Below are 54,201 nucleotides of genomic sequence, written 5' to 3'. Positions count from 1 at the left end.
GCATTGGCCGGCAACTGCAGCCGCTGAGCCTGACCACCGGCTACGGCGAGGTACTGGGCAACTGGTGCCTGACCAGCATCGAGGAAGACCAGAGCAGCCTGCTGGCGGGTGGCATCCCGCGCAAACAAGGATTCTCACTGGAGTTCACCCGCTATGGCGACGATTTGCAGAACGTCTGACGGCGACCTGCTCGACACCCTCTGCCACCACTATTACGGGCATCTGAACGGGAGCGTCGAGGCCGTGCTGGACGCCAACCAGGGCCTGGCCGACGAGCCGCAGCCTTTTCGTGCCGGGGTGGCAATCACGCTGCCCGCGCTGGCACCGGCGAGCCAGGCCCTGGTGCAACTGTGGGACTGAGCAGGCTGCCACTTCGCCCGAACCTGCGTTGAGCAGGGGCGGGCCTTTCCGGAGCATGAACCATGCAACCTGTGTTTCGTATCGTGGCCGATGGCAAGGACATCACCGCGCTGATCAACGACCGCCTGCTGTTGCTGCGCACCACCGACAAGCCGGGCATGGACTCGGACGAGTTCGAACTGCGCATCGACGACCGCGATGGTCAGGTGGCCCTGCCGGCACGCGGCGCAGCCATCGAAGTGCATCTGGGTTACGCCGGCCAGGTGTTGACGCGCTTGGGGCGCTACGCCGTGGATGAGGTGGAGCTGTCCGGGCCACCCGACAGCATCGTGATCCGTGGCAAGGCCAGCGACATGCGCGGTAGCGGCAAGACCGTGCGCAGCGGCAGTTGGGAAAACGTCACGCTGCAGCAGATCGTGCGTGACATTGCCGCGCGCAATGGCTGGCAACCGGTATGCCCGGTGACCGTGCAGGTCCCGCGCATTGACCAGTTCAACGAGTCGGACTTCAACTTCATCACACGCCTTGGGCGCCTGTTCGACTGCACCGCCAAGGTGGCCAACGGCAGTTTGCTGGTGATGCCGCGCCAGGCCGGCAAGAGCGCCAGCGGCAAGGCGCTGGGCAACGTTCGGATCAGTCGCAGCGACGTGCGCAGCTGGCAGTTTCGCATGAACGACAAGGGTACGCACAAGGCCGTGCAAACCCGGCACCTGGACAGCAGGACCGGGCGCCAGACGGTGGTCGACCTGAACAACGACGGCGCGCCGCAGGACCTGTCGGCGGTGCACACCGACCGTCATCTCTACCCCAACCGCAACGCCGCCGAGCAGGCCGCCAAGGCCCGCCTGGCTGCGCTCAACCGCAGCACCGCCAACCTGCGCCTGGAAATGCCGGGCCGTACCGACCTGTTCGTCGAGCGCACGCTCGATGCCCAGGGCTTCAAGCCTGGCCTGGATGGCGAGTACCTGATCGAGTCGATCGAGCAGGTGTTCAGCGCGTCGGGGTGGAGTACCACGGTCGAGTGCAATGGCGGCAAGCAAGGCAAGGCTACGGCCAAGGGAGGTCAGGGTAAATCCGGCCAGTCACCCGAGGTCGGGCCTGCCTGACTACTCAGGAGTCCCACATGAAACCCAGTGCCCTGGTTGACCAGTTGGCGCACTGCCCCAGCCTGGTCAACTCAGCTGTCGTCGGGCTCGACCTGGCGGCGATCAAGCAACTCACACCACAACCCCGGCCCACCACCTGCCTGTTGTTGACGGGCGACGACGCCGAGCGCAACGACCTTCAGAACGCCACACGGCAAAGCCTGCTGGATCGCTTCGAGGTGCTCCTGCTGCTCGATGCCGGCCCCGGCACCGCCCAGGCGCTGGAACAACTCGACGACCTGCGCGCCGAGCTCTGGCGTGCCCTGGTGGGCTGGAAACCTCAGCCTGCGCACGACCCGGTGGAGTACGCCGGCGGCGAACTGCTGCTGTGCGATGCCAGCCGGGTGCTTTACCGCTACCGCTTCATTGCGCCGTTCCAACTGGGCCGCAGCAGCGCGAGCCAGCCCGCCGAAACCTGGCATGAACGGCAACTCGACGGGTTGGCAACCTTGGAACGCGTTCGCCTCGATGTCGATGCCATCGACCCCGCCGATCCCAACCTGCGCCAGCCCGGCCCGGACGGGCGCATCGAAATGACCTTTATCGGAGAACTCAACCCATGACCCCTCGCATTACCGTGGTGCCGGCCGCAGGCCGCGCCGTACCCGACCCCGTGGCCGGCGACCTGCTGCCTGCGGCCGGCCGTGAAGTCAGCGACAGCGTCTGGTGGCGCCGCCGCCTGGCCGATGGCGACGTCACCCTCACAACCGCCAAGGCGGCAAAAACCCAAGGAGCGAGATAATGTCGGTAGGCTTCAGCACTATCCCCGCGGACATTCGTGTACCGCTGTTCTATGCCGAAATGGACAACTCGGCCGCCAATAGCGCGGCGTCCAACCTGCGCCGGCTGATCGTGGGCCAGGTCAACGACAACCTGCCTGGCGCCGAAACCGGCGCGCTGGTACTGGTGTCCAGCGTTGCGCTGGCCCGCCAGCTCGGCGGCCCGGGCTCGATGCTGGCAAGCATGTACGAGACGTGGCGCAAGGCCGACCCGCTCGGCGAGGTCTGGTGCCTGCCACTGCACCACGACCAGGGCACTGCAGCCAGGGCCGAGCTCCAGCTGGACGGCGGCGCCACCGAGAACGGTGCAATCAATCTGTATGTGGGCGGGGTACGCGTTCAGGCCACCGTCGCCGCCGGCACCACTGCCGTGCAGGCCGCCGCCGCGCTGGCGTTGAGCATCAATGCCAACGCCGACCTGCCAGTGACTGCCACGGCCGCCGAGGGCCTGTTGACCCTGACCTGCAAATGGTCCGGTGACAGCGGCAATGACCTCAAACTGCACCTCAACCGCCTGGGGCGCAGCCATGGCGAGCAGACCCCGGCAGGCCTGGGCGTGACCCTTGGCCCGATGCAGGGTGGTGTCGGTGTGCCGGACCAGGTCCAGGCACTGGCGGCACTGGGCGACGAGCCGTTCGAGTTCATCTGCATGCCATGGTCGGACAGCACCAGCCTGGATGCGTGGAAAACCGCCATGGACGACAGTGCCGGCCGCTGGTCCTGGTCCAAGCAACTGTACGGCCATGTCTACGGCGCCAAGCGCGGCACCGTCGGCACCCTGGTCGCCGCCGGACAGGCGCGCAACGACCAGCACATGACCTTGCAGGGCATCGAGCCGGGTGTACCGCAACCCGTGTGGGTACAGGCCGCGGCGTTGGCTGCACGCAGCGCCGCGTTCCTGTCCGCTGACGCCAGCCGGCCGACCCAGAGCGGCACCTTGCCCGGTGTGGAGCCGGCGGCCGCCAGCGAGCGTTTCACCTTGAGCGAGCGTCAGTCGCTGCTCAGCTACGGTATCGCCACCGCCTACTATGAGGGCGGTGCGGTACGTATCCAGCGCTCGATCACCACCTACCAGAAGAACGCCTTTGGCCAGCCCGACAATTCCTATCTGGACAGTGAAACCCTGCACCAGTCGGCGTTCATCATCCGCCGCCTGCAAGGGGTGATCACCAGCAAGTACGGGCGCCACAAGCTGGCCAGCGACGGCACCCGCTTCGGCGCCGGTCAGCCGATCGTGACCCCCGCCACCCTGCGTGGCGAGCTGATTGCGCAGTACGCCAAGCTGGAGCTCGAAGGCCATGTAGAGAACGCCGAGCTGTTCGCCCAGCACCTGGTGGTGGAGCGCGACGGCAACGACCCGAGCCGGGTCAACGTGCTGTTCCCGCCGGACTACATCAATGGCCTGCGGGTGTTCGCACTGCTCAACCAGTTCCGCCTGCAGTACGACGCGCTCGCCTGACGCGGCGCGGTGACTACCCTTGTTTCGGCCCGCCGCGTGCGGGCTTTTTCATTCTGGAGATACCCATGGCTCAAAAAATTGCAGGCACCTGCTACGTCAAGGTCGACGGCGCCCAACTGACCATCAGTGGCGGCTGCGAGGCGCCCCTGATGGAGGTGACACGCGAAACCGTGGTGCCTGGCTACTACAAGGAAACCGAGCTCAAGCCGTCGCTGAAGGTGACCGCGCTGTACACCCCGGATTTCCCTCTCAAACAGCTGGTCAACGGTACCGACATGACCGTCACCTGTGAGTTCAGCAACGGCAAGGTGTACGTGCTGGCCGGTGCCTATCTGGTAGGCGAACCGGCCGCCAAGGGCGATGACGCCACGCTGGCACTGGAATTCAACGGCATCAAGGGGAGCTGGCAATGAGCAAGGCAATCACCCTCAACGTGCCGGTCGAGGCGCACGGCGAAACCCTTTACGAACTCGATCTGCGTCGCCCGACGGTACAGGAAGTGCGCGCGATCAAGGCGTTGCCCTACCGCATCGACAAAAACGAGGAAGTCAGCCTGGACATGGACGTGGCCGCCAAGTACATCGCGGTGTGCGCGGGCGTGCCGCCGTCCACGGTCAACCAGCTGGATCTGTCGGACTTGAACACGGCGAGCTGGGTCGTCGCCGGTTTTTTCATGAGTGCGGCGTCGGCTCCGTCGCCGACCTGATCGCGGTTGCGCATGACCTGGCCTGGTTCTGGAAGGTAGACCCGCAACAGATGATGGCCAGGCCACTGGACGTGCTGCGCGAATCGCTGGAGCACGCGCAACGGATCAATGCGATACAGCAGGTGCAATGATGGCAGATCAATTACCGCTTAACCGGCTGGTGGTCGACGCCCGGCAACTGAGCGTGAACCTGATACAGGTACGCCAGGCTGCCCGCGAGGTCGTGGCACAGACACCCAAGGTCGAAGGTTTTCGCGCGGCGTTGCAAGGCAGCAAGCTGGCAGAGGTGGACCTTGGCACCTTGCTCAAGGGCGAAGGGCTGGCTGCGCCGTTTGTCAGCGGGGTCAAGGCGGCGCTGGCATTCGAGCAGTACGTGCACGACCTGGAGCTGGGGCCGGTGCAGGTTGACCCGCTCGAGAATACCGGGCTGGACCGCGAGTCGCTGGCGCGGCTGTTGCCGCAAGCCGGTGTGCTGCAGGCCAAAGAAAGTTTCGAGCAGCTCGAAGGCTCGATCAACGGTGTGGTGCTGGCATTCGGCGTGGCCTTGCTGCCGGTGGCCGTCGCCCTGGCGCAGGCGATCACGCCGCTGCTGCAGAACCTTGCGCAGTTGATTGTGATCAATCCCAACCTGGCCGAAGGGCTGGCCGCAGCAGCAGCGGCGTTCACGGTGTTCCGCGTGGCCGCCATGCTGGCGCTGAGCGCCACCGGCATCGGTTTGCTGGTGACGGCAGTGGCAATTGGCGTAGGCCTGATCGTCGCCTACTGGGAACCCCTTGGCGCGTTCTTCACCCAAGTGGCGGCGACCGTGGTCGGGGTCTGGAACGGCATGACTGAATGGTTCGTCGGTCTGTGGTCCGGGCTGACGGCAACGGCGCAGAGTATCTGGGAGGGCATCCAGGCAGTAGTTGCCTGGGACCCGCTGCCAGCACTGGTGATGGTGTGGGTGCGGCTTCCCTTCTGGATCGAGGGGCTGATCACCCGCACGGTGGACGTCGTGGCAACAGGTTGGGCGCGCATGCGCGAGTATTTCGGGTGGTCGCCATTGCCTTCGCTGGAGGAGGGCTGGGGCGCAGTGACCGAGTACCTGGGCGGCTGGGCTCAAGCAATCATGGCCAGGTTGGAGGGCGTGCGCGCGGCATTCAATGGCCTGTTCAATGGATCACCGCTGGAGGCACTGCAAGAGAAATGGGCCCCGGTCCAGGCCTGGATCAAGGACTGGGTCGACAAGATCTCTGCGCTGGTGGCACCTATTGCGCAACTGCTGGGTGCCAGCCTGGGGGCTGAGCTGCAGGAGGCGGGCAAGGCCATCAGCGACTGGTCTGCACCCCAGGCCAAGGCAACCGTGGTGCTCGCCGGGGCGCTCGCTTCGGGCACGCCGACAGAGGACACACCGCCCAGGGATCCCGCGCTGCAAGGTACTTCCATGCTGGCCAGCACGGCTGCAGCAAGCCCAGCGCCCAGCCTGGTCCAGCAAACCGCAGAAGCGCAGCGCATGGCCCTCGACGGCTCGTTGCTGGTGCGCTTCGACAACGCCCCGCCGGGTATCAGCGTGGTGAACACCCAGAGCAGCCAACCGGGTGTGAGCATCCGCGGCGATGTCGGTATGCGTTCACTTTCACAAGGAGCCCAACCATGAGCAACAGTTGGCGTCAGAGCCTGCTGCCCGCCACCTTCGCTGGCGTGCCGTTCTGGGTCGAGTCGGCCAAGGTACCGGTGGGTATCAAGGGCGTGCTGCATGAGTACCCACAGCGTGACCAAGCCTATTTCGAAAGCCTTGGGCACCAGGCCAGGACACATACCCTCACGGGTTTTGTGATCGGCCCCGATTGCTTCGAGCAGCGCGACCGCCTGCTGCAAGCCCTGGCCCTGGGCGCGGGAGAGCTGCTGCACCCCTGGCTGGGGCGCATGCAGGTCAAGGTCGGCGAGTGCGAGCTGAGCCAGGACCGCAAGGCCGGTGGGGTGGCCAGCTTCACGCTCAAGTTCCACCCTGATGCACCGCTGAAATTCCCGACGGTGCACGCCAATACCGGCCAGCAACTGGAGAAGGCTGCCGACTCGCTGCTGGACTCGGCCGTTGCGCGCTATCGCACGGTGATGGCGCAGGTGGACAAGGCACGCATCAACCTGCTCGGCCTGCGCAGCCGACTCTCGGGGGTGTACAACCTCATCAACCAGCAGTTCAAGCCGCTGCTGGCCGTGGTCGGCAATCTCAACGGGCTGGTGCAGTCGGTGGTGACTGCGCCGTTCGCCCTGGGCGGCCTGTTTTCCAGCTACTTTGCGCAGCTCAAGGAGGGGCTGAACGGGGCGGGAGCCTATCGCGGCGTGCTGGCCAGTGCCACGCAGCAGGCCGAGGGCGCTGCGCAACTCGACCGCCTGGTGCCTGCCAACGGCAAGGACACCAGCCGCGCCGCCCAGGCCAGTGCCGACCTGCTGCAGGATGCTCTGCTGGTGCAGGCGGCGTTGTTGATCGCGCGGATGCCGGTAGCCGATGCGGTACCGGTCCTGGGCGTTGTGCCCACGCTGGCCCAGCAGGTGGTGCAGCCGGTGCAGCGCCACGATGTGCCGGTAGTCGACGATGTGCTGGCCCTGCGCGATCAGCTCGAGGAGGTGATCTGGCAGGCTTCGCTCAAGGCGGATGCCGAGCACTATCAGGCGCTGAGCCTGCTGCGCCAGCAACTGCTGGCGCACCTGAATGCGGTGGCGGCATCGGGTGTGCGCATGCTCCGCCTGACCCCCGAGCAGACGTTGCCGGCCCTGGTGCTGGCCTATCGGCGCTTCGCCGATGCGACACGTGCCGGTGAGATCGTGCAGCGCAATCGCATTCTGCACCCCGGCTTCGTGCCACCGCTGCCACTGCAAGTGGCCCAGGAGTGAGCCATGACCCGTTCGCAGGATAGCGTCACGCTCACGGTGGGTACGCTGGATTACGGCGGCTGGAAGAGCATCGAGATCACTACGGGCTTCGAACAGCAGGCGCGCAGCTTCAGCCTCGGCATCACCTGGCAATGGCCGGGTCAGACCCATGATTTGCCAATACGTGCCGGTGATCGCTGTGAGGTGCGAATCGGTACCGACAAGGTGCTCACCGGCTGGGTTTCGTCCACGCCGATCAGCTATGACGGCAAGTCCACCCAACTGACGGTCAAGGGCGAGTCCTTGACGATCGATCTGGTGGAGTGTGCTGCCATCAACCAACCCGGGCAGTGGCGTCAGCAGAACCTGTTGCAGATTGCCCAGGCCCTGTCTGCACCCTATGGCGTGAAGGTGCGCAGCGAGCTGGGACAGCTCAAGCCCGTGGCGCAGCATTGCATTCAGCCGGGGGAGACGGTGTTCAAGTCCATCGACCGCCTGCTGGTGCTGTTGCTGGCGTACTCCACCGACGATGCCGAAGGCAACCTGGTGCTGAGCGCTCCGGGTAGCGGCGGTGAGGCGTGCGACGCGCTGGAGGTCGGTCGCAACGTGCTCTGGGCCAGTGCAGCGCTGGGCTACAACCAGCGCTACTCGGAGTACCGCGTCTGCGGCCAGCGCAAGGCCAGCGACGACGAACCCGCGAGCAAGGCCAGCCAGGTCGAGGCGCGGGTGCAGGACCCTCAGGTGCGCAAGCGCGTGCTGTGGATCAACGAGAGCCGTCAGCTCGACCAGGAAACCGCGCAGACCCGCGCCCTCTGGGAGCGCCGCAGCCGCGCCGCGCAAACCTGGGCGGTGACCTACAAGGTGCAGGGCTGGCGCCAGTCCAACGGTGCGTTGTGGCGACACAACACCCGGGTGTGGGTGCGCGACCCGGTGCTGGGCCTGGAGCGCCAGATGCTGATCGCCAAAGTCACCTACTCGCTCGGCCAACAGGGCACGGTCACCACGCTTGAGGTGGCGCCGGTGGCCAAGTTCGAACTCAACCCGACCGATCCGAAACGGCCTGAGAAAAAGGCCTGATCGGTCCCTTGTGCAAGGCCATTACCCATGAATCTACTCACGCGGATGCTGGCGCGCGGCACCCTGGTGCTCGCCAATTCGGCCGGCAAGCTGCAACGCCTGCAAATGCGCCTGACTGCAGGCGAAATCCAGGACGACATGGAACACTTCGAAGCCTACGGTTTCACCAGCCATCCGCTGCCCGGCGCCGAAGGCATCGCCGCGTTCATCGGCGGTGATCGCTCGCATGGCGTGCTGCTGGTGCTTGGCGACCGTCGCTACCGTCTGCAGGCGCTGGCCCCGGGCGAGGTAGCGCTGTACACCGACGAAGGCGACACGCTGCATTTCAAGCGCGGGCGCATTCTCGATATCGAAACCGGCACGCTCAACATTCGTGCCAGCACGGCGGTGAACATCGACACCCCGGTACTCACTCAGAGCGGGCGCATCGTGTCCGCAGGCGATCAGGTGGCAGCCGGCATCAGCCAGCTCGAACATGTGCATGGCGGCGTGCAAGCCGGCACTGGGCAAAGCGGGGTGGCGAGGTGATCAACCACGACGACCGTGATGCCGCACTGACCCGCGCGGTGATCATCAGCCTGTTCACCTGGCGCCGCGCGGCCAACGACGACCCACTGGACGACGAGCAACGCTATGGCTGGTGGGGCGACAGTTTTCCCGCCGCCGCCGATGACCGCATCGGTTCGCGGCTGTGGCTGCTGCAACGCGTGCGGCTCAACGAGCAGACCCGCCTGGACGCCGAGCATTACGCCCGCGAGGCGTTGCAGTGGCTGATCGAGGACGGTCACTGCAGTGCCGTCGAGGTGCTGGCTCAGCGCCGTACCGCCAACCGCCTGGACTTGCGCACGGCGTTGATTCTCAACGACGGCAAGCGCCTGGACATCAACCTGGAAGACAGCTGGCAGGTGATCTATGCCCTTTGAAACCCCCGCATTACCGGCGCTGGTCAGCCGCACCCAAAGCGACCTGGCCAGCGCGGCCTTGCGTCGCTCCGACGCCCAGGTGCTGGCGCGTGCCCTGAGTGGCGCGGCCTATGGCCTGTATGGCTACCTGGACTGGATCGCCGAGCAGATCCTGCCCGACAGCGCCGATGAACAGACCCTCGAGCGCATCGCTGCACTGCGCCTCAAGCAGCCACGCAAGGCGGCCCAGCGCGCGGTTGGCAGCGTGAGCTTCAGCGCCGCCGCCGGCGCGGTACTCGACGTCGATACCGTGCTGCAGAGCAACGATGGCCGCAGCTACCGGGTAACCCTGGGCGTGACCACCCGGGCCGGGCTCAACCAGGCCGACATCGAAGCCCTCGACCCGGGTGTACTGGGCAATGCCGAGGCCGGGCTGGTGCTGTTTTCGGTGCAGCCAGTCGAAGGCCTGCTGGGCACTTATCAGGTCACGGCTGCCGGGTTGCGTGGCGGGGTGGCGGCCGAGAGCCTGGAGTCGCTGCGCAGCCGCGTCATCCGCTCGTACCGCGTCATTCCCCACGGCGGTGCGGCGACCGACTACGAGACCTGGGCGCTGGAATGCCCCGGCATCACCCGCGCCTGGTGCCGACGCAATTACCTGGGCCCCGGCACGGTGGGGGTGTTCGTCATGCGTGACGACGACGCGCAGCCGTTGCCCGATGCCCGGCAACTGGCCGAGGTGCATGCCTACATCGAGCCGCTGCGGCCGGTGACTGCCGAGGTGCATGTGCTGGCCCCGGTACCGCTGCCGGTGACCTACCGCCTGCGCCTGACCCCCGACAGCAGTGCTGTGCGTGCGGCCGTCGAAGCCCAGTTGGCCGACCTGCACAACCGCGAGGCAGGGCTGGGGCAGGCCTTGCTGCTGACACATATCGGCGAGGCCATCAGCGGCGCTGCGGGTGAGACCGATCACCGCCTGAGCTGGCCGACCGATGACGTGGGGGCGGCGCCGAATCAGCTGTTGACCTATGGAGGTTGCCAATGGCTGAGCTGAGGACTGCAGCCGATTACCACCAGCAGTTGCGTGCGCTGTTGCCCAGTGGCCCGGCCTGGGACCCGGAGCGTGTGCCGGAACTTGAACAGGTGCTGGAGGGCGCTGCGCAGGAGCTGGCGCGCATCGATGGCCGGGCGGCGGACCTGCTGGGTGAGATGGACCCTTTGACGGTGAGTGAGCTGGTACCGGACTGGGAGCGGGTGATGCGCCTGCCCGACCCGTGCCTGGGCGTGCAACCGACATTCGCCGACCGTCGCCTGGCGGTGCGCCAGCGCCTGACCGCGATAGGCAGCCAGCAGATTGCCTGCTACCTGGAGCTGGCGCGCAGCCAGGGCTATGCCGAGCCCAGTGTCACCGAGCATCGCGCACCCCGTTTCGGCCGGGCGCGCTTTGGTGTCGATCATTTCGGCACCTGGCAGGCGCAGTTCATCTGGACCCTCAATACCGGTGGCCGCCAGCACCTGGGGCGGCGCTTTGGCGCAAGTTACTGGGGCGAGCGCTTTGGCGTGAACCCGGGCAACGCGCTGGAGTGCCTGATACACCGCAGTGCACCGGCACACACGCTGGTGCGGATCAATTACGACTAGAGGAATGAAATGTGGATTATCCGAAAAGTGTGCCCGCTATCGGGCTGGTGAATGGCAGGTTTGTGGATGAGAACCCGGCCACGGGGATGCCGGGGTCTTTGATTCCGGCGAGCTGGGGCAATGCGGTGACCGAGGAGGTGCTGGGGGTTATCAAGGCGGCGGGGTTGAAGCCGAGCGAGACTGACAATGCACAGTTGGCCAAGGCGTTCAAGGCAATGATTGCTGAGGCATCGGCGCTGCCCATTGGATCGATGATCGCCTTTACCAAGGGGACGGTGCCGCCTGGTTTTCTTGAACTGGACGGGAGCGTGCAGAGCAGTACTGCCTATCCGCAGCTTGCTGCGTATCTTGGCACGACCTTCAACGTTGGTTCGGAACCCAGCGGGTATTTCCGTTTGCCGGAAACCCGTGGGGAAGCCTTGCGTGGCTGGGACCATGGACGTGGTGTAGATGCTGGCCGTCAGTTGGGCAGCTTTCAGCAGGACGCGCTGCAGAATATTGTCGGGGCGCTCAATTCGCGAAAGGCTGCATCGGAATCTGTAGCGGGCACTATTTACAGCACATCGGGTGTCTTCGGTTTTGAAATGAGCAACGGTCCGACTGTGTATGGCACGGCGTCCAGCACGACCACCAGCCCGTCCGATACCGTTAAGTTTGATGCTTCCAAAGTCGTCCGCACCGCCACTGAAACGCGCATGCGCAACCTGGCGGTCATGTGGTGCATCAAGGCGTGGGACGCGCCGGTCAATCAGGGGAACATTGATGTGTCGGCGTTGTTGCCCTTGGCAGCACAAGCGACAGAGTCGAAGCTGGGAACCGCGAAGGTTGCCACCTTAGTGCAGGTGGAAGCTGGCGTTGCGGACAACGTAATAGTTACACCCAAAAAACTTCGCTTGGGCTTTTCCGCATTGTTTGCCGTTAATGGATACGTGGTACTTCCAAGTTGGTTGGGGGGCTTGATCATTCAGTGGGGCACCGCCACGCAGTCGGTAGGCAGCATCAATGTGACTTATCCAATACCGTTCCCGAAGTCTGTGTACGTGGTGTCTACCAACCCTGCCGACACAGAGGATAATTATGTTTTTTCTCAAGCAGTCAGTATTACCTCGTCAGGATTTAGAACAGCGGTTTATACCGGCCGGCAAGGCTCGGCACCGGTAGCCAACAACATAGCAGTGTCGCTGGGCTGGCTGGCGCTAGGACGATAGGAAGGACTATTCGATGACAGTGAAGTACGCGGTTTTTGGTGAGGATGGTGTCTTGAAGTCAAGACTCGTCAAAGGGATTCATGAGATTCCGGAAGCAGCCATGGAAGTGAGTGAATCTCTATGGCTGAGGATGACTCAGGAAACGGATGGCGTATGGCGGCTGCTGGCGGACGGCACAGTGGAAAAAACACCGCTACCTCCTGTAGCAACGGAGGTTGTGATCGAGGCCGAACGTGCATGGCGCGATGGCCAGATGCACCTGACACAGTGGCTGGTTGATCGCCATCGAGATGAGCAGGAGTCAACTGCCATGACACTTACACCCTCTGAGTTCGCTGAGTTGCAGGCGTTCAGGCAAGCCTTGCGCAGTTGGCCGCAAATGCCCGGGTTCCCGCATGCCCAAACACGGCCTGCTCCGCCGCCCTGGTTGTTCCAACAGGTTGAATGAAGCCCCGCTGGTCGGGGCTTTTTCTTGTCTTCAATCTAGCTGTTCAGGTGTGATGACCAATGTCACTTACAGAGCAACAACTGCTGCAGATTCTTCCTCATGCCGGCCCCCGAGCCGGCGTTTTTGTACCTGCCCTCAACACCGCCATGCCCCGGTGGGAAATCGACAACCCCCGGCGCATTGCCGCCTTTCTCGCCCAGGTTGGCCACGAGTCCGGCCAACTGCGCTATGTGAAGGAGCTAGGCAGCGATCGCTACCTCTCGCGTTACGACACCGGCAGCCTGGCGCTGCGCCTGGGCAACACGCCGGAGGCCGATGGCGACGGGCAACTCTACTGCGGCCGTGGCCTGATCCAGGTCACCGGGCGCAACAACTACCGGGCCTGCAGCCGCGCGCTGTTCGGTGACGAGCGCCTGCTGGAGCTGCCGCAACTGCTCGAACAGCCACGCTGGGCGGCCGAATCAGCAGCCTGGTTCTGGCACTCGCGAGGGCTCAACGCGCTCGCCGATCGCGGTGAGTTCAACCGCATCACGCGGCATATCAACGGTGGCCTCAACGGCCTGGAGGACCGCCTGCAACTCTGGGCCCGGGCCCGCGAGGTGCTCTGTTGAGCCGCCTGCAGGCCACGCTGTTGCTGACGGTGCTGGTGCTGGCCTGCGCGCTGACCTGGCAGGTCCAGGGCTGGCGCCTGGGCCGTCAGCTGGCGCAGCAGCAACAGGCCTTTGCGCTCGAACGCCAGCAGCTTGCCGAAAGTACCGCCGCCGAGCTGCAGGGCGAACGCCAGCAGCGCCGCGTGCTGGAGCGCGAGCTGGACCTCAACGATCATACTCACTATCAGGAGCTTCTCGATGTCCAACAGGCTCAGGCACGCTTGCGCGATCGGCTGGCTACTGCTGATCTGCGGTTGTCGGTCCTCATCGACCGTGGCGCCACTCCCGATCTGCCTGCCACCCCCGGCACCGGCAGCCTGGATCATGGCCCCGCACGCGCCGGACTTGACCCGGCGCATGCTCGGCGAATTATCGCCATCACCGACGCCGGCGACGCCGGACTGATCGCCCTGCGCGCCTGCCAGGGCTATGTACGTTCACTCACACCTTGAGTGTTCAGCCGCGCCGGCAGATGGTGTAGGGTAGGCGCCAGACTTTCAAGGAGCCTGCCATGGACCCGATCACCGCACTTTCTGCCCGGCTGGGGGAACACCTGCGCCGTTTCAATGCCCATGTGACCACCGCCGAGTCCTGCACCGGTGGCGGCATCGCCGAGGCCATTACGCGCATCCCCGGCAGTTCGGCATGGTTCGAAGCCGGTTTCGTGACGTATTCCAACGCGCAGAAAACCCGCCAGCTGGCAGTGCCCGACGGCCTGTTCGCACAGGTGGGTGCGGTCAGCCAGGAGGTGGTCGAGGCCATGGTGCGCGGCGCCCAGGCGGCCAGCGGCGCACGCTTTGCGGTGGCGGTCAGCGGGGTGGCCGGGCCCGATGGCGGCTCGCCGGCCAAACCGGTGGGCACCGTGTGGCTGGCGTGGGGCGATGGCAAGCATGTCGCAAGCGAGCGTCGGCACTTCGACGGCGACCGCGACGCAGTGCGCCGACAAACGGTAATCGCCGCCCTAGAGGGCTTGTTACAGCTTGGCGCAGAGTAAATCGCAACTCGGGGGTAGGCGGGAACAAAACCCTGTGGAATAATACTGGCTACTTATACAGGTGTTGTGGCCGTACGGCCCTATCGATGATTACGTGAGGACTTCAATGGACGACAACAAGAAGCGTGCCTTGGCTGCGGCCCTGGGTCAGATCGAACGTCAATTCGGTAAAGGCGCGGTCATGCGCATGGGCGATCACGATCGCCAGGCGATCCCGGCCATCTCCACCGGCTCGCTGGGCCTGGACATTGCCCTGGGCATTGGCGGCCTGCCAAAAGGCCGTATCGTCGAAATCTACGGCCCTGAGTCGTCGGGTAAAACCACGCTGACCCTGTCGGTGATCGCCCAGGCACAAAAAGCCGGCGCCACCTGTGCGTTCGTCGATGCCGAGCACGCCCTCGATCCAGAGTACGCCGGCAAGCTGGGCGTCAACGTCGACGACCTGCTGGTCTCGCAGCCGGACACCGGCGAGCAGGCCCTGGAAATCACCGACATGCTGGTGCGCTCCAACGCGGTTGACGTGATCATCGTCGACTCCGTGGCGGCCCTGGTACCCAAGGCCGAGATCGAAGGCGAGATGGGCGACATGCACGTGGGCCTGCAAGCCCGCCTGATGTCCCAGGCGCTGCGTAAAATCACCGGCAACATCAAGAACGCCAACTGCCTGGTGATCTTCATCAACCAGATCCGCATGAAGATCGGCGTGATGTTCGGCAGCCCCGAAACCACCACCGGTGGTAACGCGCTGAAGTTCTACGCTTCGGTGCGCCTGGACATCCGCCGTACCGGCGCGGTGAAGGAAGGCGACGAAGTGGTCGGCAGCGAAACCCGCGTCAAGATCGTCAAGAACAAGGTGGCACCACCGTTCCGTCAGGCCGAGTTCCAGATCCTGTACGGCAAGGGTATCTACCGCAACGGCGAGATCATCGACCTGGGTGTGCTGCACGGTTTCCTCGAAAAAGCCGGCGCCTGGTACAGCTACCAGGGCAGCAAGATCGGCCAGGGTAAAGCCAACTCCGCCAAGTTCCTGGCAGAGAACCCGGAAATCGGCGCTACCCTCGAGAAGCAGATTCGCGACAAGCTGCTGACCGGTGGTGTCGAAGCGGCTGCGGCTGCTGCGGCAGCAGGCAAGACGGCTGCTGCAGCTGCAGAGCCTGAAGATGACCTGGTCGACGCCGACGCCAACGTCTGATTTGCAGATAGACCATGTCCGTCGTACTCGATACTCCCGTCGCCGTCAGGCGGACAGCCATGGACCTGCTCGCGCGACGCGAGCATGGTCGTGTCGAGCTGACGCGCAAGTTGCGTCAGCGCGGCGCAGAACCTGAGCTGATCGATCAGGAACTCGACCGTTTGACGGAGGAGGGTCTGCTCAGCGAAGCCCGCTACCTGGAAAGCTTCATCAGCTATCGCTCGCGCTCCGGCTACGGCCCGGCGCGCATCCGCGAAGAGTTGAGCCAGCGCGGCCTGCAGCGCAGCGATATCGAAGGTGCCTTGCGTGAATGCGGCATCGACTGGCAACACCTGCTGGTTGACGTGTGGCAGCGCAAGTTCGCCGGTCAACTCCCCAGCGATCCCCGCAGCCGTGCACAGCAAACCCGCTTTCTGGTCTACCGTGGTTTTTTCCATGGAGAGTGTCGGTCGCTTGTTGAGCGGTCGTAGCCTGGACGATTGAGCAATGCTCGGCCCCGAGGGGCCAAGCCAGTGTTCCAGGTGAAGGTATCAGGTCACTTTAAGCGGCTCACGCGCCCGTTGCGACGTTTGATTATGCTGGGGCTTGGCCCAGTTTTCCGACAGGTTGATGAAGTCTACCAGCTCACGCAGGCGGCCTTGGTCACGGCCGTTGAAGGCAAAGGCCAGGCGTGACAGGTGGCTGAATTGCGCTTCGTCGTGCTCCTCGCCGGCGTAGGCGTGCTGATGGAAGGTGCCACTGAGGCGCAAGTCCGCGAACCCCTCCTGAATATCCTGCAATGCTGCTTCGCTGAGCGGGTGATGGGTGCGGATCACGAACTGGTTCTTCAGCCAGCGGCTGGAGTGGTAGTTGCTGTAGAACTGGTTGATCTCGGCGACCGCGTCATCGGCGTTGTGCACCAGGCGCAGCAGCTTCAGGTCGTTTGGCAGGATGTAGCGGTTACCCTCCAACTGGCGAGTGATGAAGTTCAGCGCTTCCTGCCAGAACGTACCACCTGGCGAGTCGAGCAGTACAACCGGCACCAATGGGCTCTTGCCCGTCTGGATCAGGGTCAGCACTTCCAGTGCTTCGTCCAGGGTGCCAAAACCGCCTGGGCACAACACCAGCGCATCGGCTTCCTTGACGAAGAACAGCTTGCGAATGAAAAAGAAGTGGAACGGCAACAGCTTGTCGGTCCCGTCGACGGTCGCGTTGGCGTGCTGCTCGAAGGGCAGGGTGATGTTGAAACCCAGGCAGTGATCCACCCCGGCACCTTCATGGGCCGCTGCCATGATGCCGCCGCCGGCGCCGGTGATGACCATCAGGTCGGAGCGTGCCAGGGTGGCGCCCAGCTCGCGGGCGAGGGCATACATGGGGTGTTCGACCGGGGTGCGGGCAGAGCCGAACACGGTGACCTTGCGTCGGCCCTTGTACTGGTGCAGGGCGCGGAAGGCGTTGTCCAGCTCGCGCAGGGCCTGCAGGGTGATCTTGGCGCTCCAGCGGTCGCGGTCGTCGTGCGCCATGCGCAGCACGGTCAGCATCATGTCCCGGTACAGCGGCAGGTTGGGGCTGTCTGGGGCCACCAGGTTCAACTGTTGCTCGATGTGGCTCAGGTCGATCGCATTGTTGTTGAAATGGTTGGCAAGCAATTCGCTCGGTTGGTACGGCATTCAACTTCTCCTTTTGCAGCAAAACCTGCGGCGTGACCGCACATCGGCCAGGCCCCTTTGCCTGTGCGCAAAGTGAATGGTCTTGGCTATCAATCTAGACCCTGTCACACGGTTATGCCGTCGACATGATGTGCCCATGATGTGATGACAGGCAATGGGTTATACGCGGCTTGGCGCGGCGAAAATGCCACTCGTCTGCCCGTACTCGGTCGCGCTGCCAGTCTGATTAACTGATGAGCAAGGGTAACGGTTCTGGGGGCAAGGAGGCTGGATCATGCAGCGGGTGAGTTTGGAGCTTGATACGCAGTTGTACCGGCTGCTGCAACGCGCAGCCCAGGCCAACAACCTGACCCTGGAGCAGGAGTGCCTGCAGCGTCTGGCAGGCGGGGCACTGGGGTCGCGCTACATTCAGGCGCTGGTGGCTGAACTGCGCGCCGATGATGAACAGCGGCGCGCCAACAGCGCGTAGGCCCGTGGCCTGGGTTACTTCTTCTGGCCCGAAAGGCAGCTGGCCTTGTTGAACGCCTGGTCGATCACCGGGCGGTTGGTCTTGTATTCGGTAAAGCGGTACGTCAACACGGCGCCGCGGTCCATCAACTGACGGAAACTGGTGTTCCTGCACACGCTGGCACCCAGTTGGTCGCGCACGATTTCCGGGTTGGCCTGCATCTTTTGCGCATGGCTGGCGCGCACGCTGAGGTGGTTGATCAGTTGCTTGCCTTCGACGGTGTAGCCCTGGTCGAGAATGTCCTCGTTGATGGCACGAGGGGTACCCACGCTGCTTTCCTTGGCGACTTTTTCAAGCATCCGGGTCAGTTCGTACTCTTGCTTGGATGCGGCATGCGCGCCCAGCGGCAGGGCAAGCAGCAGGCTCAAGGATGGGGCGATGAAACGCAGCATGAATCTCTCCTGGTTCGGTAACTGGCGGTTGGACCGGCGATGGCGCGCAGTGTTCCGTCACAGGCGCAATAGCGGTGCCAGCGGGTTTCTGTAACCCGCCGATTATAAGGGGCAGCGCACCGCGCTGCACGGCAAATACCGCCGGGCGCGACGGGCTCTGATAAACTGCCGGGGTTTTCCGTCCTGCCGAGTTCGCGTCGTGCCCTGCCTCTATTGCCAATGTTGTGCCCTGTCATGAGCCATGCCGTAGCACGCCTGCGCGCCGAACGCCTGGCCCGCAGTGTCAAACCCTTCGTTGCGCGCGGCTCGCGTGCGCCACGCTGCCCTCGATGCCGGGTAATCCCTGATTACTGCCTGTGCGCGTGGCGGCCGCAGGTGCAGGCGCATTCGGCCATGTGCCTGTTGATGCACGATACCGAACCGATGAAACCGACCAACACCGGCTGGCTGATTGCCGACGTGATCGGTGACACCACGGCATTTGCCTGGGAGCGCAAGACGGTCGATGTGCAGTTGCAGGCGTTGCTCGACGACCCGCAGTGGCAGCCATACATCGTGTTCCCTGGCGAGTTCGTCGCGCCCGAGCGGGTGGTCAGCGACGTGGCCCCGGCGCCGGGCAAGCGGCCGCTGTTCATCCTGCTTGACGCCACCTGGCCAGAAGCCCGCAAGATGTTTCGCAAAAGCCCGTATCTGGAGCGGTTCCCGGTGCTGAACCTGCAGCCCGAGCAGATTTCGCGCTACAAACTGCGTCGCTCCAAGCGTGACGATCACTTCTGCACCGCCGAAGTGGCGGCCATGTGCCTGGAACTGGCCGCCGACCAGCAGGCCGCCCAGGCGCTGGATGCGTACCTGGACGTGTTCAGTTGCCATTACCTGAGTGCCAAGCACAAACTGGCGCTGGACGAGCAGGACGCCGTGCATCAAAGGCTGCAGACCTTCCTATAGTACAAGGGGCAAGTGCCAGGCTTTGCTTCATAATGGCCAGCACTGGCGCCACCGGCATGGGCCCGAGCCGGGGTTGGAACTTGACCACCCGGTCCGGGCTCGGCATCCTTGGCGCCGATTCGGGCACGACGACGGCTTGAATGCTGTATTCCTGGCCCCGACGTGCCTTTTTGGCCTCCGGCACTGCTGCCCGATGCCTTGAGTTGCCCGCCAGGCGCCCCACGCTAGCCGCGCCTGCACAGAACAGGATCATTAGATCGATGGCTACATACGAAATCCTGATTGCCGATGACCACCCGTTGTTTCGCAGCGCGTTGCGCCAGGCTGTTACCCTGGGCCTGGGCCCGGACGTGCGCCTGGTTGAAGTGGCGAGCATCGCCGAACTGGAAATCCGCCTGGCCGAGAAAAGCGACTGGGACCTGGTGCTGCTCGACCTGAACATGCCGGGCGCCTATGGCTTCTCGGGGTTGGTGCTGCTGCGCGGCCAGTATCCGCAGATCCCGGTGGTGATGGTCTCGGCGCAGGAGGAGGCGGCGGTGGTGGTGAAGTCGCGCGAGTTTGGCGCCAGCGGCTTCATTCCCAAGTCCAGCCCGCTGGAGCAGATTCAGGATGCCGTCAACAAGGTGCTCGACGGCGAGGTCTGGTGGCCACCGCAGGCGTTCGAGAAAATCGATGTGTCCGCTGAAGCCAAGGCTGCCAGCGAAGGCTTGGCCAGCCTGACGCCGCAGCAGTTCCGGGTCTTGACCATGGTCTGCGAAGGCTTGTTGAACAAGCAGATTGCTTACGAGTTGAGTGTGTCGGAAGCCACCATCAAGGCCCACGTCACCGCGATTTTCCGCAAGCTGGGTGTGCGTACACGGACCCAGGCAGCGTTGCTGCTGCAACAATTGGAATCGGTTTCCAGCAGCTAAGGCCAATGGCCTTCACGCATTTTTGACTCGGCGTGCACTAGTCTGCACGGCTCTTATCTTTTGGTTGAAGTCACTCTCTATGTCGCCTTTCAAGGGCCAGACCGGCCTTAAACGAGTATTCAACGCTGCCGGCTATTCGTTTGACGGGCTGCGCGCGGCCTTTACCGGCGAGGCGGCATTCCGGCAACTGGTGCTGCTCAATGTGGTGCTGATCCCGATCGCCTTCTGGCTGGACGTCAGCCGCGCCGAGCGCGCCATCCTGATTGCCGTGTGCCTGCTTGGCCTGATCGTCGAGTTGCTCAACTCGGCAGTCGAGGCCGCCATCGACCGTATTTCCCTGGACCGCCACCCGTTGTCCAAGAACGCCAAGGACATGGGCAGTGCGGCCCAGCTCGTGGCCTTGAGTATTGTGGCAGTGGTGTGGGCGGTGATCCTGCTCTAGGCAATGTGTGGCAGCACGATTTCGTCACTGCGCCTTACGCCTGCGGTAAAGCTGCGGCACAGCTCGAGGAACTCGCGCATGGCCGAGGTCTGGTACTTCTGCTTGTGCCAGATGAAGTAGAACTGCCGCGCCAGGTCCAGGTCAGGCGTTTCAACCGCCACCAGGCTGCCGCGCCGGAACGCATCGCGCAGCGCCAGGCGTGAAATGCAGCCAATGCCAAGGCCTGACTCAACCGCACGCTTGATCGCTTCGGTGTGCTCCAGCTCCAGGCGGATATTGAGCGTGGAGCGGTGGTGGCGCATGGCCTGATCGAAGGTCAGGCGGGTGCCGGAGCCTTGCTCGCGCAGGATCCAGGCCTCGCGGGTCAGCTCGTCCATGCTGGCGCGGCCTTTTGCCGCCAGGGGATGCTGCGGCGCACAGAACACCACCAGTTCGTCTTCGACCCACGGCTGAACCTCGAGGTCGGGATGGTTGCAATCCCCCTCGATCAGACCCAGATCAATTTCGTAATGCGCCACCTGGTGCACGATATGCGCCGTGTTCTGGACATGCAGCTTGACCTGGCTCTCGGGGTGCACCTGCATGAAACTGCCGATCAGCAGGGTAGCCAGGTAGTTGCCGATGGTCAGGGTTGCACCGACGGCCAGTGAGCCAAAGCCCGATTTGCCGTTGAGCAGGTCTTCGATCTCCTTGGCCTGGTCCAGCAGTGCCACGGCCTGGGGCAGCAGTTGATGCCCGAGCGCATTGAGGCTCAGGCGCTTGCCCGCGCGATCGAACAACTGGCAGCTGGACTGGCGTTCGAGCTCGGTGATGGAGGTGCTGGCGGCCGACTGCGACAACGCCAGTATCCCGGCTGCGCGAGAGACGCTTTGGTGTTGCGCGACGGCCACGAAGACCTGAAGTTGACGCAGTGTAAATCGCATATCTATATAACCGATAAGACATATCTTGATAATTCATTTAACAGATATTGTCGCTGCCACTAAACTATCGCGCAATCGCGCTCACGGTCAGCGCTGCGTTTTTTTTCAGGAGCCCCGTACATGAGCAACATGAACCACGAACGTGTCCTCAGTGTCCATCACTGGAACGACACCCTGTTCAGCTTCAAGTGCACCCGCGACCCGGGCCTGCGCTTCGAGAACGGTCAGTTCGTGATGATCGGCCTGCAACAGCCTAACGGCCGCCCGCTCATGCGCGCCTATTCGATCGCCAGCCCTAACTGGGAAGAGCATCTGGAGTTCTTCAGCATCAAGGTGCAGGACGGCCCGCTGACCTCGCAGCTGCAGCATCTGAAGGAAGGCGATGAGATCATCATCAGCAAGAAGCCTACCGGTACCCTGGTGCTGGACGACCTGAACCCGGGCAAGCACCTGTACCTGCTGAGCACCGGCACTGGCCTGGCGCCGTTCATGAGCGTCATCCAGGACCCGGAAACCTACGAGCGTTTCGAAAAAGTGATCCTGGTTCACGGCGTACGCTACGTGAACGAAGTGGCGTACCGCGAGTTCATCACCGAGCACCTGCCGCAGAACGAGTTCTTCGGGGAGGCGCTGCGTGACAAGCTGATCTACTACCCGACTGTCACCCGCGAACCGTTCGAGAACCAGGGGCGTCTGACTGACCTGATGCGCAGTGGCAAGTTGTTCAGCGACATCGGCCTGCCGCCGATCAACCCGCAGGATGACCGCGCGATGATCTGCGGTAGCCCGAGCATGCTCGACGAAACCAGCGAAGTGCTGGACAGCTTCGGTCTGAAAGTCTCGGCGCGCATGCGTGAGCCAGGCGATTACCTGATCGAGCGTGCGTTCGTCGAGAAGTAAGCTGCCAGCAGAAATGAAAAACGCAGACCTCGGTCTGCGTTTTTTTTTGGCCGGCGGCTAGGGCTCGTGCACCACTTCCAGCACGCGAATCACATCCAGTTGCGGGTAATGCCAGCGTACCTGCACATCCCAGAACTTGACGCCGTACACCCGCTCCACCGGTGGCACCTGATAGGCCGGGCGCGGGTCCTGTGCCAGACATTGCTCTATCAGCGCCACCAGCGGCTCTGCCAGGCGCAGCGCATGTTCATGGGCCTGCCCCAGCGCCCCCTCGCGCCACTGCACTGCAATGGGCGCAGGCGGCGCGCTGGCCATATGGTTGAAGGCACCGGCAACGCTGTCGGCATACGGCACATACGGCTTGATGTCGATGACTGGCGTGCCGTCCAGCAGGTCGATGCCCGACAACAGCAGGCGCCCGGGCTCGATCCCCTCCAGCTTCACCACCGATTGCCCGATGCCATTGGGGCGATGCGTGGCACGGGTGGCGAACACCCCCATCGAGGTATTGCCGCCCAGGCGCGGCGGGCGCACCTTCAACCGCGGCTTGTCTTCCAGTGCCTGGTGGAACAGGAACAGCAGCCACACGTGGCTGACCTGTTCGAGACCGGCCACTGCCTCGCCCTGGTCGAACGGCGGCACCAGTTCCAGCACGCCACGTGCGGCCGGGGCCAGGTGGGGCTGGCGCGGGATGGCGAACTTCTCCTTGAAGCAGGAGCGCACATGGCCGACCGGCGAGACACTGTAGGTCATGGTCGACTCAGCCACGCACTCGCAGGGTCAGGCCCTTGAGGAAGTTGCGCAGCAACTGGTCGCCGCAGGGGCGGTAGTTGCTGTTGCCGACCTTGCGGAACAGGGCGCTCAGTTCGGGTTTGGACACGACAAAGTCAGCAGCCTTGAGGATCGCGTGCAGGTCGTCTTCCTTGAGCTCGAATGCCACGCGCAGCTTTTTCAGGATGATGTTGTTGGTCACCGGCAGTTCGATCGGCAGTGCCGGGCGGCTTTCGTCGCGACCACGCCTGAAGATCACCAAGCCGTCGAGAAAGTGCGCGATGACCTCGTCCGGGCAGCGCACAAAACCTTCTTCCTCGTCTTTTTTCAGGTAGCTGGCGACATCGGCATCGCTGACGTCAAAACCGTTGGTACGGGTGATTTCTGCCAGTTTGGCATCGCTGATATCCAGCATGTAGCGCAGGCTGCGCAGTACATCGTTGTGAATCATTTGGACAATCCTGATCAAGTGGCAACGCCCGGGTGGCGAGGCCTGGAAAGTGGCGCGGCCTAGAATTTTTCTTTGCTGGTCAGGTAGCGCCACTGGCCCAGCGGCAGCTTGCTCATGGCCACGCCACCGAGGCGAATGCGGCGCATGCTGACCACGCTGACGCCGACACTGCGGCACAGCAGTTCGATCAGCCCCGGGGCCGGGTTCTTCAGCACCATGCGCAAGCGGGTTTCGTTCTGCCAGCTGGCCTTGATGCGCGGCAGGTCCTGGCCTTTCCAGGTAAACCCGCGGTTCAGGCGCTCAAGGCCATGGGCGATCATGTCACCGCTGACCTCGACCACGTATTCCTGCTCGAGCTTGGCCAGGTCCGAGGTTACCTTGCGCACGGCGCGCCAGTCCTGGCTGTACACCTGCAGGCCGCTGGCGCCCTGTTGCAGCTCGGCCACGCAGGTCAGGCGGGCGAAGTGCCCCTTGAGCGGGCGATGGCCTTCTGCGTGGGCCTCGGACAGGGTCGCCGGGCTCATGCTCAGGCGTGCGCTTTCGCTGTCCTGATCGGCGCCCTGGTGCAGCAGCAGCGTCACCGGCTCCAGGGCCTCGGCCTTGGCGTTGGGCAGCAGGGCGACGGTCTGGCCGTCGACCTTGAGCTGCGGCTCGTCGACGACGGCGCCATCCACTGTGACCCAGCCGCCTTCGATATACAGCTCGGCCTCCCGTCGGGAACAACCGACCAGTTCGATAAGGCGTTTGGAAAGACGAATGGGTTCAGACATGACGGTAGCCGTGGCACAAGGAAAGGCGTCCATTGTAACCGCCCAGGCCAGGTTAGGCCCGGCTACATTTGAGCGGCCCTGTGATTAATCGCGGGAATTGATGTTTTTCAGAGTGGGCCTACACGATCCTTCAGCCAGTATGTGCCTATTGCGTACGAATCAGCCGGAGGTGGAGCAAGGGGTAAGGCTGGCCCATGCCATCCGTTTCCGAGCGGCCGATCACTTCGAAGCCCTGGGCCAGGTAGAAGCCGAGTGCCTGCGGATTCTGTTCGTTCACGTCCAACTGCTCGGCGTTGAGTTGGTTGATCGCAAACTGCAGCAGGCGCGTGCCGATGCCCTGGCCGCGGTGGTGCGGGTCGATGAAGAGCATTTCCACGCGCCCGGCCGCCACGCCGGCAAAGCCGGTAATACGCTGGCGCGCGTCCTTGCAGCAGATCAGCATGACCGCATCCAGATAGCGCGTGCGCACCAGCTCGCGCAGCAGCACGATGTAGCTGTCGGGTAGAAAGTCATGGGTGGCGCGAACCGATGCTTCCCACACGCGCACCAGCTGCGCGTAGTCGCTGATGCCGGGTGTCTGCACGGTGGTAGGGGGGCGCATGGCAAGGGTCTCCTGCAGTCGTATGAGAAAACGATAGTTGCAAAAAAAGCCCCGCCATAAAGGCAGGGCTGTTTGAACGGCGTTGGCTCAGACAGGCTCGGCCCACAGGTCGTACTCGTCGGCGTCGGTCACCCGGCACCAGACCTTGTCACCCGGCTTGAAGCCGTGGTCGCCGTCGATGAACACGTTGCCGTCGATTTCCGGCGCATCGAAGAAGCTGCGGCCCACCGAGCCCTGCTCCTCGACTTCGTCGATCAGCACTTCGATCTCCTTGCCGATGCGCAGTTGCAGGCGTGCGCTGCTGATGGCCTGCTGGTGGGCCATGAAGCGGTCCCAGCGGTCCTGCTTGACGTCGTCCGGCACGATGTCCAGGTCCAGGTCGTTGGCCGGCGCGCCTTCGACCGGCGAGTACTGGAAGCAGCCGACGCGGTCGAGCTGGGCTTCGGTCAGCCAGTCGAGCAGGTACTGGAAGTCTTCTTCGGTTTCGCCGGGGAAGCCGACGATGAAGGTGGAGCGGATGATCAGCTCGGGGCACTGCTCGCGCCAGTTCTTGATGCGCGCCAGGGTCTTGTCTTCGAAGGCCGGGCGTTTCATCGACTTGAGCACTTTGGGGCTGGCGTGCTGGAACGGGATGTCCAGGTACGGCAGCAGCTTGCCTGCGGCCATCAGCGGGATCACGTCGTCGACGTTCGGGTACGGGTACACGTAGTGCAGGCGTACCCACACGCCCAGGCTGCTCAGCGCTTCGCACAGATCGAGCATGCGTGTCTTGACCGGGCGGCCGTTCCAGAAGTCGGTCTTGTACTTGACGTCGACGCCGTAGGCGCTGGTGTCCTGGGAAATCACCAGCAGTTCCTTGACGCCGGCCTTGACCAGGCGCTCGGCTTCGCTGAGCACTTCACCCACCGGGCGGCTGACCAGCTTGCCGCGCATCGAGGGGATGATGCAGAAGCTGCACGTGTGGTTGCAGCCTTCGGAAATCTTCAGGTAGGCGTAGTGGCGCGGGGTCAGCTTGACCCCCTGTGGCGGCACCAGGTCGATCAGCGGGTTGTGGTCCTTGCGCGGCGGCACGACCTCGTGCACGGCGTTGACCACCTGCTCGTACTGCTGCGGGCCGGACACCGACAGCACGCTGGGGTGCACGTCGCGGATGTTGTTGGCGTCGACCCCCATGCAGCCGGTGACGATGACCTTGCCGTTTTCCTTGATGGCTTCGCCGATCACTTCCAGCGATTCGGCCTTGGCCGAGTCGATGAAGCCGCAGGTGTTGACCACCACCACGTCGGCATCCTCGTAGGTGGGCACGACTTCATAGCCTTCCATGCGCAGCTGGGTCAGGATGCGCTCGGAATCGACCAGGGCTTTCGGGCAACCCAGGGAAACAAAGCCGACCTTTGGCGTGGTGGGCGTGGCGGTGGTGGACATTGGCTAACCTCGGTGTAGAGGGGCTGCAGTGCACGCAAAGGTGGCAGCCCTGACGGGCGCTTTGGGCGCCTCTGATCAAAAAGTGCGCAATTCTAGCGAGGCACGCCGCGCTTGACTAGCAGAAATACGACGAACGCTGCGCTATGCTTCGCGGCGTTGTACCTGCGTTGATCATCGAGGCGCACAGCACGTTGCAGTCAATTGCAAAAATGATAGCGCCTGGCGCGAATTTCGCCGGCCTCTGGGTCTTGGTTGCGGGAGTGGTTGATGGTTCAGGCAAGCAGTCAGGCCGATACCGGGCATACAGCGGCAAAGCCGCTGAGCCTGTTGGTGGCGGCGGTCGGGGTAGTGTACGGCGACATTGGTACCAGCCCCTTGTATACCCTCAAGGAAGTCTTCGGCGGCGGTTATGGGGTGCCGGTCAACCATGAGGGTGTGCTGGGCATTCTGGCGTTGATCCTGTGGTCGTTGATCTGGGTGGTGTCGATCAAGTACGTGCTGTTCATCCTGCGTGCCGACAATCAGGGCGAGGGCGGCATCATGGCCCTGACCGCGCTGGCCCGACGGGCGGCAGCGCCGTATCCGAAACTGCGGACGGTACTGGTGGTGTTCGGCCTGTTCGGCGCTGCGCTGTTCTATGGCGACAGCATGATCACCCCGGCCATTTCCGTGCTGTCGGCAGTAGAAGGCATGGAGCTGGCGTTCGATGGCATCGATCACTGGGTGATCCCGGTGGCGCTGATCGTGCTGGTGGCGCTGTTTCTGATCCAGAAACATGGCACTGCGCGCATCGGCATTCTGTTCGGGCCAGTGATGGTGGCCTGGTTCCTGGTGCTGGCAGCGCTGGGTGTGCACGGGATCCTGCAGCATCCCGAGGTGCTCCAGGCACTCAATCCGGTCTGGGCGGTGCGCTTTTTCATCGTTCATCCCGGGATGGGCGTGGCGATCCTCGGTGCGGTGGTGCTGGCGCTGACGGGCGCCGAGGCGTTGTACGCCGACATGGGCCACTTCGGGCGCAAGCCGATCGCGCGGGCCTGGTTCGCCCTGGTACTGCCGGCGCTGGTGCTCAACTACTTTGGCCAGGGTGCATTGCTGCTGGAAAATCCGGAAGCCGCGCGCAACCCGTTCTACCTGCTGGCACCGGCCTGGGCGCTGGTGCCGCTGGTGGGGCTGGCCACGCTGGCGACCGTGATCGCGTCGCAGGCGGTGATTTCCGGGGCCTTCTCCCTGACCCGGCAGGCGATCCAGCTCGGCTATGTGCCGCGCATGCAGATCCAGCACACCTCCAGTGACGAGCAGGGCCAGATCTACATCGGCGCGGTGAACTGGTCGCTGATGGTCGGGGTGATCCTGCTGGTGTTGGGCTTCGAGTCGTCCGGGGCGCTGGCGTCGGCCTACGGTGTGGCCGTGACCGGGACCATGCTGATCACTACCATCCTGGTCTCGGCGGTGATGCTGCTGCTGTGGAAGTGGCCGCCGCTGCTGGCGGTGCCGATCCTGCTGGGCTTCCTGTTCGTGGATGGCCTGTTCTTTGCCGCCAACGTGCCCAAGGTGGTGCAGGGCGGGGCCTTTCCGGTGCTGGCGGGGATTGCGCTGTTCATCCTGATGACCACCTGGAAGCGCGGCAAGCAGATTCTGGTGGAGCGCCTGGACGAAGGCGCGCTGCCGTTGCCGGTCTTCATCAGCAGCATGCGTATCCAGCCGCCGCATCGGGTCGAGGGCACTGCGGTATTCTTGACCGCGCGTTCCGACGCCGTGCCGCATGCCTTGCTGCACAACATGCTGCATAACCAGGTGCTGCACCGCCAGGTGGTGCTGCTGACGGTGGTCAACGAAGACTCGCCACGGGTGCCGCCGCAGCGCCGCTTTGAAGTGCAAGGGTATGGCGAGGGGTTCTATCGGGTGATTCTGCATTTCGGTTTCATGGATGAGCCGGACGTACCGGCAGCCCTGAAACTGTGCCATCTGGACGAGCTGGACTTCAGCCCGATGCGCACCACCTATTTCCTCAGCCGCGAGACGGTGATCGCTTCCAAGCTGGTAGGGATGTCGCGCTGGCGCGGTGTGTTGTTCGCGTTCTTGCTGAAGAATGCCAACGGTAATCTGCGCTTCTTCAACCTGCCTTTGAACCGGGTGATCGAACTGGGTACGCAGGTGGAGATCTAGCGGGCTTGCGGCCCCTTTCGCTGGCAAGCCAGCTCCCACAGGGACAGCAGTGATCTCAAGACCTGCACTCTCCTGTGGGAGCTGGCTTGCCAGCGAAGCTTTTTATTGCTCAGCGACGCTGGACTTTCCCTGGCGCGTCTCGATGCCGCTGATCAGGCGCTTGGCCAGCGCCGGATAGTTCTCGTCGAAATGGTGCCCGCCTGGCAACTCCAGGCGTTCGCCCACGGCGCTGTGCTCGGTACAGCCGCTCTCGTCGGCCTCTTCCTTGCCATAGATGCACAGCACCTTGCCCGCAGGCATCTTCGCCAGTTCCGGCCCGGTCGGTGCCTCCTTGCCAGCGTTACCCAGCCAGCCCTCCACCTCGATCTCGAAGCTGCCGCTGCGCGCAAACGCCAGCAGGATGACCGCGTCCACGCGCTTCTGGTCTTCGGCCGGCAAGCGGTTGTAGATCGCCGGCAACACATCGGCGCCAAACGAATAGCCAGTCAGCACGAAACGCTTGGTACCCCATTTCTGCCGGTAGTGCTGCATCAGTTCGGACAGGTCCACCGCGCTCTGCTCCGGGGTCTTGTGCTGCCAGTAGTAGCGCAGGGTATCGATACCCACCACCGGGTAGCCGAGCTTGGCCATCTCGCCCGCCACGTCACGGTCCAGGTCGCGCCAGCCACCGTCACCGGAAAGGAACAGGGTCACGGTGTCGGTGGTCTGCCCGGCCGGCACTTCCACCACCGGGATGCTCAGGGCATTGCCGTCTGTACCCAGCAGTGCCTGGGTCAGCTGCGCCTTGAGTACCTGGGGCAAGTGGATGTCGTAGTCGCTGATGCTGGTCTGCGCATTGGCCTGGTCGCGCACGAAGGCGGCGCTGGCATCATCCGGGTTGTCGTTCCAGGCCACGTTCCAGTGGCCATGGGCTGCCGACGTGGGCAACGCTGTGCTGCAGCCGGGCTGTTCGAGGCTGAAGCCAACGGAAATGGCTTGCGCCTTGTCGTCCTGTTGCGTGGCCAGCCAGCGCCAGGCCAGCCCCGCGCCCGGCCCGATACCGGCCACCAGGGTGGGCGCGCCTTGCAGCTGTTGCAGGGCTTGCTGCAGCGACTGTTGCTGCAATGTGCAGTCGCTCGGCGGCAGGATCACCTGCACCAGTTGCGCGTCGGCGCTTTGGCTCAGGTCGAGCAATTGCTTGTCGCTCAAGGCCTGGTCTTGTGGTACGGCAACCGCCACGTGGGAGTTGGCCCGCGTACTGGGTGACACGCGCACCAGGTTGCTGCCATTGGCCAGGGTGAGGTGTTCCAGCTGCGCTTGCGGCGCGGGGCGGGCCCACAGCCAGAAGCCCAGCGCAGCGGCGAGCAGCGCCAGCAACAGGGCCGACAGTACATGAAGCCAGTAGCGTCGAATCATCAGCGTTTCACCAATCCGGTCAGGCCGCCTGCGATCAGGGCGGCGGTATCGGCCAATGCCACCAGGGGATCGAGCCCGGCGGGTACGGCCATATAACGGGGTTCCCAGTCAGGCTGGAACTTGTCCTTGAAGCGGCGCAGGCCCTGGAAATTGTAGAGCTGCTCGCCACGCTGGAACACCATCGAACCCAGGCGCTGGGTCAAGGGGGCGCCGCGACGTGGCTGCAGGCCCGACAGGGGCACCATGCCCAGGCTGAAGCGGGCGTAGCCATGCGCCTTGTAGTGCTGGATCAGGCCAACCATCAGGAACTCCATGGTCAGCTTGGGCGCCTGCGGGTGGGCGCGCATCAGGTCGAGGCTGGCCAGCTCCCGGCTGTGGGTCTCCAGCAGGTTGGCGAATGCCACCGGCTGGCCCTGGAAGCGGATCAGCGCAATGCGGAAGTGCTGCAGATAGTCGGGGCTGAAACGGCCCAGCGAAAAGCCTTTCTCGCGCACGTTCTTGCCTTGCAGCCAGGCGTCGGAAATCACCTTCAGTTCATCCAGCGGGGCCTGGCCGGGTTCGTGGATCTCCAGGCTCAGGCCGTCACGTGTGCCGCGGTTCCAGGTGTAGCGCAGGTCTTTCATCTCCTTGCCCTTGGCCTCGAGGTCGAAGCGCAGCAGGTCGACCCGTGCCTCCTCGCCCAGTTTGATCGCCGACAGGCCGATGTCCATGTAGAACGGCAGGTTCTCGGCGCGGACCTGGTAGAACACCGGGCGGGCGTGGTGGATATCGCACAGGTCGCGGAACTGCCAGATCATCTCGGCGCGGTGCTGCGGCGGGCCGATCGGGTCGTACAGTGCGACCAGGCTGCGGCCGCGACGTGCGTACATCAGGAAGGCATCGTCATTGGGGTGGAACAGCAGTGCCTTGTCACCGGTGAGGGCCAGGCCGCCGTCCGGCTGGTCGGAGTTCTGCAGGATGCGGCTGGCACGCTGCAGCTCTTCGCTGTCGGGCAGTTGGATGGTCGGGCGGGCCGTGCGCAACAACCAGGTCAGCGCCACGATCACCAGCAGCACCGCGCTGCCGAGCGCCGAGCGCAGGCCGCGGGGGGCATCGGCGTCCAGGGTGAACTGCCACCACAGCTGGTGGCTATAGGGGACGTCCTGATAGGCAAACAGCAATAGCCACACTGAAGCGCCCAGCACGCAGGCACTGGTCACCAGATAGACCGGCGAGAAAGGCAGTTCCAGCAAGCGGCTGGGGCGGTAGAACGAGCCGCGAAACGCGGCCAGCAGGCACGCAGTCAGCGTCAGCAGGCTGGCTTCTTCCCAGTCGAAGCCCTTGAGCAGCGACAGCAGGGCGCCCACCAGCAGCAGGATGGTGGTGAGAATCCACGCGGCCGACAGGCGTCGACGCAGGCCTTGGGCCAGCAGCAGGCACAGCACACCGATCAGGCTGGCACCAAAGTGCGAGGCGTCAATCAGGCGGTGCGGTACCAGAAAGCCCAGGTGTTGGAGGCGCGTATCGATTTCAGGTGTGGCACCGGAAAACAGCAGTACCACGCCGGACAGAAACACCAGCACCGCGAGCACCGGCGCAGCCAGCCCGGAGGCCACCTTGATGGCCTGGCGTGCGAACAGAAAACGCCGGGCTTCACTGGCCAGCAACACCACGCACGCCACCAGCAGTGGCAGCACCACGTAGATCAGGCGATACAGCAGCAGGGCGGCAGCCAATGGCGCAGCGCCCAGATGGTCGGCAAAGGCGGCCAGCAGGATCGCTTCGAATACCCCGACCCCCCCCGGCACATGGCTGAGCACCCCGGCTGCCAGCGCCAGCAGGTACACCAGCAGGAACGCACCGAAGGGCGGCGCTTCGGGCAACAGCAAGTACAGCACCGTGGCCGCCGCCACCACATCCAGCGCGGTGATCAGCAACTGCAGCAGGGTCAGGCGCGCACCAGGCAGGCGCAAGGTGCGCCGGCCGACGCGTACCAGCAGGTTATCGGCCAGAGGCTGTTCAGGCAGTCGACGACGATACAGTCCGTAGGCCAGCGCCAGGCTCAGGGCCAGGACGCCCAGGGCGATCGTTGCCAGCAGTGGAGCGGGCGTGCGTAGCGCAGCGGCGGCGGCGGGCAGGTTGCTCAAGGTCGCCAGCGCGGCCAGCGGCGGTAGGGCGCAGCCCAGTGACAGGCTGGCGAACAGGGTCATGCGGGCCACTTCCGCGCCGCCGATACCGTGGCGGGCATACAGGCGGTAGCGCACCGAGCCGCCCGACAGCAACGACAGCCCGATCGCGTTGCCAATGGCGAAGGCGCAGAACCCGCCCAGGGCCAGCGTCGGTCTGGGCAGTTGGACGCTGGCGTAGCGGCTTGCCGACCCTTCATAGCCCAGCAGGATGACAAAGCCGGCCACCGTGGCCAGCAGCGCGCCACCCAGCGCGGTTTTTGGCACGCTCAGCAGTGAGTCGTGCAGCGCATAGATGTCCAGTTCATTGAGCAGATGGCGGCAGGCGATCAGGGCAATGCCGAACAGCAGCAAGGTCACCGCCAGGCCGATCGGCTGGCGATAACGGCTGAGCAGCTCCAGCCAGCGCAGGCGATGCGGGGCAATCGGTTGGGCGGCGGTGATGGGGGTGTCGGCTTCAGGCGTTTGCGGGCGCATCAATCACCTCGTGGATTGTGCGCAACTGGACGATGTATCCGGCCAAGGTACCAATCCCTATGGAAAAATAGTGTCTGAATCTTACTCGCGATCAGACCGATCCGTGCCCATCAGGATAGTTAAAGAAGTTTCATGCTGTCGGGGCGAGGCGAGGAATAGAGGTGGGCAGGGAGGGCGGGGAGAGGACTTTTCGCGGGATGCAAAAAAGGCCACTTTTTTCAAAGTGGCCTTTTCTGTTGTTTGGTTGCGGGAGCCGGATTTGAACCGACGACCTTCGGGTTATGAGCCCGACGAGCTACCAGACTGCTCCATCCCGCGTCTGTGGGGCGGATTCTACAGCGTACAGCGAGGCTGTCAATCCTTAATTGTTGATTTAAAACAAAAACCTGCTTCTGACCCAATTGCAGGCAACAAAAAAGGCCACTTTTTTCAAAGTGGCCTTTTTTGTTGTTTGGTTGCGGGAGCCGGATTTGAACCGACGACCTTCGGGTTATGAGCCCGACGAGCTACCAGACTGCTCCATCCCGCGTCTGTGGAGTGAATTCTACAGATATATCGGGACGTGTCAACCGCTAAAAACCAGAAATCCTTTTTTGTTCAATTGCTTAGCGCTCGTAAACAGGTTGCGGGGCAGGCTGGCCGGGGCTTGCAGGGCATTTGTGGGGTGCCATGGCAGCGTTGGTGCACCCACCGGGCGTGAATGAGATACTGCGCGTACGAATCAACGGTAGCCACGGTCATCCATGTCTCAGCGCAAGATCATCCATATCGACTGCGATTGTTTCTACGCGGCCATCGAGATGCGCGACGATCCCCGCCTGGCCGGCAAGCCTTTGGCAGTGGGTGGCTCGGCCGAGCGGCGTGGGGTGATTGCGACCTGCAACTATGAGGCACGTGCCTTTGGCGTCCGCTCGGCGATGTCCTCGCACCATGCGTTGAAGCTGTGCCCGGACCTGGTCATCGTCAAGCCGCGCATGGATGCCTATAAAGAGGCATCGCGGGAAATCCACAATATCTTTCGCGAGTACACCGAGCTTATCGAGCCGCTGTCGCTGGATGAAGCCTACCTGGATGTGTCTGACAGCCCGCGGTTCGCGGGCAGCGCTACACGCATTGCCGACGATATTCGCCGCCGCGTTGCGCAGCGCCTGCATATAACAGTGTCGGCGGGCGTGGCGCCGAACAAGTTTCTGGCCAAGATCGCCAGTGACTGGCGCAAGCCCAATGGGCTGTTCGTGATCACGCCCCCCGAGGTCGAGGATTTCGTCGCCGCCTTGCCGGTCAGCAAGCTGCATGGCGTAGGCAAGGTCACGGCAGACAGGCTCGGGCGCCTGGGCATCGTCAATTGCCTGGATTTGCGCGAGTGGGAGCGGCTGGCGCTGGTGCGCGAGTTCGGCAGTTTTGGTGAGCGCCTGTATGGCCTGGCGCGGGGTATCGATGAGCGGGCGGTGCACAATGACAGCCGGCGCCAGTCGGTGAGTGTCGAGAATACCTACGACGCTGACTTGCCGGACCTGGCCAGTTGCCTGGAAAAACTGCCCGAGTTGCTTGAGTCATTGAGTGGCCGTATGGCGCGCATCGACAACAGCTACCGCCCGGGCAAGCCGTTCGTGAAGGTCAAGTTCCATGACTTTACCCAGACCACCCTGGAGCAGGCGGGGGCAGGGCGTGACCTGGAAAGCTATCAGCAGTTGCTCAGCCAGGCCTTTGCGCGTGGCGCCAAGCCGGTCAGGTTGCTGGGGATAGGCGTGCGTCTGCAGGATCTGCGCGGGGCACATGAACAGTTGGAGCTGTTCGCGCCCCAGTGAAACCGAAAGCACCGAGGGCGATGCTTTCGGTTTGCGGGAGGGCGATTACTGTGCGCCGGGGTCGGCCACCAGACGGCCGGCATCCTTGGTCAGCGACTTCAGAAACTCCTGTTGCAGCTCCGGATCGTTGCGGGTCAGCTCGATCAGGCTCTGCTCCAGCTCGCTGGCTTCCTCTTCCAGGCCCAGCTCCGACAAGCGCTTGACCCGATGGACCCACTGGCCGACTTCATCGTCTTCCAGGTCGTCGTAGATCAGGTCGTGGGCTTCCACCAGTTTGCCGCGCAGGGTAGAGCTGAGCAGCAGGCTGGCGTCGGCGCGTACGCTGTTGTCTTCATCGGCTACGGCCAGATGCAGGGTGCCAACGTGGGTAAGGTTCTGTTCGGTGAACGGGCTGTCGAGCAGGTTCAGGCGCAGCACCCCGTTGCGATCGGTGGTCAGCTCGTGGGTGAGCTTTCCCGCCTTGACCTCGACCGGGCGTTCGCTCCACGGCAGGCTGGTGTACTCCTGACGTTTGTCCTTCTGCACTTCGGTGATGCCCGCCAGGTTCTGCTGCGCTCGGCCGTTGGACTGTGCGTTCATGAACGGGTTGAGCCCGGCGAAGCCATAGCTGAGCCAGTCATGGGTGACGCTGTCAGGCAGGTTGCCCAGTGCGAACACGTTGACCACGTTGGCCCCCACACCCGCCACCACGGCTACCGCGCCCAGCGGGATCTCGTAGAGTTCGCGCCAGGGTTGGTAGGGCGTATAGCGGTCGTAGCGACGGGTCACTTCGAATTCGGTCACTTCGAAGTTCTTCTGCTCGTGGATGCGTACACGTCGTTGCGGCAGCTCGAGTACCTTCGGCTCTCCGACATCGATCTGCAGGCTGTGCTCGAGCAGCTTGCGCTCGATTCGCTCCTCGTGCTCGCTGCGCTGGGACATCTGATTGGCGCAGCCGCTGAGGAGTACGGCGCCGCACAAGGCGGCGCCTCCGAAGGTCATTCGCTTGAACATGTCTACTCTTGTGTTGGCTATCAGCGACGGATACGGGCTTGCAGAAACGACAGCACCTCGGCCACGGGCAAGGCCTGTGCCTCGCTGTCCTTGCGGTACTTGTACTCCAGGTTGCCATCGGCCAGGCCACGGTCACTGACCACGATCCGGTGCGGGATGCCGATCAGTTCCATGTCGGCGAACTTGATACCGGGGCTGGTTTTCTTGTCGCGATCATCCAGCAGCACTTCGAAGCCTGCGGCGGTCAGCTCGGCATAGAGCTTGTCGGTGGCTTCGCGCACTTCGGCGGTTTCGTAGCGCAGCGGTACCAGGGCGACCTGGAAGGGGGCCAGGCTGTCGCTCCAGATGATGCCCTTGTCGTCGTAGTTCTGCTCGATGGCGGCGGCGACCACGCGTGATACACCAATGCCGTAGCAGCCCATGGCCAGGGTCACCGGCTTGCCGTTCTCACCCAGCACCTGGCACTTGAGTGCCTCGCTGTACTTGGTACCCAGCTGGAAGATGTGCCCGACTTCGATGCCGCGCTTGATCATCAGCGTGCCCTTGCCGTCCGGGCTCGGGTCGCCGGCCACGACGTTGCGCAGGTCGGCGATTTGCGGTACTGGCAGGTCGCGCTCCCAGTTCACGCCGAAATAGTGCTTGTCGTCGATGTTGGCGCCAATGCCGAAGTCGCTCATGAATGCTACCGAGCGGTCGATGATGCACGGCAGCGGCAGGTTCAGCGGGCCCAGGGAGCCGGCGCCGGCGCCGATGGCGTCACGCAGTTCGGCATCGCTGGCCATGACCAGCGGGCTGGCCACCTGTGGCAGGTTGGCTGCCTTGATTTCGTTGAGCTCGTGGTCGCCACGTACGATCAGCGCGATCAGCTTGCCTTCTTCGGCCGCATGCACGATCAGGGTCTTGACGGTGCGCTCGATCGGAACGCCGTAGCCTTCGACCAGCGCCGCGATGGTTTTCGCGTCCGGGGTGTCGACCAGGCGCAGTTGCTCGGTGGGCGCAGGGCGCACGGTTTCCCGTGGTACAGCCTCGGCCTTCTCGATGTTGGCGGCGTAGTCGGAGCTGTCGCTGAAGATCACATCGTCTTCACCGGATTCGGCCAGTACGTGGAACTCATGCGACCAGCTGCCACCGATCGAGCCGGTGTCGGCCTGTACGGGGCGGAAATCCAGGCCCAGGCGGGTGAACACGTTGCAGTACGCCTGGTGCATGCGGTCGTAGGTTTCTTGCAGCGATGCCTGGTCGGCATGGAAGGAGTAGGCGTCCTTCATGATGAATTCGCGACCGCGCATCAGGCCGAAGCGCGGACGGATCTCGTCGCGGAACTTGGTCTGGATCTGGTACATGTTCAGCGGCAGCTGTTTATAGCTGCTCAGCTCGTTGCGCGCGAGGTCGGTGATCACTTCCTCGTGGGTGGGGCCCACGCAGAACTCGCGACCGTGGCGATCCTTCAGGCGCAGCAGCTCCGGACCATACTGTTCCCAGCGGCCGGATTCCTGCCACAGCTCGGCGGGCTGGATGGCTGGCATCAGCACTTCCAGGGCGCCGGCAGCGTTCATTTCCTCGCGCACCACGGCCTCGACCTTGCGCATCACACGCAGGCCCATCGGCAGCCAGGTATAAAGGCCGGATGCGAGCTTGCGGATCATGCCGGCACGCAGCATGAGCTGGTGGCTGATCACGACGGCGTCGGAAGGGGTTTCTTTCTGTGTGGCGAGCAAATATTGACTGGTGCGCATGGTAGGCCGTTGTCGGTTGCTTAACTGAAATGACCCCGCATTGTACGGGGGCGATTCGGTGGCGTACAGGATGGTGGCGCCGGAAACTGCGCCAAGTGTATCAGCGCAAAAGAAAAAGCCCGGCAGGGCCGGGCTTTTTCGAGCTGGGGTCCGTGAGCCGCAAGGCTTACAGGATGCTCAGCGGGTACTCCACGATCAGGCGCAGCTCGTCCAGGGACGGTGAACCATACACGTTGTCCGAGGAGCGGTAGGTAGCCTGGCGAACACGGAAGCTCAGGTCTTTGGCCGGGCCGTCCTGCAGCACGTACTTGGCCTCGATGTCGCGCTCCCATTCCTTGCCGTTGGAGGTGGTTGCGACGTTGGCACCCTCACCATGGGCGTAGCGGGTCATGAAGCTCAGGCCTGGTACACCGAAGGTTGCCATGTTGATGTCGTAGCGTGCCTGCCAGGATTTCTCGTCTTCGGCGTTGAAGTCCGAACGGGCAATCGAGTTCAGCAGGAAGACGGTGCCGCCACCGTCCACGCCGTAGGCATAGCCGCCATCACCACTGATGCGCTGGTGACCGACGGTGAAGGTGTGGGCGCCGATGGTATAGGCTGCCGACAGGCTGAATGCACGGTTGTCGAGCTTGTCACCGTCGTAAGCGCGGCTTTTGTTGGCGCCATCACCTTTGGTGTCATAGATGTTGAAGTCGAATACCAGGCCTTGCTCGTCGCTGATCGGTAGGCTCCAGTTCAGGTTGCCGTAGTACTTGCGCCAGTAGTCTTCGACCTTGGAGTAGTAGAGGCTGGTGCTCAGGCCGTCGGTGATGGCATAGCTACCACCCAGAACGTCTGCCTTGGTCAGGCGGGCGCTGTCGCGGTTGGTTTGTTCCTGATTGGTCAGGCTGGTGAAGCGACCGGCGTGCAGGGTCAGGCCCTTGATTTCTTCGCTGGTGAACAAGCCGCCTTGGGCCATTTCTGGCAGCAGCCGGCTGTCGTCGGTGGCAAAAACCGGCAGTGCGGTGAACTGGTCACCTACTTTCAATACAGTGTTGGAAACGCGGAATTTGACCGCGCCACCGCCCTTGGAGTAATCGTCCTGGGAGCGGCCGTCGGAGCCGGTAGGGAACAGGCCGGTATCAGCCGTGCCCTTGCCGCCATCCAGTTTCAGGCCAAGCATGCCGATGGCATCAACGCCGAAACCGACGGTGCCCTGGGTGAAGCCGGACTCGAACGTGCCAAGGAAGCCCTGGCCCCATTCACGGGCATAACTTTTAGTCGGGCCAGGCGCGCCGTTATTGCGATAGTCACGGCTGAAATACAGGTTACGAAGTTTGACGTTCAAGCTGCTGTCTTCAACAAACCCCTTGGATTCATCCTGCGAAGACGCCATGGCCAACTGCGAGGTGCCTGCCGCTACGGCCAGTGCGATTATGCTCCACTTCATCACGCGCATCGTGATTTGCTCCTTTGGTTTTTAGGAAGATTGCTGCCATGCCCCTTGGTTTTTTTATGGGGCGGCTCTTTCTTGTTTGAGTCGGCGAAAGGTATATCACGCTGACTGTTGTTGGCGATACTTGCGAAACGAACCTTTCGGTAACTCTACGGTCACGTCGCAAACGGTTAAGTCCCTGTCGCAAATTACGTCCCGGCACTGCCGGCTCGCTCAACTCCAGCGCTGTTTCGCAGGGCATAAGGGCTGTTGGAAATCGCTAAGCCCTTGATGCCAAAACTCCCTGGTTACCCGTGCAGCTGTTGTTTTTGTCGCCGTGCGCTTGCCTATGCAGGCGCCGTGCCGACGTTCCCGAGTGAGAATGCAACAAGCGTGCTCAACCATGCCTGGCATTGATGAAATTTTCACATTTGTTCATTCGAAACGGGTTTGGTGCTGCAAAACCGGGGGTGCAAAGACGTTTTCGTTTGCCTGGAGATGCCGTTATGGAATAAGTGAAAAGCCGACTTCACAGTCAACTCGTTACCGATTTGGAGGGCAAGTGGGTAGTTTCCGACAAGGCGTCGCACTTATTGGGTTCGCCTGGCGCTATTTTGGTGCGAAAAGTAGCGTTCTGTTACCGACGGGGGTGTTGGCGTTGTGGCAGATGCTGGTGCCGTGCGGCATTTGGCGGGCCAAAACGGGGCGTCTGCTGAACTGCGTCATGTCGTTCATGCCAGGTGTGTCGATCGGGAGTATCCTTGCAGGCATGGCTCGCCGGGCGCGGGCATCAAAGAAATGCGAGGAGATGGCCTGTGTTTGTTCTGGATTCATGTTTGCATCACGACACTGTTGCGCTGGGGGATTTTCCTCTTTGCCGTCTGTTACTTAGTAAGGATGCTAACTATCCATGGTTCATTCTGGTGCCGCGCCGTCGGGCCATCAGTGAAGTGTTTCAACTTGAGGAGAAGGAGCAGAAGCAACTCTGGGAGGAGACCACGTTGCTGGCCAAGTTGCTCGACAAGCTGTTCGTTGCGGACAAGATGAATATCGCGACGCTGGGTAATGTCGTCAGGCAGTTGCATATGCATGTGATTGTGCGGCGTGAAAGTGATGCAGCCTGGCCTGGGCCAGTCTGGGGTAGCCAGCCGGCGCTGGCCTATGCGCCTGAGGAGCTGGCGCATGTGCGCCGTGTGGTCGAGCGTGAGCTTGGCAATCATCTTCAACCGATCGAGGCCTGAACCATGACCCTTGAAGCGCGGGTTACCGAGCTGGAGAGCCGGCTTGCATTCCAGGACGACACATTGTTGGCGTTGAATGATGTGCTGGTTGAGCAGCAGCGGGTGGTGGAGCGGCTGCAATTGCAGATGGGGGCGCTGCTTAAGCGTTATGAGGAGATGGTGGGGCAGTACGAGTCCAGCGACGAAGAGGCGCCGCCGCCACATTATTGAAAATGACTCGCCCGCCGTGGCCTGCGCTGTGGCTGTGGCTGTAGATCTTGATCTTTCCGTCCCCCAGTAAGCCGCTGTAGGGGCGCAAAGGTGCCTGGGCATCGATACACCTGCTGGATATGTACACGATCAGCAAATATCCGCTTGCGTGAATATCCAGAATTTTCTGGATATTCAAGGCCGCCTTCCGCTCTTGCAGCGGGTCACTTTTGCAAAGGACGCAAAAGTAACCAAGAAGTCCCCGGCCCAACATACGGCCCTGCGCTTCGCTCCGGGTTCCCTCCCTCCGCACCTGCTCCGTGGGGCCGCACCGCACGGGCGTCCCTGCCCGTCGGCGCTTTCCGGGCCATCCATGGCCCTACACCCCACTACGCAGGCGCTCCACTCGGCCTCCTGACGGGCCGGACAATCAAGATCTACAGCAACAGCAACAGCAACAGCAACAGCAACCGCGGTACCGCGGGCGTAAAAAAACCGCGAGCGGTCGTGAGACCGTCGCGGTTTTTCATGTGACGATCAGCGCCGCGGCGCCGCAATCACATCCTCAGCCTGCAAACCCTTGTCCCGGTTCATCACCGAAAACTCCACGCGCTGGCCCTCGACCAATACCCGATGACCCTCGCCACGGATCGCACGAAAGTGCACGAAGATGTCATCCCCAGAATCACGCGAGATGAAACCAAAACCCTTGGAGGTGTTGAACCACTTCACGGTACCTGTATCGCGGTTGCTCATGTCGTACGACGCCGCCGGGCTGCGGGCTCGTCCCACTTTGGCCAGGCCCGCCAGCAGGTGCAGCAGCACCGCGAGCAGTACGCAGGCCATTGCCCCGACATTGCCAAGCTCCGGGCGCGCCAGCAGCGTGACTGCCTGCACGATCACCGCCAGTACCAGCAGGCTGCTGGCAGCCTGTTGCAGGTAGTGACGCGCGCCACGGTAGTGCTGGGGCAGTACAGGGGCCAGCGTCAGGTTGAGCAGGCCGAACAGGGCCAGGTAAATGGCGTCCGGTTGCTGCAGGAAAGGGACGGCTTCGCCCCTCAGGCTGGGTATCAGGGACAGCAGCAAGGCAGCTGCGCCCGTCAACAGATGAACGATCTTGAACATGGTGGTTTGGCTCACATTTTATTAAGGCATATCACAGGAAGAGCTGAACCCACGGTGCGCAGTTACCGATGAGGCGCCAAAGCGCAGGTACAGCCTATGCGCCACTGCCCGAAAAATACGCAATGACGGCACGCTGCCTATTTAACCGCAAAGCCGGGGGGTTCTCAAATCAGCTGGTCGCCCTGCCGCCACCAGCTGCTGCGCTGTGTCGCAGCGAAGCCCGGCAAACGGGGCTGCAGGCGTGTGCAACTCTTGGTACAGTGCCTGCCAGCGTGTTGATCTGACATCACAGGAAGGAAATGTACATGGCAATTGATATTGGTATCAGTGAAGAAGATCGCAAGTCCATCGTCGACGGGCTGTCGCATCTGTTATCGGATACGTATGTACTGTACTTGAAGACCCATAACTTTCACTGGAACGTCACCGGGCCGATGTTCAATACATTGCACTTGATGTTTGAAGGGCAATACAACGAACTCGCACTGGCCGTGGATGCGATTGCCGAACGTATTCGTGCCCTGGGCTTCCCGGCACCGGGCACCTATTCCACCTATGCCAAGTTGTCCTCGATCAAGGAAGAGCCGGGCGTGCCGGCTGCCGAAGAGATGATCAAGCAACTGGTCGATGGCCAGGAAGCGGTCGTGCGTACCGCGCGCAGCCTGTTCCCGCTGCTGGACAAGGTCAGCGACGAACCCACTGCCGACCTGCTCACCCAGCGCATGCAGGCCCACGAGAAAACAGCGTGGATGCTGCGCTCCTTGCTGGCAAAGTAAGCCGCTAGCCGCTCGTCGGCAGCGTCCCGAGCATTGAACAGGCCCGAGCCCGCGCAACAAGAGGGTTCGGGCTTTTTCATGTCAGGCACAGTGCAGCAGGTGTTTCAAGGGAAGGTTTTCTGCAGGTTTAATGGACCAATCAAACTAAGGTTACTTCCTACACTTTGTGGGTGAGGGGTCTGCTGGTTCGTCTGCGTTGATCAGCGCTTTATAGACAGGCACCTGGAATAACACTGTTCCGGGGTTGAACTTCCTGTCAGTCAAAGCGTGGTAAGAATATGTCGCGAGTTGTGAATGAAGGTGCGCACGCCCCGGGAAAACGTCAGGGTGACGCGATCGATCCTTTTCAGGCCGATTTCAACATGGGGCTGGCCCGCCCTCTGTCACGTTCGGTGCGCCTCAACGGATTTGCCACGTGCTTGCGCCTGGAGGAGGTCTACTGGAAAATCCTCGAGCGCATTGCCGCCGCCAATCACTGCACGGTCAATTCATTGTTATCCCATGTCGACCGCGAGGTGCACCTGCGCCATGGCGGGGTCAAGAATTTCAGTGGTCTGGTACGGGTGATCTGCGTGGTCTATCTGCTGGGCGGTACCAGCGCGGCCTGAGCCATTGGTGCGCTGGGAGGCTGGGCAGGCTGCACAGCCCTCCTTAACCATATATAATCTCGCTTTTTGCTGCGGGGCGTGGCCCGCGCAGTGGTCAACGAGATACGCCAATGCCACTTTACGACTATCAATGCGCTGCCTGCAGCCACCAGATGGAGGCGCTGCAGAAGATCAGCGCAGCGCCGCTGACCGATTGCCCGGCCTGCCAGGCGCCAGCCCTGAAAAAGCTGATCTCGGCCCCAGGTTTCCGCCTGGGCGGCACGGGTTGGTACGAGACCGACTTCAAAACCGGCTCGAAAAAGAACCTGGCGGGCGCCGACAAGGCCGACTGAGTTGAACTGAACTGCCAGGCTCTTGCACTATGGGCCCCCCTGGGTCTGCAAGGCCTTTACCGAATTCACGAATCACGAGAAGCGAAACCACCATCATGATGCGCAGCCATTATTGCGGCCAACTGAACGAGAGCCTGGACGGTCAGGAAATTACCCTTTGCGGTTGGGTCCATCGTCGTCGCGACCACGGCGGGGTGATCTTCCTCGATATCCGTGATCGCGAAGGCATGGCCCAGGTCGTGTTCGACCCGGACCGCGCAGAAAGCTTCGCTGCCGCCGACCGCGTGCGCAGCGAGTACGTGGTTAAGATCACCGGCAAGGTACGCCCGCGTCCTGCCGGTGCGGTCAACGCCAACATGGCCTCTGGCGCCATCGAAGTGCTGGGCTACGAGCTTGAAGTGCTGAACGAAGCGGAAACCCCGCCGTTCCCGCTCAACGAATACTCCGACGTGGGTGAAGAAACCCGTCTGCGCTATCGCTTCATCGATCTGCGTCGCCCGGAGATGGCCGAGAAACTGCGCCTGCGCTCGCGCATCACCACCAGCATCCGTCGTTTCCTCGACGAAAACGGCTTCCTGGACGTCGAAACGCCGATCCTGACCCGGGCCACCCCGGAAGGCGCGCGTGACTACCTGGTGCCAAGCCGTACCCACGCTGGCAGCTTCTTCGCACTGCCGCAATCGCCTCAGTTGTTCAAGCAACTGCTGATGGTCGCCGGCTTCGATCGCTACTATCAGATCGCCAAGTGCTTCCGTGACGAAGACCTGCGTGCCGACCGTCAGCCAGAATTCACCCAGATCGACATCGAGACCAGCTTCCTCGATGAGTCCGAGATCATGGGCCTGACCGAAAGCATGATTCGCAAGCTGTTCAAGGAAGTACTGGACCTGGAGTTCGGCGACTTCCCGCACATGACCTTCGAAGAAGCCATGCGTCGCTATGGTTCCGACAAGCCGGACCTGCGCAACCCGCTGGAACTGGTCGACGTTGCCGATCAGTTGCAAGCGGTGGATTTCAAGGTGTTCAGCGGCCCGGCCAACGATCCGAAGTGCCGCGTTGCCGCACTGCGCGTACCGGGCGGGGCGAGCATGCCGCGCAGCCGTATCGACGAGTACACCAAGTTCGTCGGTATCTACGGTGCCAAGGGCCTGGCGTACATCAAGGTCAACGAGCGCGCCAAGGGCGTCGAAGGTCTGCAGTCGCCGATCGTCAAGAACATCCCCGAGGCCAACCTGAACGTGATTCTCGATCGCGTGGGTGCGGTCGATGGCGACATCGTGTTCTTCGGCGCCGACAAGGCCAAGATCGTCAGCGAGGCCCTGGGCGCGCTGCGTATCAAGGTCGGCAATGACTTCAACCTGCTGACCTGCGAATGGGCACCGATGTGGGTCGTCGACTTCCCGATGTTCGAAGAGAACGACGACGGCAGCTTCACCGCGCTGCACCACCCGTTCACCGCGCCCAAGTGCTCGCCTGAAGCGCTGGAGGCCAACCCGGCCACCGCACTGTCGCGTGCCTACGATATGGTGCTCAACGGTACCGAACTGGGTGGCGGCTCGATCCGTATCCACCGCAAGGAGATGCAACAGGCCGTTTTCCGCCTGTTGGGTATCGAAGCGGCAGAACAGGAAGAGAAGTTCGGCTTCCTGCTCGACGCCCTCAAGTTCGGCGCACCGCCACACGGTGGCCTGGCCTTCGGTCTGGACCGCCTGGTCATGCTGATGACCGGCGCCCAGTCGATTCGTGAAGTGATCGCCTTCCCGAAAACCCAGAGCGCGGCCTGCGTCATGACCCAGGCCCCTGGCCTGGTCGATGCCAAGGCCCTGCGTGAGTTGCACATTCGTCTGCGCGAACAGCCCAAGGCTGAGTAAGCGGACCCGGGGCGCATCCAGTTGGATGCGCCTTTGCGTTACGGCACGCCGATTTGATTGCCCACGCCGCGGGTTGACCGGGCGGGGGCGTGGTTTTGTTTCAAGGATTTTTGGAGTCGGATATGGCGGGTCATTCCAAGTGGGCGAACATCAAGCACCGCAAAGAGCGCCAGGATGCCAAGAGAGGCAAGATCTTCACCAAGTGGATTCGTGAGCTGACGGTTGCCGCCAAGCAAGGCGGCGGCGACCCGAACTCCAACCCGCGCTTGCGTCTGGCCCTGGACAAGGCGCTGGGTGCCAACATGAGCCGCGACATCATCGATCGGGCCGTGGCCCGCGGTGCTGGCGCGACCGAGGCCGACAACGTCGAAGAGCTCAGCTACGAGGGCTACGGCCCGGGTGGCGTGGCCGTGATGGTCGAGGCCATGACCGACAACCGCAACCGTACCGCGGCGGCCGTGCGGCACGCCTTCAGCAAGTGCGGCGGCAACCTGGGCACCGATGGCTCGGTGGCCTACCTGTTCGAGCGCAAGGGGCAGATCAGCTTTGCCGCAGGCGTCGATGAAGATGCGCTGATGGAAGCGGCGATGGAAGCCGATGCGGACGACGTGGTCAGCAACGAAGACGGCTCGTTCGACGTGTTCACCTCCTTTGCCAGCTTCTATGCAGTGCGCACCGCGCTGGAAGCGGCCGGCTTCAAGGCGGCGGATGCAGAAATCGTGATGCAGCCCACCACCAGTGCCGAGCTGGACCTGGAAGGTGCGCAAAAGGTACTCAAGCTGATCGACATGCTTGAAGACCTGGATGATGTACAGAACGTCTACTCCAACGCCGAGATTCCTGACGAGGTCATGGAGCAACTCGGCTAAGGTTTCAGTGCTGGCGTACTCGAGGCCGGATCCGTCTGCAGGTGCACTGAGCGCCTGGGGTGGGTCCGGCTTCTGTCTTTTCAACGGCGCACCCATGCGTCATTTTTTGTGCAGGCGTTATGACTCTGATTCTTGGTATTGACCCCGGCTCGCGGATTACCGGCTATGGTGTGGTGCGTCATACCCCACGTGGCTGCGAGTACGTGGCCTCCGGCTGCATACGCACCGGCAGCGGCGAACTGCCAGAGCGCCTGCAGATCGTGTACCGGGGCGTGCGCGAGATCATTCGCCAGCACGGGCCGGTGACCATGGGTATCGAGCGGGTGTTCATGGCGCGCAATGCCGATTCGGCGCTCAAGCTCGGGCAGGCGCGTGGCGCGGCGATCGTGGCGGCGGCCGAAGAGGGGCTGGAGATTGCCGAGTACAGCGCCACCCAGGTCAAGCAGGCGATCGCCGGCACCGGTGGTGCGAACAAGGAGCAGGTGCAACTGATGGTGATGCACCTGCTCAAGCTGACCCAGAAGCCGCAGATCGACGCCTCGGATGCCCTGGCCATCGCCATGTGCCACGCGCACACTCGCTCCAGCCTGGTGGCTCACGGGCTGGGGGCTGCACGCAGCCGTAGCGGCCGCCTGCGGCTCTGATAGCATCATCGGCTAACATAATTTCGCTTGCCGGCTACCGCCTGCTTGCAATCATGGCGACTGGCGGCGGGCTTGACCGGCCCGGCGCCCTGGATAAAGGACCTGAACGTGATTGGACGTTTGCGCGGCACCCTGGCTGAAAAGCAGCCGCCGCACCTGATTGTCGATGTCAACGGCCTTGGCTATGAGCTGGAAGTGCCGATGACCACGCTGTATCGCCTGCCCAAGGTGGGGGAGGCGGTGACCCTGCATACCCATCTGGTGGTTCGCGAGGATGCGCATCTGCTGTACGGTTTTCACGAGAAGCGCGAGCGCGAGCTGTTTCGCGAACTGATCCGCCTCAATGGCGTAGGCCCCAAGCTTGCCCTGGCATTGATGTCGGGCCTTGAGGTCGACGACCTGATACGCTGCGTGCAGGCTCAGGACACCTCGGCGCTGGTCAAGGTGCCAGGGGTTGGCAAGAAGACCGCCGAGCGCCTGCTGGTGGAGCTCAAGGACCGTTTCAAGGCCTGGGAAACCGCGCCGAGCCTGTTTACCCTGGTGTCCGATGGCCCGCAGCCGGTGCCGACCGTCTCCACGGCCGAAACCGATGCGGTCAGTGCGCTGATTTCGCTGGGCTACAAGCCGCAAGAGGCCAGCCGCGCGGTGGCGGCCATCGATGCCAAGGGCCTGAGCAGCGAAGAGCTGATCCGGCGCAGCCTCAAAGGGATGATTTAAGTGATCGAAGCCGACCGACTGATAACCGCCACCGGGCGTGACCGCGAAGAGGTCCAGGACCGGGCCATCCGCCCGCTGCGCCTGGACGAGTACATCGGCCAGCCGGTGGTGCGCGAGCAGATGGCGCTGTTCATCCAGGCCGCGCGCGGGCGCAGCGAGTCGTTGGACCATACGCTGATCTTCGGCCCGCCGGGCCTGGGCAAGACCACCCTGGCCAATATCATCGCCCAGGAAATGGGCGTGTCGATCAAGAGCACCTCGGGGCCGATCCTGGAGCGTCCGGGTGACCTGGCAGCGCTGCTGACCAATCTCGAACCTCACGATGTACTGTTCATCGATGAGATTCACCGGCTTTCGCCGGTGGTCGAAGAGGTGCTGTACCCGGCCATGGAAGACTTCCAGCTGGACATCATGATCGGCGAAGGGCCGGCAGCACGCTCGATCAAGCTCGACCTGCCGCCGTTCACCCTGGTCGGCGCCACCACACGCGCCGGCATGCTCACCAACCCGCTGCGCGACCGTTTCGGTATCGTGCAGCGCCTGGAGTTCTACAACACCGCGGACCTGGCGACCATCGTCAGCCGGTCGGGCGGGATTCTCGGGTTGCCCATCGAAGACGAGGGCGCCTTTGAAATTGCCCGCCGCGCCCGTGGCACGCCGCGTATCGCCAACCGCCTGTTGCGCCGCGTACGCGATTACGCCGAAGTGCGTGGCAAGGGTGACATCACCAAGGCCATTGCCGATCTTGCGCTCAACCTGCTGGATGTCGACGAACGTGGTTTCGACCACCAGGACCGGCGCCTGCTATTGACCATGATCGAGAAATTCGACGGTGGCCCGGTGGGCGTAGACAGCCTGGCGGCGGCGATCAGCGAAGAACGCCACACCATCGAGGATGTGCTCGAGCCGTACCTGATCCAGCAGGGCTACATCATGCGTACCCCGCGCGGGCGGGTGGTCACCCGTCACGCCTACCTGCACTTCGGCCTGAACATCCCCAACCGGATGGGCGAGGCAGCGGGCAGCGAGGGTTTTTCCGCACCGCCCGATGAATGACAGATTTATCCGGCCGATTCGTGGTCCTATCGGCGAACACGCACGGGTCGCGCTGGCAATACGACATAATCCGTCAAAAACAGTTGGTGGGGCGGATTGGCAAGCTGAGGAGTTAGCACTAGAGTATGCGCGCGCAAAATGGGGTTGAGTCGTTCGCACATCGCTGTCGCGTCTATTACGAGGACACGGATGCGGGCGGCGTGGTGTATTACGTCAATTATCTGAAATTCATGGAGCGTGCCCGCACCGAGCGGCTGCGCGAGCTGGGCTTTGCCCAGTCTGCAATGGCAGAACAGAACACCTTGTTCGTCGTTCATTCCAGCGAGGCGCGCTACCACGCGCCGGCCCGCCTGGACGATGAATTGCGGGTCACCGCACAAGTGCTTGAATTGAATCGCGCCAGCCTGCGCTTTGTGCAGCAGGTGTGGCGCGAACGTGATGCAACGCTGCTCTGCGAAGGGCAGTTCCTGGTGGCCTGTGTGCGCGCCGATACGTTCAAACCCCGAGCCATCCCCCCTGAGCTGCGTGCAGCCTTTATTGCGGCGGATGGTGCGGGTACACAATCAAAAGCAGGAGATTAAGCGTGGAAGCTAACGTCGTCGACCATACCTCCATGTGGAGCCTGGTCAGTAATGCCAGCATCGTGGTGCAGCTGGTAATGCTGATTCTGGTGGCCGCATCGGTGACCTCATGGATCATGATTTTTCAACGCAGCACCATGCTGCGTGCCGGTCGTCGTGCGCTGGAAAGCTTCGAGGAGCGCTTCTGGTCGGGTATCGACTTGTCCAAACTGTACCGTCAGGCCGGCAGCAACCCGGACCCGGACTCGGGGGTGGAGCAGGTCTTCCGCGCCGGCTTCAAGGAGTTCTCGCGCCTGCGCCAGCAGCCGGGTGTCGACCCTGATGCGGTGATGGAAGGCGTTGGCCGGGCCATGCGCGTGGCCATCTCGCGTGAAGAAGAGAAGCTGGAGCAGAGCCTGCCATTCCTCGCCACCGTCGGTTCCACCAGCCCGTACATCGGCCTGTTCGGTACTGTATGGGGCATCATGAACTCCTTCCGCGGCCTGGCATCTGCCCAGCAGGCGACCCTGGCCACCGTGGCCCCGGGCATCGCCGAAGCGCTGATCGCCACCGCGATCGGCCTGTTCGCCGCGATTCCGGCAGTTATTGCCTACAACCGTTTCGCTGCGCGCAGTGAAGTCTTGATCGGCCGTTACTACACGTTCGCCGACGAGTTCCAGGCCATCCTGCACCGTAAAGTGCACACCAGCGAAGAGTGATCAGGTAAAAGCCCATGGCTCGAGTTCGACACAAACGCAAGCCGGTCGCCGAGATGAACGTGGTGCCTTACATCGATGTGATGTTGGTGCTGCTGGTCATCTTCATGGTGACCGCACCGATGCTCAATCAGGGCGTGAAGGTCGACCTGCCCAAGGTTTCCAGCGAAGCCTTGCCGCAGGACAACAACGTCCAGATCCTTACCATTTCGATCAAGGCCGACAAGACCTACTTCTGGAACCTTGGCAGCGAAGTCGACACCGAAAAGCAGATGGACAAGGCCATGACCTTGCCGCAGATGACTGACGCTGTGACCAAGATCATCGCCGCCGGGCGCGACCAGGGCAAGCAGACCCAGGTCTTCATCCGTGGTGACAAGTCCGTCGACTATGGCGCCGTGATGGGCGCCATGGGCGGTTTGCAGAAGGCCGGTGTCGGTAACGTCGGCCTGATTACCGAGGCGCCCTGATGCAACAGCGAGAGCCATCCGCCTCGGAAAGCTATTTCTGGCCCAGTGTCTGGGCCATCGCGCTGCACGTTCTGGTGTTCGGCATGCTGTTCGTCAGTTTTGCCATGACCCCGGAGCTGCCGCCGGCCAAGCCTATTGTCCAGGCGACCCTGTACCAGCTGAAGTCCAAAAGTCAGGCCACCACCCAGACCAATCAGAAGATTGCGGGTGAAGCGAAGAAAACCGCTGCGCGCCAGACCGAAGTCGAGCAGATGGAGCAGAAAAAGGTCGAGCAGCAGAAGCAGGAAGCGGTGAAGGCTGCGGAACAAAAGAAAGAAGAGGCTGCTCAAAAGGCCGATGAGGCCCGCGAGGCCGCTGAAGCCAAGAAGGCTGACGAGGCGAAGAAGGCGGACGAGGCCAAAAAGGCCGATTCGGCCAAGAAAGCCGAGGAAGCCAAGAAGGCCGAAGAGAAACAGCTGGCCGATGTCGCCAAGAAGAAGGCCGAAGAGGAAGCCAAGAAAACGGCAGCCGAAGAGGCCAAGAAGCAGGCGGCAGAAGATGCCAAGAAAAAAGCCGCCGAGGATGCCAAGAAAAAGGCAGCCGAGGACGCGAAGAAAAAAGCGGTAGCTGAAGAGGCCAAGAAAAAGGCCGCTGAAGACGCCAAGAAGAAAGCTGCAGCCGATGCGGCCAAGAAAAAGTCAGCAGAAGCGGCGCGCAAAGCGGCGGAAGACAAGAAAGCCCAGGCCCTGGCCGAGCTGCTGTCCGACTCCACCGAGCGTCAGCAGGCGCTGGCAGACGAGCAGGGTGACGAGGTGGCCGGCGATTTCGACGACCTGATCCGTGCCCGTGCAGCCGAAGGGTGGGCCCGTCCTCCTTCAGCGCGCAAGAACATGACAGTGGTACTGCAGATTGGCATGTTGCCCGATGGCACCGTGACCACGGTGAGCGTTGCACGCTCCAGTGGTGATGGTCCGTTCGACGCCTCTGCCGTGGCAGCGGTCAAGAACATTGGTCGACTGACCGAAATGCAGGGCTTGAAACCGAGCGATTTCAATCCCTATCGTTCATTCAAGATGACATTCACACCTGAGGATCTAGCCTTGTGATTAACCTTCTTAGAGGACTGCTGGTTGTTCTCTGCTGCGCAGCAGGGATGGCCGTTGCAGAAGAAAAGAACATCCTGGTCACCAGCGGCAGTGACCGTGCCACGCCGATCGCGGTCGTGCCGTTCGCCCTGCAGGGCGGCAGCGTGCTGCCCGAAGACATGGCCGATATCATCGGCAATGACCTGCGCAACTCCGGCTACTACTCGCCGATCCCGCGCCAGAACATGATCAGCCAGCCGAGCCAGGCCAGCGAGATCATCTTTCGTGACTGGAAGGCGCTGGGGGCCCAGTACGTGATGGTCGGCAGCATCGTGCCGTCGGGCGGTCGCCTGCAGGTGCAATATGCGCTGTTCAACGTTGCTACCGAGCAGCAAGTGCTGACGGGTAGCGTTTCGGGCAGCACCGATCAGTTGCGCGACATGTCGCACTACATCGCCGACCAGTCGTTCGAAAAGCTCACCGGCATCAAGGGCGCGTTCTCCACGCGCATGCTCTACGTGACTGCCGAGCGTTTCTCCAAGGACAGCACGCGCTACACCCTGCAACGCTCGGACTATGACGGCGCTCGCGCCGTGACCCTGCTGCAGTCGCGCGAGCCGATCCTGTCGCCGCGCTTTGCGCCCGATGGCAAGCGCATTGCCTATGTGTCGTTCGAACAGCGTCGCCCGCGCATCTTCGTGCAGCACATCGATACCGGTCGCCGTGAGCAGATCACCAACTTCGAAGGCCTCAACGGTGCGCCTGCCTGGTCGCCGGATGGCTCGCGCCTGGCGTTCGTGCTGTCCAAGGACGGCAACCCGGACATCTATGTGATGAACATGGCGTCGCGTCAGCTGTCGCGCGTCACCGCGGGCCCGGGTATCAATACCGAGCCGTTCTGGGGCAAGGATGGCTCGACCATCTATTTCACCTCTGATCGTGGCGGCAAGCCACAGATCTACAAAACCAGCGTTTCGGGTGGTGGTGCCGAGCGTGTAACTTTCGTGGGTAACTACAACGCCAACCCTAAACTGTCGGCGGATGAAAAGACCCTGGTGATGATCCATCGCCAGCAAGGTTTCACCAACTTCAAGGTGGCCGCGCAAGATTTGCAGCGAGGAAGTGTAAAAATCCTCTCAGAAACAAGTCTTGATGAGTCACCCACTGTTGCGCCCAACGGCACCATGCTAATCTACGCCACCCGCCAGCAGGGCCGGGGAGTCTTGATGCTCGTCTCTCTCAACGGACGCGTGAGGCTCCCGCTTCCTACCGCTCAAGGCGAAGTCAGAGAACCGTCCTGGTCCCCTTACCTGAACTGACGCGGCGCTTTACGTTGTACTTAACACATTGGGGTTCATTAGGAGTTTCAAGATGGAAATGCTGAAGTTTGGTAAGTTTGCTGCGCTGGCTCTGGCCATGGCTGTAGCTGTAGGTTGCTCCTCCAAGGGCGGCGACAACGCTGGTGAAGGCGCTGTTGATCCAAACGCTGGTTACGGCGCTAACACCGGTGCTGTTGACGGCTCCCTGAGCGAAGAAGCTGCTCTGCGCGCAATCACCACCTTCTACTTCGAATACGACAGCTCGGACCTGAAGCCAGAAGCCATGCGCGCTCTGGACGTTCACGCCAAAGACCTGAAAGGCAATGGCGCTCGCGTCGTCCTGGAAGGCAACACCGACGAGCGTGGTACTCGCGAATACAACATGGCACTGGGCGAGCGTCGTGCTAAAGCCGTTCAGCGCTACCTGGTACTGCAAGGCGTTTCCCCAGCCCAACTGGAACTGGTTTCCTACGGCGAAGAGCGTCCAGTTGCTACCGGTAACGACGAGCAGTCCTGGGCTCAAAACCGTCGCGTCGAACTGCGTAAGTAATTCGATATGCGAACGTGCCGCCGTGCTGTAACCGTCCTGGCTCTCGCCCTGCCACTCGTGGCCTGGGCCGAGGTTCCTGTTGTTGATGACAACGCTGGCAATAACGGCGCAAGCAGTTATCCGCCAGCGGGTTATGGTACGAGCGGCGCCTACGCCGGGGGAGGGGTTTCGGCCCCTGCCTCGGCGCAGGGTCAGCTGTTCATGCAATTGCAGCAGATGCAGGATCAGATTTCGCGCCAGCAAGGCGTGATCGAAGAACTGCAAAACGATGTAGCCCGCCTGAAACAGGAAGGCCTGGAGCGTTACCAGGACCTGGATCGGCGTATTGGAGCCGGCGGTACACCCGCTGCAACTCCCGAGAATTCTTCCGCCGGTGGTGATGTTGCCGCCGGTGCTGCTGCAGGTGCGGCCACCGCCCCTGCAGCCAGTAGCGAACCTGGCGATCCTGCGAAAGAAAAGCTCTACTACGATGCTGCTTTCGACCTGATCAAAGCCAAGGATTTCGACAGGGCCAGCCAGGCATTCAACGCCTTCCTGCGCAAGTACCCCAACAGCCAGTACGCCGGCAACGCCCAGTACTGGCTGGGTGAGGTCAACCTGGCCAAGGGCGACCTGCAGGGTGCAGGCCAGGCATTTGCCAAGGTCAGCCAGCTGTATCCCAAGCACAACAAAGTGCCGGACTCGCTGTACAAGCTGGCTGATGTAGAGCGCCGCCTGGGTCATACCGACCGGGTCAAGGGCATTCTGCAGCAAGTGGTCACCCAGTACCCGGGCACCTCCGCTGCCCAACTGGCACAGCGCGACCTGCAGAAGCTCTGATCAGTCCGCTTGGAAGAAACCCGCGCTTGTCGCGGGTTTTTTCGTTAGAATCGATGCCCTTTTATTTATTCACGCTGCTGCGAACTACGCGATGACGGGTTCGCTGTGGTGCCTGACGGAGGCGGACAGCCTGTTTAGCTGTTACGCCCGTGGCGACTATGCAAGACACATTACGCATTACCGAAGTTTTTTACTCATTGCAGGGTGAAACGCGTACCGCTGGGCTGCCCACGGTATTTGTGCGCCTCACCGGTTGCCCTCTGCGTTGCCAGTACTGCGACAGTGCCTATGCCTTCAGTGGCGGCACTGTGCGTAGCCTCGACTCGATCCTCGAGCAGGTCGCCGGCTTTCGTCCGCGTTACGTGTGCGTTACCGGTGGTGAGCCGTTGGCGCAACCCAACGCCATTCCCTTGCTCAAGCAGCTCTGCGATGCCGGTTACGAGGTGTCGCTCGAAACCAGCGGTGCGTTGGACATCTCCAGGGTCGACCTGCGCGTCAGTCGCGTTGTCGACCTGAAGACGCCGGGCTCCGAAGAGATGCACCGCAATCTCTACGAGAACATCGAACTGCTGACCCCGAACGACCAGGTCAAGTTCGTGATCTGTTCGCGTGAAGACTACGACTGGGCCGTGTCCAAGCTGATCCAGTACGGGCTTGAGAAGCGCGCGGGGGACGTGCTGTTTTCGCCCAGCCATCACCAGGTCAAGGCCAGTGACCTGGCCGACTGGATCGTGGCCGATAATTTGCCGGTTCGTTTTCAGCTTCAGTTGCACAAGCAGCTGTGGAACGACGAGCCGGGACGCTGATTGGGGAGTGATGCTATGACTGAGAAACGTGCGGTAATCCTGTTGTCCGGTGGTCTGGACTCGGCCACGGTGGTCGCCATGGCCAAGGCCGAAGGCTACAGCTGCTACACCATGAGCTTCGATTACGGCCAGCGCCACCGTGCAGAGCTGGATGCAGCGGCGCGTGTCGCCCGCGACCTGGGGGCGGTGGAGCACAAGGTGATCGGGCTGAGCCTG

The 54,201-nt window shown here is 62.6% G+C and carries 61 protein-coding genes, 2 tRNA genes and 1 pseudogene (2 of these 64 only partly in view); 48 read left to right on the top strand and 16 right to left on the bottom strand.

All coding sequences use genetic code 11. The features are described 5' to 3' along the window. From KUO17_RS16070 to recX, 22 genes and pseudogenes are all read left to right on the top strand, one after another. Positions 1-179, top strand: the final stretch of a protein-coding gene (locus KUO17_RS16070) for a phage tail protein (protein ID WP_217976521.1). It extends 667 nt beyond the left edge of the window; the window shows 179 of its 846 coding nt (coding positions 668-846); its start codon lies off the left edge, out of view; its stop codon occupies positions 177-179. Further along, positions 154-360: a tail protein X gene (locus KUO17_RS16065; protein ID WP_217976520.1), complete on the top strand. Its 207-nt coding sequence runs from the start codon at positions 154-156 to the stop codon at positions 358-360. Before KUO17_RS16070 ends, KUO17_RS16065 begins: the two co-directional genes overlap by 26 nt. 62 nt (positions 361-422) lie before the next feature. Beyond that, a complete protein-coding gene (locus KUO17_RS16060; protein ID WP_217976519.1) occupies positions 423-1,466 on the top strand; it encodes a phage late control D family protein in 1,044 nt (347 codons plus the stop codon). A 17-nt stretch (positions 1,467-1,483) separates the two neighbouring features. Next, positions 1,484-2,068 carry a phage tail terminator protein gene (locus KUO17_RS16055; protein WP_217976518.1) on the top strand — a complete coding sequence of 195 codons (585 nt, stop codon included), beginning with the start codon at positions 1,484-1,486 and terminating at the stop codon, positions 2,066-2,068. Beyond that, entirely contained in the window at positions 2,065-2,247 is a 183-nt protein-coding gene (locus KUO17_RS16050) for a DUF2635 domain-containing protein (RefSeq protein ID WP_217976517.1), read from the top strand. Before KUO17_RS16055 ends, KUO17_RS16050 begins: the two co-directional genes overlap by 4 nt. Continuing rightward, positions 2,247-3,743 carry a phage tail sheath subtilisin-like domain-containing protein gene (locus KUO17_RS16045; protein WP_217976516.1) on the top strand — a complete coding sequence of 499 codons (1,497 nt, stop codon included), beginning with the start codon at positions 2,247-2,249 and terminating at the stop codon, positions 3,741-3,743. The genes KUO17_RS16050 and KUO17_RS16045 overlap by 1 nt, the downstream gene beginning before the upstream one ends. Positions 3,744-3,808: 65 nt before the next feature. Beyond that, positions 3,809-4,156, top strand: coding sequence for a phage tail tube protein (locus KUO17_RS16040; RefSeq protein WP_217976515.1), 348 nt, complete (start codon positions 3,809-3,811; stop codon positions 4,154-4,156). Next, complete coding sequence (locus tag KUO17_RS16035; protein ID WP_217976514.1) at positions 4,153-4,449, top strand: phage tail assembly protein; 297 nt, start codon at positions 4,153-4,155, stop codon at positions 4,447-4,449. Before KUO17_RS16040 ends, KUO17_RS16035 begins: the two co-directional genes overlap by 4 nt. A 130-nt stretch (positions 4,450-4,579) precedes the next feature. After that, entirely contained in the window at positions 4,580-6,085 is a 1,506-nt protein-coding gene (locus KUO17_RS16030) for a hypothetical protein (protein ID WP_217976513.1), read from the top strand. After that, entirely contained in the window at positions 6,082-7,323 is a 1,242-nt protein-coding gene (locus KUO17_RS16025) for a DNA circularization protein (protein WP_217976512.1), read from the top strand. Before KUO17_RS16030 ends, KUO17_RS16025 begins: the two co-directional genes overlap by 4 nt. A 3-nt stretch (positions 7,324-7,326) precedes the next feature. Continuing rightward, a complete protein-coding gene (locus tag KUO17_RS16020; RefSeq protein WP_217976511.1) occupies positions 7,327-8,379 on the top strand; it encodes a phage baseplate assembly protein in 1,053 nt (350 codons plus the stop codon). A gap of 27 nt (positions 8,380-8,406) precedes the next feature. After that, complete coding sequence (locus KUO17_RS16015; protein ID WP_217976510.1) at positions 8,407-8,907, top strand: phage baseplate assembly protein V; 501 nt, start codon at positions 8,407-8,409, stop codon at positions 8,905-8,907. Further along, positions 8,904-9,302: a phage GP46 family protein gene (locus KUO17_RS16010; RefSeq protein WP_217976509.1), complete on the top strand. Its 399-nt coding sequence runs from the start codon at positions 8,904-8,906 to the stop codon at positions 9,300-9,302. The genes KUO17_RS16015 and KUO17_RS16010 overlap by 4 nt, the downstream gene beginning before the upstream one ends. After that, positions 9,292-10,332, top strand: coding sequence for a baseplate J/gp47 family protein (locus KUO17_RS16005; protein WP_217976508.1), 1,041 nt, complete (start codon positions 9,292-9,294; stop codon positions 10,330-10,332). Before KUO17_RS16010 ends, KUO17_RS16005 begins: the two co-directional genes overlap by 11 nt. Next, positions 10,320-10,919, top strand: coding sequence for a YmfQ family protein (locus tag KUO17_RS16000; RefSeq protein ID WP_217976507.1), 600 nt, complete (start codon positions 10,320-10,322; stop codon positions 10,917-10,919). The genes KUO17_RS16005 and KUO17_RS16000 overlap by 13 nt, the downstream gene beginning before the upstream one ends. Before the next feature lie 11 nt (positions 10,920-10,930). Next, positions 10,931-12,127, top strand: a complete 1,197-nt coding sequence (locus tag KUO17_RS15995; protein WP_341869622.1) for a phage tail protein — start codon at positions 10,931-10,933, stop codon at positions 12,125-12,127. 13 nt (positions 12,128-12,140) lie between these two features. Then, positions 12,141-12,575, top strand: a complete 435-nt coding sequence (locus KUO17_RS26705) for a phage tail assembly chaperone (protein ID WP_255263607.1) — start codon at positions 12,141-12,143, stop codon at positions 12,573-12,575. 59 nt (positions 12,576-12,634) lie between these two features. Continuing rightward, the gene (locus KUO17_RS15985) at positions 12,635-13,186 is read left to right on the top strand and encodes a glycoside hydrolase family 19 protein (RefSeq protein ID WP_217976506.1); all 552 of its coding nucleotides are present in this window, start codon (positions 12,635-12,637) and stop codon (positions 13,184-13,186) included. Further along, positions 13,183-13,677, top strand: a complete 495-nt coding sequence (locus KUO17_RS15980; RefSeq protein ID WP_217976505.1) for a lysis system spanin subunit — start codon at positions 13,183-13,185, stop codon at positions 13,675-13,677. The genes KUO17_RS15985 and KUO17_RS15980 overlap by 4 nt, the downstream gene beginning before the upstream one ends. Before the next feature lie 59 nt (positions 13,678-13,736). Then, on the top strand, positions 13,737-14,219 hold the full coding sequence (locus KUO17_RS15975) for a CinA family protein (protein ID WP_217976504.1): 483 nt from the start codon (positions 13,737-13,739) through the stop codon (positions 14,217-14,219). Between the two features lie 106 nt (positions 14,220-14,325). Continuing rightward, entirely contained in the window at positions 14,326-15,411 is a 1,086-nt protein-coding gene (recA, locus tag KUO17_RS15970; protein ID WP_217976503.1) for a recombinase RecA, read from the top strand. A 14-nt stretch (positions 15,412-15,425) separates the two neighbouring features. Beyond that, a pseudogene (gene recX / locus KUO17_RS15965) lies at positions 15,426-15,894 on the top strand (recombination regulator RecX). A gap of 47 nt (positions 15,895-15,941) precedes the next feature. Here the strand turns inward: recX and KUO17_RS15960 are convergent. Beyond that, positions 15,942-17,060 carry an LOG family protein gene (locus tag KUO17_RS15960; protein ID WP_217976502.1) on the bottom strand — a complete coding sequence of 373 codons (1,119 nt, stop codon included), beginning with the start codon at positions 17,058-17,060 and terminating at the stop codon, positions 15,942-15,944. 274 nt (positions 17,061-17,334) lie between these two features. Between KUO17_RS15960 and KUO17_RS15955 the strand changes: the two genes are divergently transcribed. After that, positions 17,335-17,529, top strand: coding sequence for a hypothetical protein (locus KUO17_RS15955; protein WP_217976501.1), 195 nt, complete (start codon positions 17,335-17,337; stop codon positions 17,527-17,529). A gap of 14 nt (positions 17,530-17,543) precedes the next feature. Here KUO17_RS15955 and KUO17_RS15950 read toward each other — a convergent pair whose 3' ends face one another. Then, entirely contained in the window at positions 17,544-17,960 is a 417-nt protein-coding gene (locus KUO17_RS15950) for a quorum-sensing-regulated virulence factor family protein (RefSeq protein ID WP_217976500.1), read from the bottom strand. A gap of 234 nt (positions 17,961-18,194) precedes the next feature. On the opposite strand from KUO17_RS15950, the gene KUO17_RS15945 reads away from it, so the two are divergent. The 3 genes from KUO17_RS15945 (at position 18,195) to KUO17_RS15935 (ending at position 20,258) form a co-directional block, all read left to right on the top strand. Then, the gene (locus KUO17_RS15945) at positions 18,195-18,905 is read left to right on the top strand and encodes a tRNA-uridine aminocarboxypropyltransferase (protein WP_217976499.1); all 711 of its coding nucleotides are present in this window, start codon (positions 18,195-18,197) and stop codon (positions 18,903-18,905) included. Between the two features lie 260 nt (positions 18,906-19,165). Then, a complete protein-coding gene (gene erdR / locus KUO17_RS15940) occupies positions 19,166-19,816 on the top strand; it encodes a response regulator transcription factor ErdR (protein WP_217976498.1) in 651 nt (216 codons plus the stop codon). Positions 19,817-19,895: 79 nt separating this feature from the next. Then, the gene (locus tag KUO17_RS15935) at positions 19,896-20,258 is read left to right on the top strand and encodes a diacylglycerol kinase (protein ID WP_217976497.1); all 363 of its coding nucleotides are present in this window, start codon (positions 19,896-19,898) and stop codon (positions 20,256-20,258) included. Here KUO17_RS15935 and KUO17_RS15930 read toward each other — a convergent pair. Then, positions 20,255-21,181, bottom strand: coding sequence for a LysR family transcriptional regulator (locus KUO17_RS15930; RefSeq protein ID WP_217976496.1), 927 nt, complete (start codon positions 21,179-21,181; stop codon positions 20,255-20,257). The genes KUO17_RS15935 and KUO17_RS15930 overlap by 4 nt on opposite strands. 120 nt (positions 21,182-21,301) lie before the next feature. On the opposite strand from KUO17_RS15930, the gene fpr reads away from it, so the two are divergent. Next, entirely contained in the window at positions 21,302-22,081 is a 780-nt protein-coding gene (gene fpr / locus KUO17_RS15925; RefSeq protein WP_217976495.1) for a ferredoxin-NADP reductase, read from the top strand. Between the two features lie 57 nt (positions 22,082-22,138). On the opposite strand, the gene tsaA is transcribed toward fpr, so the two are convergent. The 5 genes from tsaA to rimO form a co-directional block, all read right to left on the bottom strand. Continuing rightward, entirely contained in the window at positions 22,139-22,834 is a 696-nt protein-coding gene (gene tsaA, locus KUO17_RS15920; protein ID WP_217976494.1) for a tRNA (N6-threonylcarbamoyladenosine(37)-N6)-methyltransferase TrmO, read from the bottom strand. Between the two features lie 7 nt (positions 22,835-22,841). Then, on the bottom strand, positions 22,842-23,303 hold the full coding sequence (locus KUO17_RS15915; RefSeq protein ID WP_217976493.1) for a YehS family protein: 462 nt from the start codon (positions 23,301-23,303) through the stop codon (positions 22,842-22,844). 59 nt (positions 23,304-23,362) lie between these two features. Continuing rightward, on the bottom strand, positions 23,363-24,073 hold the full coding sequence (locus KUO17_RS15910) for an rRNA pseudouridine synthase (protein ID WP_217976492.1): 711 nt from the start codon (positions 24,071-24,073) through the stop codon (positions 23,363-23,365). Between the two features lie 145 nt (positions 24,074-24,218). Then, positions 24,219-24,674: a GNAT family N-acetyltransferase gene (locus KUO17_RS15905; protein WP_217976491.1), complete on the bottom strand. Its 456-nt coding sequence runs from the start codon at positions 24,672-24,674 to the stop codon at positions 24,219-24,221. An 87-nt stretch (positions 24,675-24,761) separates the two neighbouring features. Beyond that, the gene (gene rimO, locus KUO17_RS15900) at positions 24,762-26,099 is read right to left on the bottom strand and encodes a 30S ribosomal protein S12 methylthiotransferase RimO (protein WP_217976490.1); all 1,338 of its coding nucleotides are present in this window, start codon (positions 26,097-26,099) and stop codon (positions 24,762-24,764) included. 267 nt (positions 26,100-26,366) lie between these two features. On the opposite strand from rimO, the gene KUO17_RS15895 reads away from it, so the two are divergent. Beyond that, positions 26,367-28,265, top strand: a complete 1,899-nt coding sequence (locus KUO17_RS15895; protein WP_217976489.1) for a potassium transporter Kup — start codon at positions 26,367-26,369, stop codon at positions 28,263-28,265. A gap of 102 nt (positions 28,266-28,367) precedes the next feature. Here the strand turns inward: KUO17_RS15895 and KUO17_RS15890 are convergent, their stop codons facing one another. The 4 genes from KUO17_RS15890 to KUO17_RS15875 all read right to left on the bottom strand — a co-directional run bounded on the left by KUO17_RS15890 (position 28,368) and on the right by KUO17_RS15875 (position 32,831). Then, the gene (locus KUO17_RS15890; protein WP_217976488.1) at positions 28,368-29,660 is read right to left on the bottom strand and encodes a virulence factor family protein; all 1,293 of its coding nucleotides are present in this window, start codon (positions 29,658-29,660) and stop codon (positions 28,368-28,370) included. Further along, complete coding sequence (gene mprF / locus KUO17_RS15885) at positions 29,660-32,302, bottom strand: bifunctional lysylphosphatidylglycerol flippase/synthetase MprF (protein ID WP_217976487.1); 2,643 nt, start codon at positions 32,300-32,302, stop codon at positions 29,660-29,662. The genes KUO17_RS15890 and mprF overlap by 1 nt, the downstream gene beginning before the upstream one ends. Before the next feature lie 241 nt (positions 32,303-32,543). Next, positions 32,544-32,620 (bottom strand) — tRNA-Met (locus KUO17_RS15880). Positions 32,621-32,754: 134 nt separating this feature from the next. Then, positions 32,755-32,831 (bottom strand) — tRNA-Met (locus KUO17_RS15875). Positions 32,832-33,045: 214 nt separating this feature from the next. Between KUO17_RS15875 and dinB the strand changes: the two genes are divergently transcribed. Continuing rightward, positions 33,046-34,110, top strand: coding sequence for a DNA polymerase IV (dinB, locus tag KUO17_RS15870; RefSeq protein ID WP_217976486.1), 1,065 nt, complete (start codon positions 33,046-33,048; stop codon positions 34,108-34,110). Positions 34,111-34,155: 45 nt separating this feature from the next. Here dinB and KUO17_RS15865 read toward each other — a convergent pair whose 3' ends face one another. From KUO17_RS15865 to KUO17_RS15855, 3 genes are all read right to left on the bottom strand, one after another. After that, a complete protein-coding gene (locus KUO17_RS15865; RefSeq protein ID WP_217976485.1) occupies positions 34,156-35,103 on the bottom strand; it encodes a YceB family lipoprotein in 948 nt (315 codons plus the stop codon). Between the two features lie 20 nt (positions 35,104-35,123). Beyond that, positions 35,124-36,839 (bottom strand): proline--tRNA ligase, encoded by a 1,716-nt coding sequence (locus tag KUO17_RS15860; RefSeq protein ID WP_217976484.1) that lies wholly within the window; start codon positions 36,837-36,839, stop codon positions 35,124-35,126. 166 nt (positions 36,840-37,005) lie between these two features. Further along, the gene (locus KUO17_RS15855) at positions 37,006-38,277 is read right to left on the bottom strand and encodes an OprD family porin (RefSeq protein WP_217976483.1); all 1,272 of its coding nucleotides are present in this window, start codon (positions 38,275-38,277) and stop codon (positions 37,006-37,008) included. Positions 38,278-39,068: 791 nt separating this feature from the next. Between KUO17_RS15855 and KUO17_RS15850 the strand changes: the two genes are divergently transcribed. Both KUO17_RS15850 and KUO17_RS15845 read left to right on the top strand, forming a co-directional pair. Further along, positions 39,069-39,494, top strand: coding sequence for an HIT domain-containing protein (locus KUO17_RS15850; RefSeq protein ID WP_217976482.1), 426 nt, complete (start codon positions 39,069-39,071; stop codon positions 39,492-39,494). Positions 39,495-39,497: 3 nt separating this feature from the next. Beyond that, a complete protein-coding gene (locus KUO17_RS15845) occupies positions 39,498-39,704 on the top strand; it encodes a SlyX family protein (protein WP_217976481.1) in 207 nt (68 codons plus the stop codon). Between the two features lie 516 nt (positions 39,705-40,220). Here the strand turns inward: KUO17_RS15845 and KUO17_RS26905 are convergent. After that, on the bottom strand, positions 40,221-40,808 hold the full coding sequence (locus KUO17_RS26905; RefSeq protein ID WP_217976480.1) for a cold shock domain-containing protein membrane protein: 588 nt from the start codon (positions 40,806-40,808) through the stop codon (positions 40,221-40,223). Positions 40,809-41,113: 305 nt separating this feature from the next. Between KUO17_RS26905 and KUO17_RS15835 the strand changes: the two genes are divergently transcribed. From KUO17_RS15835 to queC, 17 genes are all read left to right on the top strand, one after another. Next, a complete protein-coding gene (locus KUO17_RS15835) occupies positions 41,114-41,584 on the top strand; it encodes a Dps family protein (RefSeq protein ID WP_043864248.1) in 471 nt (156 codons plus the stop codon). Between the two features lie 278 nt (positions 41,585-41,862). Continuing rightward, positions 41,863-42,192 carry a ribbon-helix-helix domain-containing protein gene (locus KUO17_RS15830; RefSeq protein WP_217976479.1) on the top strand — a complete coding sequence of 110 codons (330 nt, stop codon included), beginning with the start codon at positions 41,863-41,865 and terminating at the stop codon, positions 42,190-42,192. A gap of 110 nt (positions 42,193-42,302) precedes the next feature. Next, on the top strand, positions 42,303-42,524 hold the full coding sequence (locus KUO17_RS15825) for an FmdB family zinc ribbon protein (protein WP_217976478.1): 222 nt from the start codon (positions 42,303-42,305) through the stop codon (positions 42,522-42,524). A gap of 95 nt (positions 42,525-42,619) precedes the next feature. Beyond that, the gene (gene aspS / locus KUO17_RS15820; RefSeq protein ID WP_217976477.1) at positions 42,620-44,395 is read left to right on the top strand and encodes an aspartate--tRNA ligase; all 1,776 of its coding nucleotides are present in this window, start codon (positions 42,620-42,622) and stop codon (positions 44,393-44,395) included. Between the two features lie 122 nt (positions 44,396-44,517). Further along, complete coding sequence (locus KUO17_RS15815) at positions 44,518-45,264, top strand: YebC/PmpR family DNA-binding transcriptional regulator (protein ID WP_217976476.1); 747 nt, start codon at positions 44,518-44,520, stop codon at positions 45,262-45,264. A 119-nt stretch (positions 45,265-45,383) separates the two neighbouring features. Continuing rightward, complete coding sequence (gene ruvC / locus KUO17_RS15810) at positions 45,384-45,908, top strand: crossover junction endodeoxyribonuclease RuvC (protein ID WP_163942628.1); 525 nt, start codon at positions 45,384-45,386, stop codon at positions 45,906-45,908. Positions 45,909-46,016: 108 nt separating this feature from the next. Then, positions 46,017-46,625 (top strand): Holliday junction branch migration protein RuvA, encoded by a 609-nt coding sequence (gene ruvA / locus KUO17_RS15805; protein WP_217976475.1) that lies wholly within the window; start codon positions 46,017-46,019, stop codon positions 46,623-46,625. After that, positions 46,626-47,681 (top strand): Holliday junction branch migration DNA helicase RuvB, encoded by a 1,056-nt coding sequence (gene ruvB / locus KUO17_RS15800; RefSeq protein WP_217976474.1) that lies wholly within the window; start codon positions 46,626-46,628, stop codon positions 47,679-47,681. A 125-nt stretch (positions 47,682-47,806) separates the two neighbouring features. Continuing rightward, positions 47,807-48,262, top strand: coding sequence for a tol-pal system-associated acyl-CoA thioesterase (gene ybgC, locus KUO17_RS15795; protein ID WP_217976473.1), 456 nt, complete (start codon positions 47,807-47,809; stop codon positions 48,260-48,262). A 2-nt stretch (positions 48,263-48,264) separates the two neighbouring features. Then, positions 48,265-48,960 carry a protein TolQ gene (gene tolQ / locus KUO17_RS15790; RefSeq protein ID WP_043864241.1) on the top strand — a complete coding sequence of 232 codons (696 nt, stop codon included), beginning with the start codon at positions 48,265-48,267 and terminating at the stop codon, positions 48,958-48,960. 14 nt (positions 48,961-48,974) lie between these two features. Beyond that, positions 48,975-49,427 (top strand): protein TolR, encoded by a 453-nt coding sequence (gene tolR / locus KUO17_RS15785; RefSeq protein WP_163942616.1) that lies wholly within the window; start codon positions 48,975-48,977, stop codon positions 49,425-49,427. Then, entirely contained in the window at positions 49,424-50,512 is a 1,089-nt protein-coding gene (gene tolA, locus KUO17_RS15780) for a cell envelope integrity protein TolA (RefSeq protein WP_217976529.1), read from the top strand. The genes tolR and tolA overlap by 4 nt, the downstream gene beginning before the upstream one ends. 47 nt (positions 50,513-50,559) lie before the next feature. Then, positions 50,560-51,810, top strand: coding sequence for a Tol-Pal system beta propeller repeat protein TolB (tolB, locus tag KUO17_RS15775; protein WP_187697402.1), 1,251 nt, complete (start codon positions 50,560-50,562; stop codon positions 51,808-51,810). Positions 51,811-51,862: 52 nt separating this feature from the next. Continuing rightward, a complete protein-coding gene (gene pal, locus KUO17_RS15770; RefSeq protein ID WP_042121796.1) occupies positions 51,863-52,360 on the top strand; it encodes a peptidoglycan-associated lipoprotein Pal in 498 nt (165 codons plus the stop codon). A 6-nt stretch (positions 52,361-52,366) separates the two neighbouring features. After that, positions 52,367-53,179, top strand: coding sequence for a tol-pal system protein YbgF (gene ybgF / locus KUO17_RS15765; RefSeq protein WP_217976472.1), 813 nt, complete (start codon positions 52,367-52,369; stop codon positions 53,177-53,179). Positions 53,180-53,337: 158 nt separating this feature from the next. Beyond that, entirely contained in the window at positions 53,338-53,985 is a 648-nt protein-coding gene (queE, locus tag KUO17_RS15760; protein ID WP_217976471.1) for a 7-carboxy-7-deazaguanine synthase QueE, read from the top strand. 15 nt (positions 53,986-54,000) lie between these two features. Next, positions 54,001-54,201 carry the start of a 7-cyano-7-deazaguanine synthase QueC gene (queC, locus tag KUO17_RS15755; RefSeq protein WP_217976470.1) on the top strand. 474 nt of this gene lie beyond the right edge of the window, so 201 of the gene's 675 nt are visible here — the first part of the coding sequence; its start codon is at positions 54,001-54,003; the stop codon falls past the right edge of the window.

The organism is Pseudomonas aegrilactucae, from assembly GCF_019168305.1.
In the GTDB taxonomy this organism is placed as follows: Bacteria; Pseudomonadota; Gammaproteobacteria; order Pseudomonadales; family Pseudomonadaceae; genus Aquipseudomonas; species Aquipseudomonas aegrilactucae.
This window is presented reverse-complemented; position numbering and strand designations above follow the sequence as displayed.

What these genes read in the sequence shown, in the direction of transcription:
- tolB (WP_187697402.1), top strand. Translation starts at nt 50,560, where the DNA reads ATGGCCGTTGCAGAAGAAAAGAACATCCTGGTCACCAGCGGCAGTGAC.
- KUO17_RS15890 (WP_217976488.1), bottom strand. Translation starts at nt 29,660, where the DNA reads ATGATTCGACGCTACTGGCTTCATGTACTGTCGGCCCTGTTGCTGGCG.
- ybgF (WP_217976472.1), top strand. Translation starts at nt 52,367, where the DNA reads ATGCGAACGTGCCGCCGTGCTGTAACCGTCCTGGCTCTCGCCCTGCCA.
- KUO17_RS15865 (WP_217976485.1), bottom strand. Translation starts at nt 35,103, where the DNA reads ATGTTCAAGCGAATGACCTTCGGAGGCGCCGCCTTGTGCGGCGCCGTA.
- KUO17_RS16050 (WP_217976517.1), top strand. Translation starts at nt 2,065, where the DNA reads ATGACCCCTCGCATTACCGTGGTGCCGGCCGCAGGCCGCGCCGTACCC.
- aspS (WP_217976477.1), top strand. Translation starts at nt 42,620, where the DNA reads ATGATGCGCAGCCATTATTGCGGCCAACTGAACGAGAGCCTGGACGGT.
- KUO17_RS15825 (WP_217976478.1), top strand. Translation starts at nt 42,303, where the DNA reads ATGCCACTTTACGACTATCAATGCGCTGCCTGCAGCCACCAGATGGAG.
- KUO17_RS15955 (WP_217976501.1), top strand. Translation starts at nt 17,335, where the DNA reads ATGCAGCGGGTGAGTTTGGAGCTTGATACGCAGTTGTACCGGCTGCTG.
- KUO17_RS15935 (WP_217976497.1), top strand. Translation starts at nt 19,896, where the DNA reads ATGTCGCCTTTCAAGGGCCAGACCGGCCTTAAACGAGTATTCAACGCT.
- tolR (WP_163942616.1), top strand. Translation starts at nt 48,975, where the DNA reads ATGGCTCGAGTTCGACACAAACGCAAGCCGGTCGCCGAGATGAACGTG.
- KUO17_RS26905 (WP_217976480.1), bottom strand. Translation starts at nt 40,808, where the DNA reads ATGTTCAAGATCGTTCATCTGTTGACGGGCGCAGCTGCCTTGCTGCTG.
- KUO17_RS15830 (WP_217976479.1), top strand. Translation starts at nt 41,863, where the DNA reads ATGTCGCGAGTTGTGAATGAAGGTGCGCACGCCCCGGGAAAACGTCAG.
- queE (WP_217976471.1), top strand. Translation starts at nt 53,338, where the DNA reads ATGCAAGACACATTACGCATTACCGAAGTTTTTTACTCATTGCAGGGT.
- KUO17_RS26705 (WP_255263607.1), top strand. Translation starts at nt 12,141, where the DNA reads ATGACAGTGAAGTACGCGGTTTTTGGTGAGGATGGTGTCTTGAAGTCA.
- KUO17_RS15855 (WP_217976483.1), bottom strand. Translation starts at nt 38,277, where the DNA reads ATGCGCGTGATGAAGTGGAGCATAATCGCACTGGCCGTAGCGGCAGGC.
- KUO17_RS16055 (WP_217976518.1), top strand. Translation starts at nt 1,484, where the DNA reads ATGAAACCCAGTGCCCTGGTTGACCAGTTGGCGCACTGCCCCAGCCTG.
- KUO17_RS16000 (WP_217976507.1), top strand. Translation starts at nt 10,320, where the DNA reads ATGGCTGAGCTGAGGACTGCAGCCGATTACCACCAGCAGTTGCGTGCG.
- recA (WP_217976503.1), top strand. Translation starts at nt 14,326, where the DNA reads ATGGACGACAACAAGAAGCGTGCCTTGGCTGCGGCCCTGGGTCAGATC.
- KUO17_RS15915 (WP_217976493.1), bottom strand. Translation starts at nt 23,303, where the DNA reads ATGATTCACAACGATGTACTGCGCAGCCTGCGCTACATGCTGGATATC.
- ruvC (WP_163942628.1), top strand. Translation starts at nt 45,384, where the DNA reads ATGACTCTGATTCTTGGTATTGACCCCGGCTCGCGGATTACCGGCTAT.
- KUO17_RS16060 (WP_217976519.1), top strand. Translation starts at nt 423, where the DNA reads ATGCAACCTGTGTTTCGTATCGTGGCCGATGGCAAGGACATCACCGCG.
- KUO17_RS16020 (WP_217976511.1), top strand. Translation starts at nt 7,327, where the DNA reads ATGACCCGTTCGCAGGATAGCGTCACGCTCACGGTGGGTACGCTGGAT.
- KUO17_RS16045 (WP_217976516.1), top strand. Translation starts at nt 2,247, where the DNA reads ATGTCGGTAGGCTTCAGCACTATCCCCGCGGACATTCGTGTACCGCTG.
- KUO17_RS15975 (WP_217976504.1), top strand. Translation starts at nt 13,737, where the DNA reads ATGGACCCGATCACCGCACTTTCTGCCCGGCTGGGGGAACACCTGCGC.
- ybgC (WP_217976473.1), top strand. Translation starts at nt 47,807, where the DNA reads ATGCGCGCGCAAAATGGGGTTGAGTCGTTCGCACATCGCTGTCGCGTC.
- KUO17_RS16030 (WP_217976513.1), top strand. Translation starts at nt 4,580, where the DNA reads ATGGCAGATCAATTACCGCTTAACCGGCTGGTGGTCGACGCCCGGCAA.
- KUO17_RS16015 (WP_217976510.1), top strand. Translation starts at nt 8,407, where the DNA reads ATGAATCTACTCACGCGGATGCTGGCGCGCGGCACCCTGGTGCTCGCC.
- fpr (WP_217976495.1), top strand. Translation starts at nt 21,302, where the DNA reads ATGAGCAACATGAACCACGAACGTGTCCTCAGTGTCCATCACTGGAAC.
- KUO17_RS15845 (WP_217976481.1), top strand. Translation starts at nt 39,498, where the DNA reads ATGACCCTTGAAGCGCGGGTTACCGAGCTGGAGAGCCGGCTTGCATTC.
- dinB (WP_217976486.1), top strand. Translation starts at nt 33,046, where the DNA reads ATGTCTCAGCGCAAGATCATCCATATCGACTGCGATTGTTTCTACGCG.
- erdR (WP_217976498.1), top strand. Translation starts at nt 19,166, where the DNA reads ATGGCTACATACGAAATCCTGATTGCCGATGACCACCCGTTGTTTCGC.
- KUO17_RS15835 (WP_043864248.1), top strand. Translation starts at nt 41,114, where the DNA reads ATGGCAATTGATATTGGTATCAGTGAAGAAGATCGCAAGTCCATCGTC.
- KUO17_RS16035 (WP_217976514.1), top strand. Translation starts at nt 4,153, where the DNA reads ATGAGCAAGGCAATCACCCTCAACGTGCCGGTCGAGGCGCACGGCGAA.
- KUO17_RS15895 (WP_217976489.1), top strand. Translation starts at nt 26,367, where the DNA reads ATGGTTCAGGCAAGCAGTCAGGCCGATACCGGGCATACAGCGGCAAAG.
- KUO17_RS15905 (WP_217976491.1), bottom strand. Translation starts at nt 24,674, where the DNA reads ATGCGCCCCCCTACCACCGTGCAGACACCCGGCATCAGCGACTACGCG.
- KUO17_RS16040 (WP_217976515.1), top strand. Translation starts at nt 3,809, where the DNA reads ATGGCTCAAAAAATTGCAGGCACCTGCTACGTCAAGGTCGACGGCGCC.
- KUO17_RS15945 (WP_217976499.1), top strand. Translation starts at nt 18,195, where the DNA reads ATGAGCCATGCCGTAGCACGCCTGCGCGCCGAACGCCTGGCCCGCAGT.
- KUO17_RS15960 (WP_217976502.1), bottom strand. Translation starts at nt 17,060, where the DNA reads ATGCCGTACCAACCGAGCGAATTGCTTGCCAACCATTTCAACAACAAT.
- tsaA (WP_217976494.1), bottom strand. Translation starts at nt 22,834, where the DNA reads ATGACCTACAGTGTCTCGCCGGTCGGCCATGTGCGCTCCTGCTTCAAG.
- KUO17_RS15985 (WP_217976506.1), top strand. Translation starts at nt 12,635, where the DNA reads ATGTCACTTACAGAGCAACAACTGCTGCAGATTCTTCCTCATGCCGGC.
- KUO17_RS15950 (WP_217976500.1), bottom strand. Translation starts at nt 17,960, where the DNA reads ATGCTGCGTTTCATCGCCCCATCCTTGAGCCTGCTGCTTGCCCTGCCG.
- KUO17_RS15910 (WP_217976492.1), bottom strand. Translation starts at nt 24,073, where the DNA reads ATGTCTGAACCCATTCGTCTTTCCAAACGCCTTATCGAACTGGTCGGT.
- KUO17_RS15860 (WP_217976484.1), bottom strand. Translation starts at nt 36,839, where the DNA reads ATGCGCACCAGTCAATATTTGCTCGCCACACAGAAAGAAACCCCTTCC.
- KUO17_RS16005 (WP_217976508.1), top strand. Translation starts at nt 9,292, where the DNA reads ATGCCCTTTGAAACCCCCGCATTACCGGCGCTGGTCAGCCGCACCCAA.
- KUO17_RS15930 (WP_217976496.1), bottom strand. Translation starts at nt 21,181, where the DNA reads ATGCGATTTACACTGCGTCAACTTCAGGTCTTCGTGGCCGTCGCGCAA.
- KUO17_RS16025 (WP_217976512.1), top strand. Translation starts at nt 6,082, where the DNA reads ATGAGCAACAGTTGGCGTCAGAGCCTGCTGCCCGCCACCTTCGCTGGC.
- KUO17_RS16065 (WP_217976520.1), top strand. Translation starts at nt 154, where the DNA reads ATGGCGACGATTTGCAGAACGTCTGACGGCGACCTGCTCGACACCCTC.
- rimO (WP_217976490.1), bottom strand. Translation starts at nt 26,099, where the DNA reads ATGTCCACCACCGCCACGCCCACCACGCCAAAGGTCGGCTTTGTTTCC.
- pal (WP_042121796.1), top strand. Translation starts at nt 51,863, where the DNA reads ATGGAAATGCTGAAGTTTGGTAAGTTTGCTGCGCTGGCTCTGGCCATG.
- KUO17_RS15815 (WP_217976476.1), top strand. Translation starts at nt 44,518, where the DNA reads ATGGCGGGTCATTCCAAGTGGGCGAACATCAAGCACCGCAAAGAGCGC.
- mprF (WP_217976487.1), bottom strand. Translation starts at nt 32,302, where the DNA reads ATGCGCCCGCAAACGCCTGAAGCCGACACCCCCATCACCGCCGCCCAA.